Annotated in this window: 57 protein-coding genes (2 of these 57 cut by a window edge); 26 read left to right on the top strand and 31 right to left on the bottom strand. The window is 60.3% G+C overall.

Features of this window, described 5'->3' with window-relative positions:
• The 4 genes from ACKVY0_RS14075 to ACKVY0_RS14060 all read right to left on the bottom strand — a co-directional run.
• Positions 1-1,123: the 5' portion of a hypothetical protein gene (locus ACKVY0_RS14075; protein WP_409215464.1), read on the bottom strand. It extends 674 nt beyond the left edge of the window; the window shows 1,123 of its 1,797 coding nt (coding positions 1-1,123); it begins with the start codon at positions 1,121-1,123; its stop codon lies off the left edge, out of view.
• 170 nt (positions 1,124-1,293) lie between these two features.
• Positions 1,294-2,220, bottom strand: coding sequence for a hypothetical protein (locus tag ACKVY0_RS14070; protein WP_409215463.1), 927 nt, complete (start codon positions 2,218-2,220; stop codon positions 1,294-1,296).
• Between the two features lie 3 nt (positions 2,221-2,223).
• A complete protein-coding gene (locus tag ACKVY0_RS14065; protein WP_409215462.1) occupies positions 2,224-2,952 on the bottom strand; it encodes an N-acetylmuramoyl-L-alanine amidase family protein in 729 nt (242 codons plus the stop codon).
• 44 nt (positions 2,953-2,996) lie between these two features.
• Positions 2,997-3,890 carry a carbohydrate kinase family protein gene (locus ACKVY0_RS14060; RefSeq protein ID WP_409215461.1) on the bottom strand — a complete coding sequence of 298 codons (894 nt, stop codon included), beginning with the start codon at positions 3,888-3,890 and terminating at the stop codon, positions 2,997-2,999.
• A gap of 68 nt (positions 3,891-3,958) precedes the next feature.
• Between ACKVY0_RS14060 and ACKVY0_RS14055 the strand changes: the two genes are divergently transcribed.
• From ACKVY0_RS14055 to argA, 4 genes are all read left to right on the top strand, one after another.
• Entirely contained in the window at positions 3,959-5,356 is a 1,398-nt protein-coding gene (locus ACKVY0_RS14055; protein WP_409215460.1) for an MFS transporter, read from the top strand.
• A gap of 136 nt (positions 5,357-5,492) precedes the next feature.
• Complete coding sequence (locus tag ACKVY0_RS14050) at positions 5,493-5,690, top strand: hypothetical protein (protein ID WP_409215459.1); 198 nt, start codon at positions 5,493-5,495, stop codon at positions 5,688-5,690.
• Positions 5,691-5,881: 191 nt separating this feature from the next.
• Entirely contained in the window at positions 5,882-6,160 is a 279-nt protein-coding gene (locus ACKVY0_RS14045) for a hypothetical protein (protein ID WP_409215458.1), read from the top strand.
• 11 nt (positions 6,161-6,171) lie between these two features.
• Positions 6,172-7,485 (top strand): amino-acid N-acetyltransferase, encoded by a 1,314-nt coding sequence (gene argA / locus ACKVY0_RS14040; RefSeq protein WP_409215457.1) that lies wholly within the window; start codon positions 6,172-6,174, stop codon positions 7,483-7,485.
• 5 nt (positions 7,486-7,490) lie between these two features.
• On the opposite strand, the gene ACKVY0_RS14035 is transcribed toward argA, so the two are convergent.
• Complete coding sequence (locus ACKVY0_RS14035; protein WP_409215456.1) at positions 7,491-8,066, bottom strand: hypothetical protein; 576 nt, start codon at positions 8,064-8,066, stop codon at positions 7,491-7,493.
• Between the two features lie 38 nt (positions 8,067-8,104).
• Positions 8,105-9,502, bottom strand: a complete 1,398-nt coding sequence (gene thrC, locus ACKVY0_RS14030) for a threonine synthase (RefSeq protein ID WP_409215455.1) — start codon at positions 9,500-9,502, stop codon at positions 8,105-8,107.
• A 261-nt stretch (positions 9,503-9,763) separates the two neighbouring features.
• On the opposite strand from thrC, the gene ACKVY0_RS14025 reads away from it, so the two are divergent.
• Positions 9,764-10,525, top strand: coding sequence for a DUF3883 domain-containing protein (locus ACKVY0_RS14025; protein WP_409215454.1), 762 nt, complete (start codon positions 9,764-9,766; stop codon positions 10,523-10,525).
• Between the two features lie 20 nt (positions 10,526-10,545).
• On the top strand, positions 10,546-11,274 hold the full coding sequence (locus tag ACKVY0_RS14020; protein WP_409215453.1) for a DUF4928 family protein: 729 nt from the start codon (positions 10,546-10,548) through the stop codon (positions 11,272-11,274).
• A gap of 6 nt (positions 11,275-11,280) precedes the next feature.
• Here the strand turns inward: ACKVY0_RS14020 and ACKVY0_RS14015 are convergent, their stop codons facing one another.
• Complete coding sequence (locus ACKVY0_RS14015; protein WP_409215452.1) at positions 11,281-12,231, bottom strand: efflux RND transporter periplasmic adaptor subunit; 951 nt, start codon at positions 12,229-12,231, stop codon at positions 11,281-11,283.
• A gap of 419 nt (positions 12,232-12,650) precedes the next feature.
• Between ACKVY0_RS14015 and ACKVY0_RS14010 the strand changes: the two genes are divergently transcribed.
• The 3 genes from ACKVY0_RS14010 to ACKVY0_RS14000 are packed head-to-tail and all read left to right on the top strand — an operon-like array spanning position 12,651 to position 15,573.
• Entirely contained in the window at positions 12,651-12,863 is a 213-nt protein-coding gene (locus ACKVY0_RS14010) for a hypothetical protein (protein WP_409215451.1), read from the top strand.
• A 46-nt stretch (positions 12,864-12,909) separates the two neighbouring features.
• Positions 12,910-14,538, top strand: coding sequence for a sialate O-acetylesterase (locus ACKVY0_RS14005; RefSeq protein WP_409215450.1), 1,629 nt, complete (start codon positions 12,910-12,912; stop codon positions 14,536-14,538).
• Positions 14,539-14,553: 15 nt separating this feature from the next.
• Positions 14,554-15,573 carry an SAM-dependent methyltransferase gene (locus ACKVY0_RS14000; protein WP_409215449.1) on the top strand — a complete coding sequence of 340 codons (1,020 nt, stop codon included), beginning with the start codon at positions 14,554-14,556 and terminating at the stop codon, positions 15,571-15,573.
• Positions 15,574-15,673: 100 nt separating this feature from the next.
• Here the strand turns inward: ACKVY0_RS14000 and ACKVY0_RS13995 are convergent, their stop codons facing one another.
• Positions 15,674-16,570 carry a sugar phosphate isomerase/epimerase family protein gene (locus ACKVY0_RS13995; RefSeq protein ID WP_409215448.1) on the bottom strand — a complete coding sequence of 299 codons (897 nt, stop codon included), beginning with the start codon at positions 16,568-16,570 and terminating at the stop codon, positions 15,674-15,676.
• Positions 16,571-16,689: 119 nt separating this feature from the next.
• Between ACKVY0_RS13995 and ACKVY0_RS13990 the strand changes: the two genes are divergently transcribed.
• The 5 genes from ACKVY0_RS13990 to ACKVY0_RS13970 all read left to right on the top strand — a co-directional run bounded on the left by ACKVY0_RS13990 (position 16,690) and on the right by ACKVY0_RS13970 (position 20,783).
• Positions 16,690-17,478: an SDR family NAD(P)-dependent oxidoreductase gene (locus ACKVY0_RS13990; RefSeq protein ID WP_409215447.1), complete on the top strand. Its 789-nt coding sequence runs from the start codon at positions 16,690-16,692 to the stop codon at positions 17,476-17,478.
• Positions 17,479-17,527: 49 nt separating this feature from the next.
• A complete protein-coding gene (locus ACKVY0_RS13985) occupies positions 17,528-18,658 on the top strand; it encodes an ROK family protein (protein WP_409215446.1) in 1,131 nt (376 codons plus the stop codon).
• Positions 18,570-19,349 (top strand): sugar isomerase domain-containing protein, encoded by a 780-nt coding sequence (locus ACKVY0_RS13980; protein ID WP_409215445.1) that lies wholly within the window; start codon positions 18,570-18,572, stop codon positions 19,347-19,349. The genes ACKVY0_RS13985 and ACKVY0_RS13980 overlap by 89 nt, the downstream gene beginning before the upstream one ends.
• An 8-nt stretch (positions 19,350-19,357) precedes the next feature.
• The gene (locus ACKVY0_RS13975) at positions 19,358-19,657 is read left to right on the top strand and encodes a hypothetical protein (protein ID WP_409215444.1); all 300 of its coding nucleotides are present in this window, start codon (positions 19,358-19,360) and stop codon (positions 19,655-19,657) included.
• Positions 19,658-19,745: 88 nt separating this feature from the next.
• Positions 19,746-20,783, top strand: coding sequence for a methionine synthase (locus tag ACKVY0_RS13970; protein ID WP_409215443.1), 1,038 nt, complete (start codon positions 19,746-19,748; stop codon positions 20,781-20,783).
• A 179-nt stretch (positions 20,784-20,962) separates the two neighbouring features.
• Here the strand turns inward: ACKVY0_RS13970 and ACKVY0_RS13965 are convergent, their stop codons facing one another.
• Entirely contained in the window at positions 20,963-21,793 is an 831-nt protein-coding gene (locus tag ACKVY0_RS13965) for a PP2C family protein-serine/threonine phosphatase (protein WP_409215442.1), read from the bottom strand.
• On the bottom strand, positions 21,790-22,899 hold the full coding sequence (locus ACKVY0_RS13960) for an aldose epimerase family protein (protein ID WP_409215441.1): 1,110 nt from the start codon (positions 22,897-22,899) through the stop codon (positions 21,790-21,792). The genes ACKVY0_RS13965 and ACKVY0_RS13960 overlap by 4 nt, the downstream gene beginning before the upstream one ends.
• Before the next feature lie 179 nt (positions 22,900-23,078).
• On the opposite strand from ACKVY0_RS13960, the gene ACKVY0_RS13955 reads away from it, so the two are divergent.
• Positions 23,079-25,700 carry a protein kinase domain-containing protein gene (locus ACKVY0_RS13955; RefSeq protein ID WP_409215440.1) on the top strand — a complete coding sequence of 874 codons (2,622 nt, stop codon included), beginning with the start codon at positions 23,079-23,081 and terminating at the stop codon, positions 25,698-25,700.
• Between the two features lie 2 nt (positions 25,701-25,702).
• Here the strand turns inward: ACKVY0_RS13955 and ACKVY0_RS13950 are convergent, their stop codons facing one another.
• Together ACKVY0_RS13950 and ACKVY0_RS13945 are read right to left on the bottom strand one after the other, a co-directional pair.
• On the bottom strand, positions 25,703-26,131 hold the full coding sequence (locus ACKVY0_RS13950; protein ID WP_409215439.1) for a type II toxin-antitoxin system VapC family toxin: 429 nt from the start codon (positions 26,129-26,131) through the stop codon (positions 25,703-25,705).
• Between the two features lie 12 nt (positions 26,132-26,143).
• Positions 26,144-26,446, bottom strand: a complete 303-nt coding sequence (locus ACKVY0_RS13945; protein WP_409215438.1) for a hypothetical protein — start codon at positions 26,444-26,446, stop codon at positions 26,144-26,146.
• 38 nt (positions 26,447-26,484) lie between these two features.
• Between ACKVY0_RS13945 and ACKVY0_RS13940 the strand changes: the two genes are divergently transcribed.
• Positions 26,485-27,204, top strand: a complete 720-nt coding sequence (locus ACKVY0_RS13940) for an RNA polymerase sigma factor (RefSeq protein WP_409215437.1) — start codon at positions 26,485-26,487, stop codon at positions 27,202-27,204.
• Positions 27,205-27,287: 83 nt separating this feature from the next.
• Here the strand turns inward: ACKVY0_RS13940 and aspS are convergent, their stop codons facing one another.
• Positions 27,288-29,120, bottom strand: coding sequence for an aspartate--tRNA ligase (gene aspS / locus ACKVY0_RS13935; protein ID WP_409215436.1), 1,833 nt, complete (start codon positions 29,118-29,120; stop codon positions 27,288-27,290).
• 119 nt (positions 29,121-29,239) lie between these two features.
• Here aspS and ACKVY0_RS13930 point away from each other — a divergent pair, with 119 nt between their 5' ends.
• From ACKVY0_RS13930 to ACKVY0_RS13895, 8 genes are all read left to right on the top strand, one after another.
• Positions 29,240-29,548, top strand: a complete 309-nt coding sequence (locus ACKVY0_RS13930; protein ID WP_409215435.1) for a hypothetical protein — start codon at positions 29,240-29,242, stop codon at positions 29,546-29,548.
• The gene (locus ACKVY0_RS13925; protein WP_409215434.1) at positions 29,545-29,904 is read left to right on the top strand and encodes a helix-turn-helix domain-containing protein; all 360 of its coding nucleotides are present in this window, start codon (positions 29,545-29,547) and stop codon (positions 29,902-29,904) included. The genes ACKVY0_RS13930 and ACKVY0_RS13925 overlap by 4 nt, the downstream gene beginning before the upstream one ends.
• 106 nt (positions 29,905-30,010) lie before the next feature.
• Positions 30,011-30,670 (top strand): carboxypeptidase regulatory-like domain-containing protein, encoded by a 660-nt coding sequence (locus ACKVY0_RS13920; protein WP_409215433.1) that lies wholly within the window; start codon positions 30,011-30,013, stop codon positions 30,668-30,670.
• 13 nt (positions 30,671-30,683) lie between these two features.
• Positions 30,684-32,444, top strand: coding sequence for an adenylate/guanylate cyclase domain-containing protein (locus ACKVY0_RS13915; protein WP_409215431.1), 1,761 nt, complete (start codon positions 30,684-30,686; stop codon positions 32,442-32,444).
• A 291-nt stretch (positions 32,445-32,735) separates the two neighbouring features.
• The gene (locus ACKVY0_RS13910; protein ID WP_409215430.1) at positions 32,736-33,884 is read left to right on the top strand and encodes a hypothetical protein; all 1,149 of its coding nucleotides are present in this window, start codon (positions 32,736-32,738) and stop codon (positions 33,882-33,884) included.
• Between the two features lie 45 nt (positions 33,885-33,929).
• The gene (locus tag ACKVY0_RS13905) at positions 33,930-35,420 is read left to right on the top strand and encodes a sulfatase (RefSeq protein WP_409215429.1); all 1,491 of its coding nucleotides are present in this window, start codon (positions 33,930-33,932) and stop codon (positions 35,418-35,420) included.
• A gap of 25 nt (positions 35,421-35,445) precedes the next feature.
• Positions 35,446-36,333: a sulfatase-like hydrolase/transferase gene (locus tag ACKVY0_RS13900; protein ID WP_409215428.1), complete on the top strand. Its 888-nt coding sequence runs from the start codon at positions 35,446-35,448 to the stop codon at positions 36,331-36,333.
• Positions 36,334-36,523: 190 nt separating this feature from the next.
• Positions 36,524-37,120, top strand: coding sequence for an RNA polymerase sigma factor (locus tag ACKVY0_RS13895; RefSeq protein ID WP_409215427.1), 597 nt, complete (start codon positions 36,524-36,526; stop codon positions 37,118-37,120).
• 140 nt (positions 37,121-37,260) lie between these two features.
• On the opposite strand, the gene dtd is transcribed toward ACKVY0_RS13895, so the two are convergent.
• From dtd to ACKVY0_RS13865, 6 genes are read right to left on the bottom strand one after another with little or no spacing between them, the layout of a single operon-like run.
• Positions 37,261-37,713, bottom strand: a complete 453-nt coding sequence (gene dtd, locus ACKVY0_RS13890; protein ID WP_409215426.1) for a D-aminoacyl-tRNA deacylase — start codon at positions 37,711-37,713, stop codon at positions 37,261-37,263.
• A 4-nt stretch (positions 37,714-37,717) separates the two neighbouring features.
• The gene (locus tag ACKVY0_RS13885) at positions 37,718-38,098 is read right to left on the bottom strand and encodes an HNH endonuclease (RefSeq protein WP_409215425.1); all 381 of its coding nucleotides are present in this window, start codon (positions 38,096-38,098) and stop codon (positions 37,718-37,720) included.
• Entirely contained in the window at positions 38,095-38,352 is a 258-nt protein-coding gene (locus tag ACKVY0_RS13880) for a hypothetical protein (RefSeq protein WP_409215424.1), read from the bottom strand. Before ACKVY0_RS13880 ends, ACKVY0_RS13885 begins: the two co-directional genes overlap by 4 nt.
• A gap of 48 nt (positions 38,353-38,400) precedes the next feature.
• Positions 38,401-39,324, bottom strand: coding sequence for an amidohydrolase family protein (locus ACKVY0_RS13875; RefSeq protein ID WP_409215423.1), 924 nt, complete (start codon positions 39,322-39,324; stop codon positions 38,401-38,403).
• A 55-nt stretch (positions 39,325-39,379) separates the two neighbouring features.
• Entirely contained in the window at positions 39,380-40,891 is a 1,512-nt protein-coding gene (locus ACKVY0_RS13870; protein WP_409215422.1) for an ArnT family glycosyltransferase, read from the bottom strand.
• Positions 40,892-40,903: 12 nt separating this feature from the next.
• Positions 40,904-42,136 (bottom strand): thymidine phosphorylase, encoded by a 1,233-nt coding sequence (locus ACKVY0_RS13865; protein WP_409215421.1) that lies wholly within the window; start codon positions 42,134-42,136, stop codon positions 40,904-40,906.
• Between the two features lie 69 nt (positions 42,137-42,205).
• Between ACKVY0_RS13865 and ACKVY0_RS13860 the strand changes: the two genes are divergently transcribed.
• The gene (locus ACKVY0_RS13860) at positions 42,206-44,668 is read left to right on the top strand and encodes a PSD1 and planctomycete cytochrome C domain-containing protein (protein WP_409215420.1); all 2,463 of its coding nucleotides are present in this window, start codon (positions 42,206-42,208) and stop codon (positions 44,666-44,668) included.
• A gap of 1 nt (position 44,669) precedes the next feature.
• Here the strand turns inward: ACKVY0_RS13860 and ACKVY0_RS13855 are convergent, their stop codons facing one another.
• The 10 genes from ACKVY0_RS13855 to ACKVY0_RS13810 form a co-directional block, all read right to left on the bottom strand.
• Complete coding sequence (locus ACKVY0_RS13855) at positions 44,670-45,449, bottom strand: hypothetical protein (RefSeq protein ID WP_409215419.1); 780 nt, start codon at positions 45,447-45,449, stop codon at positions 44,670-44,672.
• A 59-nt stretch (positions 45,450-45,508) separates the two neighbouring features.
• On the bottom strand, positions 45,509-46,918 hold the full coding sequence (gene pyk, locus ACKVY0_RS13850) for a pyruvate kinase (RefSeq protein ID WP_409215418.1): 1,410 nt from the start codon (positions 46,916-46,918) through the stop codon (positions 45,509-45,511).
• Positions 46,919-47,006: 88 nt separating this feature from the next.
• The gene (locus ACKVY0_RS13845; protein ID WP_409215417.1) at positions 47,007-47,801 is read right to left on the bottom strand and encodes a TatD family hydrolase; all 795 of its coding nucleotides are present in this window, start codon (positions 47,799-47,801) and stop codon (positions 47,007-47,009) included.
• Between the two features lie 210 nt (positions 47,802-48,011).
• The gene (locus tag ACKVY0_RS13840) at positions 48,012-49,685 is read right to left on the bottom strand and encodes a Do family serine endopeptidase (RefSeq protein ID WP_409215416.1); all 1,674 of its coding nucleotides are present in this window, start codon (positions 49,683-49,685) and stop codon (positions 48,012-48,014) included.
• A 183-nt stretch (positions 49,686-49,868) separates the two neighbouring features.
• The gene (locus tag ACKVY0_RS13835) at positions 49,869-50,846 is read right to left on the bottom strand and encodes a Gfo/Idh/MocA family protein (protein ID WP_409215415.1); all 978 of its coding nucleotides are present in this window, start codon (positions 50,844-50,846) and stop codon (positions 49,869-49,871) included.
• Between the two features lie 50 nt (positions 50,847-50,896).
• Complete coding sequence (locus ACKVY0_RS13830; protein ID WP_409215414.1) at positions 50,897-52,177, bottom strand: PQQ-binding-like beta-propeller repeat protein; 1,281 nt, start codon at positions 52,175-52,177, stop codon at positions 50,897-50,899.
• A gap of 59 nt (positions 52,178-52,236) precedes the next feature.
• Positions 52,237-53,121, bottom strand: a complete 885-nt coding sequence (locus ACKVY0_RS13825) for a hypothetical protein (protein WP_409215413.1) — start codon at positions 53,119-53,121, stop codon at positions 52,237-52,239.
• A 122-nt stretch (positions 53,122-53,243) separates the two neighbouring features.
• Positions 53,244-53,405, bottom strand: a complete 162-nt coding sequence (locus ACKVY0_RS13820; RefSeq protein ID WP_409215412.1) for a PepSY domain-containing protein — start codon at positions 53,403-53,405, stop codon at positions 53,244-53,246.
• On the bottom strand, positions 53,392-53,598 hold the full coding sequence (locus ACKVY0_RS13815) for a phosphoglycerate mutase family protein (protein ID WP_409215411.1): 207 nt from the start codon (positions 53,596-53,598) through the stop codon (positions 53,392-53,394). The genes ACKVY0_RS13820 and ACKVY0_RS13815 overlap by 14 nt, the downstream gene beginning before the upstream one ends.
• Positions 53,595-54,530, bottom strand: a complete 936-nt coding sequence (locus ACKVY0_RS13810) for a metallophosphoesterase (protein WP_409215410.1) — start codon at positions 54,528-54,530, stop codon at positions 53,595-53,597. The genes ACKVY0_RS13815 and ACKVY0_RS13810 overlap by 4 nt, the downstream gene beginning before the upstream one ends.
• 71 nt (positions 54,531-54,601) lie before the next feature.
• Here ACKVY0_RS13810 and ACKVY0_RS13805 point away from each other — a divergent pair, with 71 nt between their 5' ends.
• The gene (locus tag ACKVY0_RS13805) at positions 54,602-55,528 is read left to right on the top strand and encodes a LysR family transcriptional regulator (protein ID WP_409215409.1); all 927 of its coding nucleotides are present in this window, start codon (positions 54,602-54,604) and stop codon (positions 55,526-55,528) included.
• Positions 55,529-55,541: 13 nt separating this feature from the next.
• Here the strand turns inward: ACKVY0_RS13805 and ACKVY0_RS13800 are convergent, their stop codons facing one another.
• Entirely contained in the window at positions 55,542-55,946 is a 405-nt protein-coding gene (locus ACKVY0_RS13800) for a Uma2 family endonuclease (protein ID WP_409215407.1), read from the bottom strand.
• Between the two features lie 2 nt (positions 55,947-55,948).
• Positions 55,949-55,975, bottom strand: partial view of a cellulose synthase family protein gene (locus tag ACKVY0_RS13795; RefSeq protein ID WP_409215406.1) — the 3' portion only. It continues 1,476 nt past the right edge of the window; 27 of the gene's 1,503 nt are visible here — the last part of the coding sequence; the start codon falls outside the window, past its right edge; it ends in the stop codon at positions 55,949-55,951.

The raw sequence follows: 55,975 nt of genomic DNA, 5'->3' as shown, positions 1-55,975 counted from the left end.
TGAAAATGAAGGGCTTTGGCAGCCGCACCTTTCTGCCCTGGCGAGGAAGAGTTTCATACAGCGCTCCTTCAAGGTCTGTCTTGGCCAGAAATGCCTCTTGAGGTGAGGCGGCGGAGAACAGTTGAGCCTTCATCTGGGTCAGAATCACATTCTCCGAAGGATCAGCGTCGCGGAAAGTGATGCCAAACTTCTGGAAGAGGGAGTTCTGCAAAATCTTCACCAGCACGCTTAAATAATAAGATTTCCCGGACGAAGGAGCCCCGACGATCGAGAAAATATGATGCGGAAGGTCCAGGAATCCGGAAGGCAGCTTGCGTCGGCAATGGGGGCAGGCCAGTTCGCCTGCGGCAAGCCCCATTGCGTCCAGTGCCTGACCACGATCATTGAATCGTGTGGCATGGAAGCGCTGCATCTGGTCTTCACCCAGCATGGCGTCGCCACGCAGGCTGCCATGCACCGCGATGTTCATGACATCGCCCCGGTCAAACTTAAACCAGCAAATCGGGCAGGTGAATTCGCCATATTCACTGTTGATGGCCTCCGACTCGTTGTTCGGAGGTGTGATCGTGGTTGGCTCGGCGGAGTTTTTTGACTGCGGGATCAAGGCCAGCAGATCCCGAACATCTCGCATGAAGAAGCCCATTTCCTCCATTACTGACGGCAGCAGAACCAACTGCGACCAATACTCCTCAGTGTAATTGCTCAGATGTGTTCGCAGCCGCAAGGTGTCGAAAGGGCCGGACCACGCGAGGGTGTTACGGTCATAAACATTCCAATTCGTCTGGCTACCTGCGTGCTGCCAAGCGGACGTTTCATCGGTATGTTTAAAGGCCAGTATCTGACCCCGGATGACCAGGGAATGCTCCTCACCTGGTGCGCATTTAAAAGAATCAGCCGCCACGCCATCAATAATGGCGGTCGAGTTGGCACCGAGCTGCACCTCATACCCGCCGCTGCGGGCGGAAATGGTGCATAAAATGGGCGGACATGAATGCGGATCCAGCCGAAAATCCGCCGCAGAATTGGAGCCGATGACAAAAGGCGTTTTAATCACCGCTGATCGCGCCCCGCTGATGCAATCAAGAAGGCACAGCCGAAATTCAGGTTTAGGCTTGGGTGTCATCTTGAGGAGTGATCCGTTGAAGCGCTTTCTAGGTGGGGCCGAATAGTGAATCAAGCAGTATGTTCAGCGTCCTTCCAGCCCTTCGTTGCAGCAGCAAAGTGGATCGTGGCTGGATTGCTTCACAAGCATTTTAACGTCGAATTCCCATTCACAACTGCAGGCCAGGGGGCTCAGCGTTTCACTCTCAACAGCGGTGCTGGCAGATGCTCGCTGGTGAGCCAGAGCGTGAGGCTGTCGGCATCATAGCAGACGCCTTCGTTCTGGCGCAGCAGCTCGGGTTCGATGCGAATGGGGGCTTGTTTCAGCGCTTCGGCGAGCGGTTGGTCCTTCTCCAGCTTCCATTCATACAGGCTGCTGTAGGTGGCCACGACCATACGCGAGCCATCGGACGAGAAACTTGCGCCGGTGGTCATGCAGTTGTCATGCGGGCGTTTGCCGGCGCGAATCAGCGTGGGGAAAGTGAGATCGGTGACTTTTTCCAGCAGCATGCTCACCTTTTCCTGCAGCGGCTGCGGAAAGGCATACAGGGCGCTTTTGCCGTCGTCGCTTTTGGTGAGGATGTAGAGACGGCGGGTCTGCGGATGAACGAGCAGGCTTTCGGCGTTGGGATGGCCTTCTGGGTAGTTCGCGCGCCAGATTTTTGGCGCGGTGCTGACGGTTTCTGCCACGGGCTGGTCAGGCGCGTTGATTTCCGGCTCGGGGATTTGATAGATCTGGATGCTGGGGCGGATAAAAAAATTGTCGCCGATGTCACCGATGAACAGGGCTGGGGAGCCCTGGTCGTCCGTACCGATGGCGAGATCTTCCCAGTCGAAGTTCGCGGCGTCGCGCACGCGCACCTTGGCGCGTGTTTTACCGCTGCGGTCGATGGCGAAGACGCAGGGTTCACCGCCGGAGTCGTTCACGGTCCAGAAGATCGAAGGATCGCGGCTGCCGAGGCAGAGGCCGGAGCTTTCCTTGAGGCGTTTGTCTTCGAGGACGGCCACGCGCTCGCTGGTGCTTGGCACTGCTTTCTCCGGCCATGCGGGCACGTCCTGCGCGTGAACGAATACCGTGAAGGCTAGGCCAAGACCGAGTGAGTGGACGACGGCGTTCATGGTTCAACCCAGCGGGGCCGCGAGGCCTGGCAGCATGCGGTTGTAATGAAACTGCACGCGGTCCTGAAACCAGCGCCAAGTCTGGCCGGGGCGACCGCGTTCGAGGAGGAAATGCGGGCAGTCCTTGTGCGGCGGGCTGGCGCCGGCACGCGGCCAGTGGTAGTGCGGCACCACATTGCTCAGCGGAATGTCATACGCACGCATCAGATAGGCGGCGAGGCGTGCGGTGCGGTCGATGGTCTGGCCGATGTCGTTGCCGCTGTGCTCGCACATCTCGATGCCGATGCTGTAGTTGTTGCCGGGGCCGTCGAAGTCGGCGTGCTCCCCCTGCTCGCGGCAGGGCAGGTGCTGGATGGCGACGTTGTCCTGCACGGTGAAGTGCCAGGTGAGGAAGCCGATGCGGTTGCCGCCTTTGCGCTTGGTGGCGCGCAATGCGCCGCGTTTCAAGGCCAGCGCGTGCTGGAAGGCATTGCCCGTGTAGTTTTGCGTGCTGTGAATGGTGATGTAGCGCGGGCGCATGGGCCGGTAGTAGCGGCGGCCCACGGTGCCGGGCGGGATGAGGTCAAGTTTCACCCGTGCTTCGGCGAGGAGCTGGTCTGGCGTCATCACGCCGGGAGGAACCGGCAGGAACCGCGACTCCCAGCGCGCAATGCGTGAGCCATCATACGTCGCGCAAGCCACGACGATGACGGCGAAGGTGAGCGAGATCAGGAGTGCAGCGTGGCGGCGCATGTGACTGTACTAAGGTTCGGAGTTCAAAGTTCAAGGTTCAATGTTCAGCGTTCTGTATTCAGCGCGTGTCTGCCGCCAAGTCCTGCGGCATTTTTTGCCGCCAAACGGCTAGCATGTTCCGCGCAGCGCTCCACCGGCCAGTTTGAGAGCCAGCCGTGCAAAAACGCGCCATGAAATACGTCGCCGCAGCCAGTGGTGTCGATCAGCGGCGCTGCGGTGAAGGCTGGCTGGTGAAAATAGGAACCATCGGTGGTCCAGACATGGCTGCCGCGCATTCCTTCGGTGATGACCACGATTTGCGCTGGAGATTGAAGCAGCGCCGCCGCTATCTCCTGCAAATCGCGCAACCCCGTGCAACGCTCTGCGAATTCACGCGCCACGATGCGGATGTGGCTTGCCGCGATGAGATCGCGCAACGATTCGCGCCATCTGTCCGCTCCGCCATCGAAGGAAATCGTCACGCCATGCTGCTGCGCCAGTTTCACCGCATGACGTGCCGCAGTCTCGTGGCGGCCGTTGAGATGCAGCAGCCGTGCGTCCGTGAAAAGAGCAGCATCCACCTCATCAGGCGTCGGTTCACCCGCCGTGGCAGACGCATAAACGATCTGCCGAGCGCCATCACGCTGCCGCACCAGAATACTGGCACTGGCGGAGCGCGTTCCGGGCACCACGCGCAGATGATTCGTGCTCACGCCGAATTTTACCAGCCCGGCGCGGATTTTTTGCCCGGTCACATCATCCCCGCAGCGGTCAATCAAGGCGCAGGCATGCCTGGCACTGCTTAGAACACACAGCGCTGTCGCCACCGGCCCACCGCCGTCCTCGGCGTGTGCGAGCGCCTGCGTGACGTGTTCCTCAGCGCGAAACTCCGGCACGATGGAGAGCGCATCGAGCGTTGCCGCGCCGATGCCGATGACGGTGAAAGAACCGGCGGCCATGACACGGGCATGATTCCTGTGATTTCGGGATTGTCATCTTCCTCCGCGTCATTCAACATCCGCGCCTCATGAGCACCACCGCCTCTCCCGATCCGACCGCCCCTTGGTACAAGCAACTCAACGGCTACCATTGGTTTGTCTTTTTTGTCGCCTCCGCAGCGTGGTGCTTTGACTGCCTGGATCAGCAGCTTTTCATCCTGGCACGCGACAATGCGGTCAAAGCGCTCTCCCCTGGCATGGACTCGCTGGCGCAGGGCAAGCTCAGCGGCTGGGCCATGAGCATCTTCATCGCAGGCTGGGCCACGGGCGGACTCATCTTCGGTGCCGTCGGTGATCGCATCGGGCGTGCGAAGACATTGGCAATCACGGTGCTCATCTACTCGCTCTTTACCGGGCTTTCATCGTTCGCGGCCAATATTGAGCAGTTCATGATCTACCGTGCGCTCACCGGCCTCGGCGTCGGCGGTGTGTTTGGACTCGCGGTCGCGCTGGTGGCTGATGCGTTGCCAGATGCCGCACGGCCGAAGGCGCTCGGCATGTTGCAGGCGCTCTCCGCCGTCGGCAATGTCACCGCTGGCCTGTGCGCCATGTCGCTCGCAGGTGTTGATCCCATGGTCTCGTGGAAATACTTGTTCTGGATCGGCTCCATCCCCGCCTTCCTTTGCATCTTTATCATGCTGCGCTTGAAGGAGCCGGAAAAATGGCTCGCGGCAAAGGCCACGAGCAAAATCGACAGCACCAAGGCGATGGGTTCGTATTTGAGCCTCTTCGGCGACGCCCGTTGGCGCAAGTCCGCGCTGTTTGGCATGTTGCTCTGTGTGTCCGCCGTCGTCGGACTGTGGGGCATCGGTTTCTTCAGCAACAAGCTGGTCTCCGCCGCCATCGCCGACTCACTGGCGGGCCAGAATCTGAGTGCCGCAGCGGTCAGCGAAGCCAAGCAATGGTGGTCTGCGGCCAATCTCATCGTTCTAAACATTGGTGCCTTCGTGGGTATGATCGCGTTCAGCAAGGCCGCGCATCGCTTTGGCCGGAAGCCGGTGTTTATCGTTGCTTTCCTCGCGGCGATGGCGGCGACGATCTTCTTCTACCAGAAGTTCGAAACGCGTTCGGACATCTGGATGAGCTTCGTGCTGGGTGTCTGCCAGCTCTCGTTGTTCGCGGGCTTCGCGATCTATCTGCCTGAGCTGTTCCCCACCCGGCTGCGCAGCACCGGTGTCAGTTTCTGCTACAACGTCGGGCGCTTCATCGCCGCCAGCGGACCGGTCACGCTCGGTGTGCTGCAAGCCAACCTTGGAGCCAAAGCCATCGCCGTGCTGCCAGCGACGGCCACCGCCGCCATGAAAGCCACCGCCGAACTCAACGCCTTCCGCACTGCTGGTTGTTACATGAGTTCGGTGTTCTTGCTTGGGCTAGTTGCCTTGATGTTCCTGCCGGAGACCAAGGGCCGTCCGATGCCGGAAGATTGAGCGTAGCTTGACTCTCCAGAGTCGAGCCGAACGTCTCTCGGCTGACGAATGCTCCCACACCCGGCTCTGGAGAACCGGGCTACGACGGCCTGGAAATGCTGATTGCCGGGCTTGGCAAAACCGTTAACTTCCGCCCATGCAAACCAAAGCTGAATCATGCCTGGAGACAAAGCCCCAAGAGGCGGCGAAGCCCCGCAAGGTCTTCCAGCCGATCAAACCGTGGACCACCCGCGAAGAAATGACTGCCCTGGTTTCCAGGCAGCCCTTGATGTCCTGGGAGGAGAAGGTGGCGCAGATCAACCGCAGCCTTGGACGCCCGCAGGGTTCGCTGTAGAGCGCGACCGCCAGATCGCGCTGGTATCACCCGGAGCAGAATCTGGCGCTGTTCGATGTCGGCGAGAGCAACATCATTCACAGCGACGGCGAACTCGTCCCCATCGACATCATTCCCATGCAGCCGGATGGGGCGCTGCTGGACTTTTTGAGCGACTTCGCTGAAAAGAATGCTCCGCACCGCACCACACCATGACCTCTGTCGAACTCCTCGCCCTCAAAGATCCCGCCAGCCTCACGCCCGAGGCACAGACGCTCTGGCAGATCAAACACGGCTCATGGGACGCCGCACACAACATCGCGCAGGACATTCACACCAAGATGGGGTCGTGGCTGCATGCACTTCTGCATGTGATTGAGGGCGATCAATGGAACGCGGATTACTGGTTCGCGAAGGCGGGCAGGCCTTCGCACGGGCCGCAGGAGATCGACAAACTTTGGGAAGAAATCGCCCGCGTTGTGCTATCGTGAGGCCTCATTCAGTGAACAACGAACCTCAAAAACCCCAGCAACGCTTCGAAGACCTGCGTGGCATCCTGCATTACGTGCCGCAATTTCGGCAGAAGGTGTTCGTGATCGCGTTTGATGGTGCGCTCATGACGCAGCCGGGCTTTGCCAGCATTCTGCAAGACGTGGCGGTGCTGCAATCACTCAACATTGAGGTCGTGCTCGTTTTCGGTGCGCGGGCGCAGGTGCGGGCGCTGGCCGAGAAACGCGGCATCACGCTCTACAATGACGATGGCATGGGCCGCACGGATGCTGCGGGCATTGAAATCGCCGTGGATGCGATTATGCGGCAGTGCAACGACCTCGTGGCCGATCTGACCGCGCTGGAGATGCCTGTGGCGGTTTCCAATGCGCTGGCGGTGCATCCGGCGGGTGTGATCGACGGCGTGGATCAGGAATTCACCGGCCGTATCGAGCGTGTGGATGAAGAAACACTGCGTGCGCTGCTCAAGGCCGACATCATCCCCATTTTGCCGCCGCTCGGCTACGACGGCAAAGGCGCGACGCTGCGCTTGAACTCCGATGCCGTTGCCGTGGAAGTCGCCATCGCCTTGCAGGCGGCGAAAGTCATCTTTGTGGCCGAAGCCGGCATCACCGCCGCCGATGGCACGCGGTTGGCGCAGATCTCCGTGGCGGATGCGAAGGACATGTACAAGGCCAAAGACCCGAAGCATGACGTGAGCATGCTCTCAAAGCTGCGCTACGCCGCGCTGGCCTGCCAGGAAGGCGTGCCGCGTGTGCATATCGTCGATGGCACGCAGGATGAGGCGCTGCTGGCCGAGCTGTTCTCGAATGAAGGCGTCGGCACCATGATTCATGGCGACGAATACCAGCAGATCCGCAAAGCGCGTGCTTCCGACGTGCCCGCACTGCTGTCCATGATGCAGCAGGGTGTGGACGATGCTGCGCTGGTGCCGCGCACGCGTGATCAGATTCAAGCCAAGATCAAAGACTTCTTCGTGCTCGAACTCGACGGCCATCCGATCGGTTCCGTGGCCATTCACACGTATGAGGAAGAGGGACGGAAAATTGCCGAGCTTGCCTGTCTCTTTGTGCGCCGCTCGCACAAGAACAAAAATCATGGCCGGAAACTCGTCGCCTTTGCCGAGGAAACGGCGAAACAGCGTGGCTGCGAGGTCATTGTGGCGCTCAGCACGCAGGCGTTCCGCTTTTTCGAGGAGAAGATGGGCTACACCGTCACCGAACCTGATGCACTGCCCGCAAGCCGCCGTGAAAAATACGACAAGAGCGGCCGCAACTCGAAGGTGCTGGTCAAGGCGCTGAAGTAGCGCGGCTAATGTCGCGGCACCTTGGAACTCAGCGAGGTTTCCGTGATCGCGATGGCCTTGTCCTGGAGCTTTTCGCCGATGTAGCGCTGCTGAAAGTCCACGCGGCATTTGCGGTCATCCTTGGCGAAGGCAATCCAGAACTCGGTCGATTTGACGCGTTCCGCGGCTGCGCTGGCATCGGTCCAGGCATAGTGCGTTGTTTGGCCACGTGTCACCTCGGTCAGTCCGGCGGCGTTGAGCGTCACGGAGTAGCCGAGGCTCAGCCAGCCGAGAAAGGCGGCTGCGACGCCGAGCAGCAGCAGCAGCGAACCGAGCGTGATGAATGGCGTGATGATCTTCGCGCGGTCCCAGAACCCGCCGTTGCCGTATTCGATCGCGAAGAACTTCACGCGGGCAAACATGATCTTCACCAGCGCCAGACCCGCGAGGATCAGCAGTGGGCCGCCGCCGAGCAGCGCCCAAGTGTAAAGCTCGCCGATCATCAACGTGACGCCGTCGCCAGCATCACTCCCTTTGGTGAGGAATGGGGAGATGTCCGGCAGCGTGATGGCTGCGGCGAGGAGGGGCGAAATTGGATTCATGACAGCGGTGTGATTTAACCAAGCGGTCGTCAGGAACGTCAAGCACTCGTTGCGTGGCTGGTGTGTTTCCGAATGAAGGCCTGCACCGCCGCCACGTCCGCGTTGAGCGGCCAGGTTTGCAGCGGTTTCGACTTCAGCGCTTCGAGCGTCGGATGCGTCGGCTCGCTGCCGGTGGCCTGCTGCACCACTTCGGGGAACTTCGCCGGGCTGGCGGTGGCCAGCACCACACTCACGCGATCCTGCGCGATGTCGGTGAAGGCGCAGGCCGTGTGCGGATCGACGACATACTGCCAGTCCTGCCACATCTGGGCGATGACGCGCTCGATTTGAGCGTCGTCCATGCGCGTCGAGCGCAGGCTGGTCTTCGGCAGGTCGATCTTGAACGGCGCACCCGCTTTGATCTGCGTCATCACCTCGCGCACACGCTCGGCGTTTTGGCCGAGGATGTAATAGAGGAAGCGCTCGAAGTTCGACGCGGCCTGGATGTCCATGCTCGGCGCATGGCTCGGATGCACGTCGCTCTGGTGGTAATCACCGCTGGTGAAAAAGCGGTGCAGGATGTCGTTCTGGTTCGTCGCCACACGGAAGCCACCCGCAGGCATGCCCATCTGCTGCGCCATCCATCCCGCCAGCACGTTGCCGAAATTCCCGGTGGGCACGACGTACTCGGCGGTCGCGCGAGCATTCTCCGGCAGCTTCAGACAGGCCCAGATGTAGTAAACACATTGCGCCAGCACGCGGGCGATGTTGATCGAGTTCACGGCGGAGAGATTCACCGCATTGGCGAAAGCGGTGTCGCCAAACGTGTCCTTCACCACGCGCTGCGCATCATCAAAAGTGCCGGGAACCGGGATGGCGAAGACGTTGTCCGCGCCCGTACAGGCCATCTGGCGTTCCTGCAGTGGAGCCACGCGGCCGTTTGGATAGAGAATAAAGATCGTGATGCCATCACGCCCCAGGCAGCCATGAATCGCCGCCGAACCGGTGTCGCCCGAGGTCGCACCGAGCACGGCGAGCCGTTTACCGGTCTTCTCGACCTGACGCTTGTAGAGCAGTCCCAGCAGTTGCAGCGCGAAGTCCTTGAACGCGAGCGTCGGCCCGTGAAACAGCTCCAGCACATAGGTTTTGTCCGTGATCTTCTTCAACGGTGCCACGTCCGGCGCATCAAACCGCCGATACGCCTCCGCCGTGAGCTGATGCCACTCCGCGTTGCTGATCTCCGGCGCAAACAGCGTGAAAAACTCCGCCGCAAGCTGCGGATACGTCAGCTTCGACCACGCAGGCAGCTTGTCTGCGATGGACGGCAGCTTGTCCGGCAAAAACAGGCCGCCATCCGGTGCCAGCCCGGCTTCAACGGCTTCAGAAAACGTGTGCGGCTTCGTTTGTCCGCGGGTGGAGATGTAATGCATGGGCGAATCAGTCAGGGACGCATTCATGCGTGGGATTTGGAGAGACTCAATGGTTCTCTTTGAGGCGGGCGAGGCTTCAATCAACAAATGCTCAAAGATCGAGTCTTGTCAGACGCTAAGCCCTGCCTCACTATCACTTCAAGACCCTATGCAAAGACGTGCCGCAGAGTTTTTCGCCGGAATCGGCCTCATGAGAATGGGGCTAGATCACGGTCTGGGTGGAAACCATGATGACGCGCAGGGAAACTGTGGCGAACCAGCTTGGATCAATTCACATGCCGATTGACCATGATCCTCAATCCCGATCAACTGAGCGCGAGAGAGAAACAGATTCTCGTGGGCATGTTTCTCTCCAAGTTTGACGAAAAGGGGGTGGCAGCACTTGGATTCGACAGCTTCATCGAAGCATTCAACGCTTTGGGCTACGGCCTGGGAGGGCGGCCCGCCTCCATCAAGAATTATCGAGATGAGTTTGATCCCTTGTTCCCAAACAAGAGGAAAGGGTGGCATAAACGCCCACGTCGCGATTACTGCGTGAAATTAGCCGCGAACTACCAAAGCCTATCATTGAAGAATTTCGCCAGACTTGTGGCGAGTTTTATCGGTGCTCCTGACCAAATCATCCCATCACAGCCAGCGGAGGATGACAATTTGTCGCCTTCAAGCTTTGCCAAGCGGTTGATTACGGGGCGGGCGGCAGAACAGTACTTCCAGGCTGTGTATTCCAGGCTCCCGGAGTTTGGTCAGTGCGACGTAGAAGATACGACCATGCAAGGATGTGGATACGATTTTCGATTGTGGCCCAAATCAGGCGACAAATTTCGTGCGGTCGAGGTGAAGGGAATTGCAGATCGTAGCGGCTGGCTCTCACTCACAGAAAAAGAGCACGATAGCGCTGCAGCGCTCGGAGACCGATTCTATTTATTCGTTGTGAAAAACTTTCGCGAGAAACCCTTCCATGAGATGCACGCGAACCCTCTGGCTGGCCCTCTGAGCTTTGCACGAAAAGAGCGGCAGATTGTTCAAGTTTCTTGGCTGGCCGCCGCCTAATTTTTGACGTTTTTTGTGCCATGACGAACAGAGCGATCACGGAACAATTTCACGTCGAAGACGTGCTTGCGTTGGGCGGCATTGACCGCGTCTCTCGAGTCACCGCTGCGGTGTTACAAAGCTATGGCGTAACGAGACCTTTGTTCACGGAAGCAGAGGTTGAGCAGATGCGATGGGAGGAACAGGTTCGCATTAACGGCATGGTTTTTCATTTCGACACTGGAAAGTCTGTCGCAGCCAACCTCGCGGACATCTTTGCGCAGTCGGCGGAGATTCAAAAGAACTCGGGTGGCGCAAATTTTGTGGGAGCCATGCTCCAGCATCTGGTCGGTGCGAAGCTCGACATTGTTCTCGGTCCTGGCGTTGCCGCGCATCACGGTTTCTCGGTGGCAGACCATTCAACAGAGCGGCAAGGCGACTTTGAGGTGAACGGTGTCACGATCCACGTCACCACTCACCCAACCGAGGCGCTGATTCGCAAGGCCGCTAAAAATCTCCAGGGCGGTTTGAAACCAGTGATCATCACGCTCGCGGACGGAGTCGAGGGCGCGGCCTATCTGTTGAAAAACACCGAGTGGAAAGACCGCATCGACGTGATTGACGCGACCCAGTTCCTGACGGCGAATGTCTATGAACGCAGCCTCTTCAAAGCGGGCGACTGCAAGGCAACGCTGATTTCCATCCTGACGCGCTACAACGAGATCGTTGCAGAATGCGAGACTGATCCTGTTTTACAGATTCGTCTTTGATGAGTTTCACTTCTTCCGCGCAATAAACACATCCACCTGCTGCCCGACGTAGAGGTTGGTGTCCTTGGGTTTAACGAGCTTGTAGATGACCTGGAGGACGCGGGTGTCCACGCGTTCGGTGCTGGCACCGGTGAGGGAGACTTTGGGGATGACGTAGGGTTCGATGCGGACGAATTCGACGGTAAACTTCTTCGACGAATCACCTTTGAGGGAGATCTGCGCCTTGGCACCGGTGGCGACTTGCATGGCGTTTTGTTCATCGACATCGGCACGCACGTGCAACGTGGAGATGTCGCCGAGGACGAGGGCGGGCTGGCGGTTCTGCGGGGAGGCGTATTCGCCGGCGCGGATGTTCACCTGGAGGATGGTGCCGTTGCGCGGGGCTTTGACGGTGAAACGGTCGATGAGGAGCTGCGTCTGCTGTACATCGGCCTCGGCGGCGGCAAGTTGGGCCTCGGCAGCCTGCTGTTGGGCTTTGGCGACGAGGACGTCGTTGCTGCGGTTGCGCAGGTCGTCCTGGCTGATGGCCCGCTGATCGGTGACGGACTTGAGGCGGTCGAGCATGTCCTGCACCTTCGCGAGCTGAGCCTGGGTGACGGTGAGATTGGCCTGGGCGACGGCGATGGCGGCTTCCTGCTTGAGCAGGGCGGCACGCAGCTCGCGGTCGTCGAGGATGAGCAGTGGCGCGCCTGCCTTGACGACTTGATTGACCTCGATTTTGACCTCCTGGACCAACCCGGCCACAGGCACGCCGATGGCGACGTTTTCGCCCTGCGCTTCGAGAATGCCGGTGGCGGCGATGTCATCGGGCGCGTTTTTCTGCGGCGGTGCGACGGGCGGCGGCGGGATGGCGGTCTCTTGGCTGCGGATGGTCTGTAGCACAAACCCCATCGCGATCACACCGGCGGCGGCGAGGATGAAGGTGAAGTAGCGGATGGAGGTGGAGACGAGATTCATGGCGGAGAGTAAATGACGAATGACGAATGAGCCACTTGCGAAACTCCTTCAGAACTCTGCCCCCCTGCCCCTCCGCTCCGAATAACTTCCGGGCACACCCGAAACCTCACACACTGATCAATGCAGAAGTTATTTTCCCGCAGATTCAGAAAACCCACAGATGGGATGCTTCTGGTCCGAATCTGCGGGTTTTCTGAATCTGTGGGAATAACTCAGTTTCCAGGTGTTCCCTTCCGCAGATCACCCGCAGATTCATGGAGGTCAGCAGATTGGCTTCTGAAGAATCTGCGGGCCTCCCTGAATCTGTGGGAGATCCTCAGTCAGGCGCATGAGCAGGTTTTGGTGCGTATGCCCTGGGGAGGCGGCGCGTGGAGTGATCCGCATCTTGCGCGCTGGGCGGTGCGCTCTACGCTGCGCGCATGGAACGCCCCGCCGCCATCGCTCAAATCCGCGAAGCCTGTAAAAACATCGCCCTGCAATTCATGAAGATTCATCCCGCCGTGCCCGGCCTGGCCGATGCGGAGGTGCAGAAGGAATGCTTCCGCTGCGTGCATGAGATGACCGTGCTGCTGGAGACGATCAAAAAGCGCATCGGCCGCCTGGAGCGCACGGATGACAGCAGCCTGCTCTGACATTTGGCTTACTTGCCCAGAACCATACCTCCCACGACAATCCGCCATGAAACGCATCGTTTTTTCCTGTCTCCTGCTTGCCGCCAGCCTGCGCGCCGAGGTCAAACTGCCCGCGATCTTCGCCGACGGCATGGTGCTCCAGCAGCAGCAACTCGTGCGCGTCTGGGGCACCGCCGAAGTCGGCGAGGATGTGAAGATCACCTTTGGCGATCAAACGCACAGCTCGGTGGCGGACCCGACCGGCAAATGGTCGATCATTCTGAATCCGATGAATGCGAACGCCAAGCCGGCTGATCTCGTCGTCGCTGGCAAAAATACGATCACGCTCAAGAACGTGCTCGTTGGCGAGGTCTGGATCTGCTCCGGGCAGTCAAACATGCAATGGACGGTGAAGCAGGCGGGCAAGGCTGACGAAGAAATCGCTGCCGCAAACCATGCGCAGATCCGCATGTTCAATGTCGAGCGAAGTCCGAGCATGACGCCGCAGAGCGATTGCAAAGGTGGCTGGAAGGAGGCCAGCACCGCGAACGTGGGCGATTTTTCCGCCGTGGGTTACTTCTTTGGCCGGCATCTGCATCAGGTGCTGAAAGTGCCAGTCGGTCTGATCAACACCTCCTGGGGCGGCACCCGCATTGAGGCCTGGACCAGTCATGAATCGCTGGCGGAGCGCCCCTGCGCGACGGAAATGATCGCCGACTGGAAAGATCACGTCAGCAAGTGGGATGGTGCGAAGGAGCAGGCCGCCTTTGAGAAGCGCAAGACCGACTGGCAGGCCCAGGTGAAGAAGATCGACGAGGAAAACGCGAAGCTGCCCGCCGATAAAAAACAGCCGAAGCCCCAGGCACCGCGTCCACCCGATGATCCGACCAAAACGCCGCATCATCCCAGCGTGCTGTTCAACGGCATGGTGGCACCGCTTGTCCCCTACGCCATCAAGGGAGCAATCTGGTATCAGGGTGAATCGAACCAGCGCCGTGCCTTCCAGTATCAGGAACTGCTGCCCACGATGGTCAACGACTGGCGCAAACAGTGGGTGGACGCGTTCTCGTTCTACATCGTGCAGCTCGCCAATTTCGGCAACGGCCACCCCGTGACCACGGAGGCAGGCGTTCCTGACGCCTGGGCTGAATTGCAGGAGGCGCAGACACTCACGGCGCAGACGTTGGACAAATGCGGCATCGCCATCATCAACGACATCGGCGAGCAGAACGACATCCATCCGAAGAACAAGCAGGAGGTCGGTCGTCGGCTTGCCCTGTGGGCGCTGGCGAAGGACTACGGCAAGACCGGCACCGAGTACAGCGGCCCGCTCTATGTTTCATCCGTGGTGCAAGGCGACAAGGTGCGCATCCAGTTCGATCACGCCGGCACCGGTTTGAAAACACGTGACGGCGGCGAACTGAAGCAATTCCAGATCACGGGAGCCGATCAGAAGTGGGTCTGGGCCAAGGCCAAGATCGAAGGCAACGAAGTCGTCGTGTGGAGCGAGACGGTGCCGCAGCCGGTGGGCGTGCGCTACGCTTGGGCAAGCTGGCCTGAAGGCGCGAATCTCATCAACGCCGAGGGCTTGCCCGCTTCGTGTTTCCGCACGGATGATTTTCTGCCGTCCACGCTCGGTGTCGTGTCGCCCTTCAAGGAGATCACACCTGCAAAGCCGGCACCTGCAAAACCGTGATCGTCTGAGTTGAGCGTGCATCTCTTTCTCACTGACCCAGACACACTACCGTTCCTCACGGACGAACTGCGTCGTGCCGCTCCCGAAGCAAACGTGCGCGAGATCGCCGGACTCGGCATCGTTGCGGAAGTGAATCTCGACGGCCTGTTGCTTGCCTTTGCTCGTCAAACGCTGCCCGATGCGGTTGAAGTTCAGGCCGCGTCGATCAATGCGTGGGCAGATCGCATCATCGAGGCCATCGCTGGTGTGCTGCCTGATGATCAGCCTTGGCGTTTGCATCTTTGGCCACAGTATGGCGAAGGCAGGGCAGGGCTGCACCGTTGCGAACTGATTCATGCCAGCCTGTTGGAACGCTTGAAGAAGCGGCGCCGTCATCTGCTGCGTGCTCTGATCGACTCCGACGCCGTGTTTGATGCGCAAACCTCGCTCGTGCAGTGCATCCTCACCTCTCCCGAGTCTGGCTGGCTCTCAACGACCGCCGCGCCGCGTGCACATGCTCTGCGCAGTTTGGTTTCGAGGTTCCCACGCGGTGAAGTGCCGCTGGCGGACGACAAAAGCGCGCCTTCACGCGCTTTCACCAAGCTCGTCGAGGCCGAGCAGCGTCTTGGCAAACGCATCGAGCGTGGCGAGACCTGCGTCGATCTCGGTGCATCGCCAGGAAGCTGGAGTTATGTGGCGCTTCAGCGTGGAGCGCACGTCATCGCCGTCGATCGTTCCGAACTGCGCGAGGACTTGATGCGCAACTCACGCCTGCGCTTTGAAACCGCCGACGCCTTCAAATATCAGCCGCCGCAGACGCTGGACTGGCTCGTTTGCGATGTCATCGCCGCGCCGCAGCGCAGCATCGACCTGCTGCTCGAATGGCTGCGTGAGAAGCGCATGCGGAACTTCATCGTGACGATCAAATTCAAAGGGCACGACGAGTACGCGCTGCTGGAGGTGCTCAAACGTGATGCCGCACCATTGTGCGCCGAGTTTCATCTCACACGGTTGTGCGCGAACAAGAACGAAGTGTGCGCGTTTGGCGTGGTGTAGTGGTCGTCGGAGTTCTTGCCGGATTTGTCGGCGATCTGCCCGCGTGCGCCCAGCACCCAGTTGAGCGCAGCTTTCAAATGGGAAGGGGTGAGGCCCAGCATCACGCCCATCCCAGCCACCCCTTGAGCGTCTTCACATCACGCGCATGCGCCTCGCGGAACTCCATCAGCACGGCGGGATCGGTGGGCTTGCCTTCGAGGTATTCGAGATGCAGTGAGATCGGGCCGCTGTAGCCGGTTTTCATGAGCATCTTGCCATACGCCGGGTCCACCTGGCCTTCGCCGAGCGGGACGGTGACGAGCTTGCGACCGTCCCATTTGAAGTCCTTGAAGTAAGCCGCGCCGATGTGGTCTTTGACGAGGTTGAACTCCAGCGGCCAGGATTTTCCGCCTTCACAGGTGGCGTGCAGGATGTCGAAGGCAAAGCTGAACTGCGCCGCCGGATATTCGCGCATGATCGAGAAGATGTCCCATACCGCCGCGCCGAAGTAATCCTGCCCGCTGTGGTTCTGAAACATCGGCTGGATGCCGATCTCCGCGCACAAGGCCACTAGGTCCTTGATCTTCGGCCGCACGGCCTGGAGCTGCTCCCAGATCGGCTGCTTGAGATCATACTTGAAGTAGTTCATGCGGAAGCGCTTCACGCCCAGCTTCGCCGCCGTGCGCAGGATTTCCTCCGTCCGCTGCTCCGCGCTCACTTCATTGATGCCGGAAGTCATGATCATGAGTTCGAGGTTCTGCTTCTTCAGCGCCTCCACATACTTCGGCAGCTCATCCACCACTTTTTCCGGCTCGATGTGCCCTTTCGGCCGAATCGGCGACTCCACGCCATCAAACCCCGCCTCCGCGCCCAAACTGGCGATGTCATCAAAGCTCAGGCCCTGGAGATGCTTCGTGAAAAAACACAGCTTGTTCTTTTTCTCCGCCGCCACGACGGGCAGGGCGCTGGCGAGTGCGGTGGCGGAGAGGCTCTGGAGGAAATTGCGGCGGTTGGTCATGGGCCGATTTTGCCGAAGCTGCCGCCAACAAGCAAGCCGCATGTCGGATGCACGCTGCGGAATTGTCATCGCCAGCTTGAGATTGCCACTCCGCCGCCTCGCGCCATGCTCCCGCCTTCATGAGCAGCCAATTCGATGTCAAAGGCTTGTCCGTGGTTGTCATGGGCGGCACCACGGGTCTTGGGTTGTCTGCGGCTCGGCGTCTGATCGAAAACGGTGCTCGCGTCATCGTCACCAGTCGCTCTGAATCGAACGTGCAGGCTGCGCTTGAGGTTCTCGGCCCCAACGCACGCGGTTTCGCCGCTGATGCCACTTCACCAGAAGCCGCCGAACGCGCCGTGGCGATGGCCGTCGAGTCTTTCGGCAAACTGGACGCCCTCTACCATGTCGCTGGCGGCAGCGGACGCAGCCAAGGTGATGGCCCGCTGCACGAGATCACCGATCATGGCCTGCGCTACACGCTCGATCTCAATTTGAACTCCATCATCTTCTCGAATCGCGCCGCTGTGCGTCAGTTCATGAAACAAAACAGCGGTGGTGTGATCCTGAACATGGCCAGCGTGCTCGGTTATTCGCCCTCGCCCAAGTTCTTCGCCTCCCACGCCTACGCCGCCGCGAAGGCGGGCATCATCGGCTTCAGCAAATCCATCGCCAGCTACTATGCCCCGCACAACATCCGCGTGAACGTCATCGCGCCTGCGTTGGTCGAGACCCCGATGTCGCAGCGTGCCGTGGGCAACGATGAAGTCATGCAGTTCATCAAAACCAAGCAACCCCTCGACGGCGGCCGCATCGGCCATCCCGCAGACTGCGATGCCGCCGCCCTGTTACTGCTCTCGCCTGATTCCAAGTTCATCACCGGCCAAGTCCTCGCCGTCGATGGCGGCTGGACGGTTTCTGGATGCTAGTTGCTTGATCCTGGATGCTCGATCAAACCTCTGCGAGCACAACCACCCCATGAGTTCCTCCATCCAGAATCCAGCATCGAGCAACCAGCATCTAGCCATCGGCATCGACCTCGGCGGCACGAACATCAAAGCCGCGCTCGTGGACACGCAGTCGGAGAAAACCATCGCCGCACTTTCCAAGCCGACCCGCGATGGCGAATTCGATGGCAACACGCCGCGCTTCGCGCTCACCGTGCGCGAGATCGTTCATGAATTTGAAGCGCAAGCGGGACACAAACTCGCTATCGGCCTCTCCGCGCCCGGTTTGGCGAACCCGAATGGTCACTGCATCGACTGGATGCCCGGACGCATGCACGGCCTCGAAAAGTTCGATTGGTCCGCCTTCCTCGAACGCGAGTGCCGCGTGCTCAACGACGCCCACGCCGCTCTCCTCGGTGAAGTCTGGGCCGGAGCCGCGAAAAACTGCCACAATGTCTTCATGCTCACGCTTGGCACCGGTGTCGGTGGCGCGATTTACAGCGGTGGTCGTTTGCTCAAAGGCCACATCGGCCGTGCCGGTCATCTCGGTCACATTACCATCGATTCAAATGCCCCACGCGATGATTTCAACACGCCCGGCAGCCTCGAAGACATGTTGGGCAATCAAACCATCCAGCAACGCGGCGCAGGCCGCTACGCCACCACGCATGCGCTGCTCGATGCCTATGCCGCAGGCGACGAACACGCGAAACACGTCTGGCTCACTTCCGTCCGCCACCTCGCCGCCGCCATCGCCTCTTTGATCAACGTCCTCGACCCCGAACTCATCATCCTCGGTGGCGGCATTGCCACCGGTGCCAAGGACAGCCTCTTTATTCCGCTCCAGCGGATGCTCGACGATTTCGAGTGGCGTCCCGGCGGCAGCCAAGTCCGCATTGTGCCTGCGGAGCTTGGGGACAGCGCGGGATGCCTCGGTTCCGTGTTCAATCTGATTCCAAGCCCTGAAAACCACAGAGGCAACGAGGACACAGAGGATGGGATTTCTGAACTCTGTGTCCTCGGTGTCTCTGTGGTGAAAACGATTCCACTTCACCATCACTCCATTTCCCATCATGACTCCAGCACTCCAATATCTCCAAGCCTCCGAACGTCTCCTCAACCGGGTACGCGAGCAGCTTCCGCTCATCCAGCAGACCGCTGACATGTTCGCCAAGACGATCCTCGCCGGGCAAATGGTCCACGTCTTCGGTTCCGGTCATAGCCGCATTCTTGTTGAAGAAATGTGGCCGCGATACGGCTCCTTCCCGGGCTTCAATCCCATCGTCGAACTCTCGCTCACATTTCATAACCTCGTCGTTGGCGCGAATGGCCAGCGGCAGGCCATGTTCCTCGAAAACGTCAGCGGCTTTGCCAGTCGCATCCTGCGGAACTTCGATCTCATGCCCGGCGACAGTGCTCTCGTCATTTCCAGCGGCGGCTGCAACGTCGTCCCCGTCGAGATGGCCGAGGAATTTCAGAAGCGCGGCGTCAAAGTCGCCGCCATCATCAGCACCACGCACAGCGAGGCCAGCACCAGCCGCCACCGCGACGGCAAGAAGCTCCAGGACTTCTCCGACATCGTTCTCGACACCGGTGCGCCCGTTGGCGACGCGATGGTGAAGATCGAAGGCCTCGAAACACCCGTTGCTCCTGGCAGCACCGTCGGTGGTTGTTTGCTCGTGAATGCCATCAAAGCTGAAGTGGCGGACCGCCTCACCAAAGCCGGCCAGCCGCCCAAAGTTCTCACTGCCGGTGCCGTCATCGGGGCAGCGAAGGCCACGGAGTTGTTTGAAGCCGCGTATGACGAGCACGCGCGACGCATTGCGAAGTACTATGCGAAGCTGGGAGCTTAAAACGAAATATGAAACTAGCTTTGCAGATCTTGGTCTGGCTTATCCAGCTTGTTGTGTTGCTGGTGCTGATCGTGATCCTGCTGTTTTTGGGCTGGTTCGTCATTGAATTGGTTGAAGACGGCATCTCAAGCAGCGCCATGACCTACGAGCATTCCACACCTATTGGCGGATGGGATGAGTGGAGGAGGGATCGGTGGGTGAATGCTGCACCGGAATTGTTGCTGGTCGAAGGCGTAATTGGCATTTTTATTTTTCCATTGCTGATCATCTTGCGGCGTCTCTTTCGACGTTTCCCGAAGTCTGGTTAAGCGTTCGATTGCACCTTCCCGCCCCATCGGTTGTCCTTTGCGGCTCGTGCGTGGCGGTGCGGCCCGTTGTGGCGTTTCATGTGCCATCATGCAATTCCAACCGCTTCGCACCTCTGTCATCGGCAGTTATCCGTTTCCGGGCTGGCTCGAATTCTCCGCACAGCACCTGAGCAGCTTCGGAACGGCCGACATCGCCGAAATGCAGGACGACGCGGCGCAGGTAGCCGTTCACGATCAAATCACTGCCGGACTCGATGTCATCACGGATGGCGAGCAGACGCGCTTTGATTTTAATTTGAGCTTCTACGGCTTCATCGAAGGCATCGCGCTCGAACCGGCTAGTCCGCGGCGCTTTGGGCCGCCGGCGCATGACCAGCGTGGCAAGCACGAGATTGTCGGCGAGCTGCGTGCGCCGCGTGGCTTGGGCGTGGTGGAGGAGTTTCAGCGGCTCAAACGACTCGCAGGCGGCTGTGGGAAGCGGTTGAAGGTTTCCGTGCCCGGTCCTTACACGCTTAGTGGACGCTTGGCGCCGAATGCGCAGTACAAGGATCGTTATGCCATCGCGGAAGCGCTGCTGCCCATCGTGAACAAGGAGATCGCGGACCTCGTCGCGGCGGGTGCGGAGGAAATCTGCGTGGATGAGCCGAGCATGAGCTGCTACGGCTATCGTGAGGACACGAAACGCTTCGTGGACATCTTCAATCGCACTGTCGCGAGTGGTTACGGCAAGACGCGCATCTGCACGCATCTCTGCTTCGGCAATTTCAAAGGCCACCCCGTCGGCTGGCGCAAATACGCGCCATTGTTTCCGGCGTTTCTCGATCTGCACTGCGACGAAGTGCATGTGGAGATGGCGAATCGCGAATACGCCGAACTGGAGGTCATCAAGCCGATGGCGGAGCGCTACGACGTCGCTGTGGGCATCATCGACGTGAAGAGCTACCACATCGAAACGCCGGAGCAGATCGCGGATGCCGTGCGTGCGTGTTTGAAGCATGCGCCTGCGGACAAACTCGTGTTCGCGCCAGATTGCGGGCTCAGTCAGACCGCACGTTGGGCGGCGAAGAAAAAGTTGGCGAACATGGTGGCCGGTGTCGGCATCGTGAAACGTGAACTTGGTCTGTAACTTGATGCGTAGGTCGGATGTGTTCGGCGCTCAGACCTTTGATGATATGTTGGCTGTCATCGCCGAACTATCCGGCTGACTTGGGGGCATCGCACGCGTCCAGAGCCGGATAGTTTGGCGAAAGACTCGGTGCTTTTTGTCGATGCTGTTTCCGCCAAACACATCCGGCCTACGCCTGCTCACGCGATTTTCACCACACCGACCGTCGTGTTGTCCTGGCGGTCGTTGTTGATGCGGCGGATGGCAAAGATGATGGCGTCGGCGATTTTGTCCGCCGTGGTGTGCTTGCCGAAGCTGAGCAGTTCTTCGAGCGCCTTGTCGGTCAGCGTGAAGATGCCGTCGCTGGCGGCGATGACGATGTCGCCTTTCTTCAAGGGCATCGGCGCGGCGGGGGCGTCGATCATCATGATGGGAAGACCGAGCAGGGCCGATTGCAGCGTGTGGCGGTCGGGATGATTTTCAGCTTCTTCGGGGGTGATTTCGCCACGCTCGGCACGGGCATCGATGAGCGGCGAGAGGCTGTGGTCGGCGTTGATGCGCAGCAGTTCGCCATCGCGGAAGATGAACAGCGGTGAATCACCCACGCTGATCCATTCCATGGTCTGCTGCGTGATGAGCACGCCCACCATCGTGGTGCCCATCGGCGGGGCCACATTGGGCATGCGGCTGGTGATGTAGCCGAGGGTTTCGTTCGCGGTTTCGACCGCATGCTTGAGCTTCCACGAGTGCGGGCCTTCCTGCTCGTGAAAAGCACGTACAAAGGCGTTCACGCCGATGTAGCTGGCCACGCTGCCGCCGGCATGCGCTCCGAGGCCGTCGCCGATGACGAGCAGCAGGCGCTGCAGGCTCGGCTCCTCGGGTTCGGCGGCATCGGCAAAGGCATAGTAGTCTTCTTGATTGTCGCGGCGGCCGCGATACTGCCTCGCGGCAAAATCCTGCTCCTGGATGAAGGCAGGCGGTTCGGTGTCAAACAGGGGGACTCGGTCGGTCAGGACGTGGGTGGCGCTCACTCGTTGGAAAACTGGTAGATCGTGGTGCTTTGAAAAGTCTCGCCCGGACGCAGGGTTACGCTGGGGAAATTTGGCTTGTTGGGGCTGTCGGGATAGTGCTGCGTTTCGAGGCAGAAGCCATGACGTTTGGCATAAACATGGCCGCCTTTGCCGTTCACGCCGTTGAGGTGATTGCCGGTGTAGAGCTGCACACCGGGCTCGGTGGTGCGCACGGTCATCACGCGACCGCTTTTGGGTTCCTTCACGATTGCGGCCAGTTTGAGACCGTTGCCGGAGAGGACGTAGTTGTGGTCGTAGCCGATGCCTTGAATCAGCGGCTTGTAGTCAGCACCGATGCGTTCGCCGATCGTATGCGGCGTGGTGAAATCGAGCGGCGTGCCTTTGATGCTGACGATTTCGCCGGTGGTGATGAGATCATCGTCCGTGGCGGTGAGTTGATCCGTCGGGATTGACAGTTCGTGGCCAAGGATGTCGCCGCTGCCTTCACCGGCGAGATTGAAGTAGGCGTGGTTGGTCAGGTTCAGGACGGTCGGTTTGTCCGTGGTGGCCTTGTAGTCGATCTGCAGGCCGTTGTCCTTCGTGAGCGTGTAGGTGACCGTGCTCTTTAGCATGCCGGGAAAGCCTTCCTCGCCATCGGCGCTCGTGTAACTGAGTTCCACGCCGTCAGCGATCTCCTTGGCGCTCCAGAGCTTCTTGTCGAAGCCTTCCTTGCCGCCGTGGAGCTGATGTTTGCCGGAGTTCGGCGTCACTTTGTATTCGATATCGTCGATCTTGAACGAGGCACCGCCGATGCGGTTCGCGTAGCGGCCAGTGATGCAGCCGAAGAAGGGATTCTTGGCGAGATAGCCGTCCAGCGAGTCAAACCCGAGCACCACATCGGCGAACAGGCCGTTTTTGTCCGCCACCTTGAGCGAGACGATGTAGCCGCCCCAGTTGGTGATCTTGGCCTCCATGCCGTTCGCGTTGCGCAGCGTGAACAGCTTCACTTCTTCACCAGCCGCCGTTTTTCCCCAAGTCACAGACTCGATGGAGGAACTGGCGGCATGCGACGTGCTGGCGATCGACATGAGAAGCAAAAGAAGGGTGGAAAGCGCGGGAAAGCGCATGGCAGGGGTGGGGGAAGGTGGGCCGCGAGTGTGGCGGCAGTGCCGGGCGTTCGCAAGAAGGGATTCTGGGCGAAAGTAGTCCAGTTCCTTCGGAACTGGTTCATCTGACTCCTGTTCCGAAGGAACAGGGCTACTTTTCCTGTAACCTCCGCCGCTGCTTTCCCCATGGAGCTAGTACCATGGACACTTCCTCACCATCACCCGACCCGTTTCACGGCCTGAACCCGACTTCCCTCATGGCCGCCGCCGCCATGCCGACAGACGGCGGTGCAGACACGATTCCGCTCACGGCGCGTGATCTTCCTTCGCTGGAGGAAATCGCCACCGCGTTCCCTGATCTCGAAGTGCTCGATCTCATCGGCCATGGCGGTATGAGCGCGGTTTTTTGTGCTCGGCAGCCGAAGCTCGACCGCGTCGTCGCGCTCAAGGTGCTGCCGAAGGCGCTGGCGGCCACGCCGGGCTTTGCCGAGCGCTTCACGCGCGAGGGCCGTGTGCTGGCGCGGCTCAGCCATCCGAACATCGTCGCCGTGCATGATTTTGGTGAGAGCGGCGGCTTCTGCTACCTCATCATGGAATACGTGGACGGTGTGAACCTGCGCCAGGCCATGCGTGCCGGTCGGTTCACCCCGGAACAGGCGCTCAACATCATCCCCGCCATCTGTGAGGCGCTGCAATTCGCCCACAGCCAGGGCGTGCTGCATCGCGACATCAAACCAGAGAACATTCTGCTCGATTCCAAGGGCCGCGTGAAGATCGCCGACTTCGGCATCGCCAAGATCATCAGTGAAGATGCCGGTGATGCCATGCTGCTCACGCAAAGCGGTGCACGGCTCGGCACCGCGCCCTACATGGCCCCAGAGCAGATCGAACAGCCCGCCACGGTCGATCATCGTGCGGACATCTACAGTCTCGGCGTCGTGTTTTATGAGATGCTCACCGGCGAGCTGCCGCTGGGCCGCTTCGCCGCGCCTTCGGAACGATCCACCTGCAATGGCAACATCGATGAAGTGGTCTTCCGTGCGCTGGAAAAAGAACGCGGGCGGCGGCAGCAGAGCGCGGGTGAGTTTAAGACGCAGATTGAGGCATTGGCCTCCATGCCGCCTGCCGTGCAGCGGGCGCTTATCGCCAACCTCCATGGGTTTGAATACAAATCGAAGCGCATGCTCTTCGGCCGGCCGCTGCTGCATGTCGCCTCCGGCATTGATCCGACGACCGGTCGCAAACGTGTGGCGCGTGGCTTCTTTGCTTTCGGCGACAAAGCCGTCGGCGTGTTCGCTTTTGGAGGTTATGCACGCGGCTGGGTCGCCTGTGGGGGCGTGGCGGTTGGCTTTGTTGCCTTGGGTGGTGCCAGCATTGGCCTGGTCAGTTTGGGCGGGTTTGCCTTGGCTCTGCTGCTGGCGGTGGGTGGTTTCAGTGTGGGTTTGTTGTCCTCCGGCGGTTTCGCCTTCGGTTGGGAGGCGGTGGGAGGCTTCGTTGTTGGCGTGCATGCGTATGGCGGCCAGGTGTACGCCTTGGTGGCTGGTATGGGAGGGCAGGTTGATGCGCCTCAGGTGATCGAGAGCCTGACGCAAATGCCGCGTCCACTGCAGTGGTTGGTGTCGATCATGAATCAAACGGCCTTGTTGTCCGGCATGATCTGGATCCCGATCTTGCTCCCTTCATTGCTGGTCCCATGGTGGGCGCGCAAGCAGCTCGAGTTTGAGGCTCAGGACGGCGCGGCCCGCCTGACCGCCTGGCATCAACGGCCTGCCAGGGTGTTTTGGACCATCCCTGCCATCTTGTTGATCTGCGCAGTGTTTGGGTGGCTGCTGTGGCGTTGGACGCAGGCATCCGGAGCTGAGCGGGGCAGCTTCCTCTTCGCCACGGTGACAGGATGCATGGGCATGGTGCTGCTGGTGGTGAGCCTGCCGCTCTGGCTGCGCCTGGTGCCGATGAACTCCTTCTATGGCGTGCGCCTGCCCTCCACCTTTGCCTCCGACCAGCGCTGGTATGAAGTGAACGCTCATTTCGGCAAGCACCTGTTCTGGTGGTCACTCACGGTCATCGCTGCCGGCCTTGCGGGCTTCTACCAACTGCCACGCCACCAGGACGCGTATCCATGGGCGGCCATCACGCTCACGCTCGTCGCCGTCGCTGCGTCGGTGGTGTCCACGCTCTGGTGGATGCGCCAGCATCCCGTGGATGTCCCGGCTCGAAAACGAAACCGGCTCGTTTCCTGGAGCGCTCAAATCGTGGTGGCCATGGTCATCGCCATGTTCATCCGCTGTTTCATCGCCGGAGCCTACCGCATTCCGCAGGGCAATGAACCCGGTGTCGTCAAAGACAGCCACTGGATCGCCTCCCACCTGGACACCGGTTTCTCCACCGGCGACCTGATCATCTTCGAGCATGAAAGCGGCAGGTACTGGATCGCCCGCGTCGTCGCCCGGGAAAACAAGGGCCTCCTGCTCAAACGCGGTGGCAGTCCCGCTGATTTTTTCATGCCGTGGGACAAGATTGTGGGGAAGATGCTGTTCTCGCACTTTTCGCCGGATGCGGCCACCGGGAAGCCGGATATCACGGCGAGTAAGGCCGCGCGATTTGTCCACGTCATCAGCGGTGTCCAACAGCCTCGCTCCATGCTTTGGAGAGACGGTATGACCGTGTTGCAGGCGGTCCGGGACGCCGGAGATTTCACTCCCTCTGCACGCCCCAGCAAGATCAAAGTCATTCGCAGCAGCGAGACTTATATGGTGAATCTCAAAGACATTAACGAACCATTCGTGCTTCGTCCTGGCGACCAAATCATCATCCCCGAATGACCTCACGGCCCCACAGACATGCCTTCCGCCGCCGCGAGCTGGCGCTGCTTCCCGTCAAAGCTCCAGAAATCCGTGGCACCGAGCAGCAGCGCGGCGGCGACTTGCAGGATGTCGTAGGCGCGGTGTCCGCCCGTTTCGGCGTGCTTGGTGGAGATCTCTTCCGCCTCTTCAAAGACGGACTCCAGCGCAACTGGCTCGGAAATCAAGGCACCACGTTGTATGTCAGCATGGTAGGTCTCCAGCCAGCTTGCTCGATGGGTGGCCGTGATTTTGCCGCGAAACACCAACAGCCTCAGTGCGTTGGCGAATTCGAAATCATTCACAGCATGGACATTCAGGACGGCGGCCTTCGCCATGTGCGCACGTGCAACTTCGCTGTTCACATCATCGCCGTAGTAGGAAATCAAGAAGCTGGTGTCAGCGCAAATCATGAGCGGCTCCGGTCAATAAGTGCCGTGCAAGTCATCATACAGTTCATCCAGGTCGCCCTGGGACAGGATCGGTTGAGGAGCGAGCGGACGTTGGAACACCGCACTTTTGCTCTGCCACTCGGAAGTCGCAGGAACCGATTTTCCCGAGCGATCCAGGTAAACCATGGTTTGCTTCGTCTCCGCCTTCTCCATCACAACGGCGGTTTTTTCCTTCTGCTGTATCTTCGGCTTCACCATGACCTCCTCGCCCGCCTCCAGCCAGGCGAGTATCGTGGGCAGTCGTGTTTGCAGATCGAGTGCGGTCGCGGTTCTCATGGCGAAAGTGTTCTACATCGCCTCCCCTCTGTCAAAGCATGACTTCCTCCTTCCATGACACGCGCTGGACGCTGGTGGCACGCTCGCGTGGGGATGATACAACGGCCCGTGCCGCCTTGAGCGAGCTGTGCGCAGCCTACTATGCGCCGGTGGTGGCGTTTCTGCGGCGCGATGGTCGCGCGGAGGATGCCGCGCGGGACTTAGCGCATGATTTCTTTGCCAGACTGCTCGTTGGTGATGCCATCAACGGGGCCGATCCGTTGCGCGGCCGATTTCGCAGCTACCTGCTGTCTGCGTTGAAGCGCTTCGCTGCGGACCAGCGAGATCGCGATCACGCGGCGAAGCGCGGTGGCGGGCAGATTCATGCGGTGATCGAAAATGATGACTCCAGCACTGGTGCGGGCCTGCAAATCGCTGATGACAGCGTCACAGCGCCGGATGCGGCGTTTGATCGCCAATGGGCGCTCACGGTGCTGGCGCGTGCTTTGGCCACGTTGGAGGCAGAATTGCGCGACAGCGGCAAAGGGTACCAGTTTGACACGCTGAAGCCGTGGTTGACCGCCGATGGCGATGCAACACCGCAAGCTGAAGCGGCAGCCAAACTTGGCTTGAGCGAAGACACCGTCAAAGTCGCGATCCACCGCTTGCGGAAACGCTTCCGCGATGCCGTGAAGGCCGAAATCGCCCAAACGGTGAGCGATTCCGGCAACGTGCGTGAGGAACTCGATGCGCTGATGGCGGCGCTGCGCGGAGGATAGGCCTCCGGCCTGTCAGCGGCTTGAGGCTTCCAGCCTTTTCCGGACAAAGGCTGGAAGCCCCGGTCCGTTGACAGCCTGGAAGGCTATCCTCCGATGGGAGCAGGCGTCTCTGGCTTCTTCTCCTTGAAGGTGCTCTGGATGTAAATCTCACGCAGCGTTTTGAAGTCGATGGTCGTCGGGCTGTCGGTCATCAAATCGGCTCCCTTGTTGTTCTTCGGGAAGGCAATGACTTCGCGGATGCTGTCTTCTCCGCAAGCCAACATGGCGACGCGGTCGAGACCGAGCGCGAGACCGCCGTGTGGTGGTGCGCCGAAGCGGAAGGCGTCGAGGAGATGGCCGAATTTGTGGGCCTGTTCTTCATCGTTCACGCCGAGGACGCTGAACATCTTGGCCTGCAAATCCTTCTCGTGGATTCGGATGGAGCCGCCGCCGAGTTCGTAGCCGTTGAGGACCACGTCGTAGGCTTCGGCGCGCACTTTGCCGTATTCACCGGCTTCCATGAGCGGGATGTCCTCGGTTTTCGGGCGGGTGAAAGGGTGGTGGACGGCCACCCAGCTCTGCGATTCCGCATCGTGAGCGAGCAGCGGGAAATCGACGACCCACAGGAAGTTGAAAGCGGTGCTGTCCTTCGTCAGCGCAGTCATGTTGGCAATCTCGACGCGCACGCGGCCGAGGATGTCGCAGGCTTCCTGCCAGGTGCCGGCATAGAAGAAGATGAGGTCGTTTTCTTCGACCTTGAGCTTGGCGATGAGTGCCTGCTGTTCTTCTGGCGAGAAGAACTTCCACAGCGGCGATTTGTATTCGAGCACGCCATTCGCATCGCGCTCCACTTTGATGAAGGCGAGCTGCTTCACCTTCATGCCTGCCTGCGTGGCGATCTCGTTGAGACGGATCATCTGACCCGTGGTGATGCCGGCGAAGCCCTTCACGTTGATGGAGCGCACGACGCCGCCACCTTCGATGGTGCTGCGGAAGATTTTGAAGCCGCTGCTGGCGAAGACATCGGCCATATCGACGATTTCGTTACCGTAGCGTGTGTCCGGCTTGTCGGAGCCGTAGCGGTCCATCGCTTCCTGATACGTCATGATCGGGAAGGGCAGCGGAATGTCGCGTCCGGTGCCAGATTTGAACATGCTGGCCAGCAGGCCCTCAACGAGCGTGATGATGTCGTTGCGCTCGATGAAACTGGCCTCGATGTCGATCTGCGTGAACTCCGGCTGGCGGTCGGCGCGCAGGTCTTCATCGCGGAAGCAACGGGCGATCTGGAAGTAGCGCTCCAGGCCGGCGACCATGAGCAACTGTTTGTACTGCTGCGGGGCCTGCGGCAGCGCGTAGAACTTGCCGGGGTTCAAGCGGGCGGGCACGAGGAAGTCGCGTGCGCCTTCGGGCGTCGGGTTGCTCAGGATCGGCGTTTCGACTTCCACGAAGCCAGCGGCGTCGAGGTAGTTGCGCGCGGCGTTGGTGATCTTGTGACGCGTGCGGATGTTCTTGTTCATGCGCTCACGGCGCAGGTCGAGGTAGCGGTATTTCATCCGCAGATCCTCGTTGGACAGCTCACGGTCGAGGTGGAACGGCAGCACGTCGGCCTTGTTCAGGGTCTTGAACTCGGTGGCGACGATTTCGACATCGCCCGTCGGCAGCTTGGCGTTCTCCGTGCCGGTGACGCGCGCGGCGACCTTGCCGGTGATCTGCAACACATCCTCATCACGCAGATGATGGCTCAGCGCGGCGACTTCGGCATTCTCCTCGGGGCGGAACACGACCTGCGTGAGTCCTTCGCGGTCGCGCAGGTCGATGAAGATGACACCGCCATGGTCGCGGGCCGAATTCACCCAGCCACACAGCGTGACGGTCTGGCCGATGTGCTCTGGGCGGACGGCGTTGCAGTGAAGGGTGCGGAAGATGTTCGGGATCATGGCTGAAAAAGGGCGCGTAGAGTCGGCGGATTCGGCACCGGTGCAAGGGGGAAGGCTGTCTGCTTGACCGGATGTTATCCGCCGGTCATAGTGCGCCCCTGACGCACCAGCCTTCGCTCATGCTTTTTCAGGAACTTCACACCTTCACGCAGCAGGCTGCGGAGCATTTGCCCGACGATGAACTTCTCTCCCTCCAGCTTCACCTCATGGACCGGCCCGCCGCCGGTGACATCATTCCTGCGGGCCGTGGACTGCGGAAGATCCGGTGGGGCGGACGAGGCCGTGGCAAGCGTGGCGGGCTGCGCATCATCTATTACTGGGTCACGGCGGACGACGTGATCATTCTGGCCCGCTGCTACGCCAAGAACGAACAAGAAAATCTCTCCGCTGCCGAACTCAAAAACATCCTCCGCCAGATCAAGCCATGAAACCCGCTGAAATCCGCGCCATTCACACTGAAATCGCCGCTCTCCGCAGCGGCAAGGTCGCGCCGTCGCGCGCTTGGAAGTTGGAGCGTCTGCCCGATGGATCCGTGCGCCGCACCGCGCTGAAACCGGAGGTCGTGTGCAGAGCCAATGCGGAGTCGGAAGCCAAACGCCTCGCTCAAGATGCGCGTGCCGCGCTGAAGGTGACGCAGAAGGATTTTGCCGCCCTGCTCGGCGTCAGTGTGCGCACCCTGCATCAATGGGAACAAGGCCGCCGCAAGCCTACCGGAGCAGCCCTGACGCTGTTGCGCGTGGCGCTGGCGAATCCTCGCGCGGTCATGCATGCCGCGCATGCTTGAGTACAGGTCGATGAAGATGGCGTTAGGAAAGCGGTCTTGCTGCCAGCGCTCAAAAAAGGCTCTGGTAGCAGGAAATGCCACCTGATAGAGTGCGTTCATGCTGAAGATGAAATTTGTTCTTGCCGCCGCCATGGCCGTCTTGCTGACCGGCGGGCTGCTGCATGCGCAGGGTGGCATCGACGGCACGGTGACGCTGACCGGCAGGCCGCTGGGGCCGCCGCCAGCCTCACAATATGGATTGAACGCAGGTCAGGTGGCTGCTTCGCCGAAACAACTGGCCGTGGTTTATCTGGAAGTGCCGGGGGCTAAAAAATCGCCGCCTGCCAAGCCACTGCTGATGGTGCAGAGCGGCTACCAGTTTGAGCCCGGCGTGCTGGCGGTGCAGACGGGCACGCAGGTCGTCTTTCCGAACAACGACAGCGACTATCACAATGTCTTTTCATTCTCGAAGACGAAGCGCTTCGACCTGGGACGCTTCCGCAAGGACGAGACGCCGCCTGCGCTGATCTTCGACAAGGCGGGCGTGGTGCGACTCTACTGCGAGATCCACCAGCACATGCGCGGCGTCATTCTCGTGCTCGACACGCCGCACTTTGCCATCACGGACGCGGAGGGGCGCTACCGGCTCAGCGGCCTGCCCGCAGGCACCTGGCAGCTCAAGGCCTGGCTGGATGAAAAAGCCACCATCATGCAGGACGTGACGGTGACGCCGGGGAAAACGCTGCGCGTGGATTTTTCCGGCGTGCGCACCGCCAGCACCCGCTGAACCGCCACCCGCGATGCCCGCGCTCACTTTCCGCACGAAGCTGATCCTGGCGATGTCGCTCACCGTCGCCGCCGTGACGGGTTCGACGCTCTATGTGACGCAGCAGCGCGTGCAGGCGGCCTATCAGCGCCAGTTCGAGGTGCAGTTCCGCCTGCAGCTCACGTTTTTCAGCGAGCGCCGCGCGCAGCAGCTCGGCGAGATCGCGAAACGCTGCCAGCGAGTGACGAAGTCCGTACGTATCACCTCCGCGCTCGAAGAAGCGCTCATGGAGGACGACCCCGATCTCTTTTACGACAATCTGGACACGGAGATCGCAATGCTGACCGCTGCTGCCGACAATCCATCCATCACCGTGATCGATCCGATGGGCCGCGCACTCGTGCCGAAGAAAACACGCCCGTATTTTCTGCCGCAAGGCACCAGCGATGGCCGCAACAGCCCGCTGGGCCGGCTGGTGGTGCGCATGTCGGCAGGCGAACGCAGGCAGCAGGAGATCGGCTACCTCACGGTGGCGGATGACAAGCTGAGCGAGTTCATCGTCACGCCGCTGATCAACCAGGCCACGGACGATGTGCTCGGCGCTTTGGTGATGGCCTTTCCGCTGAGCGATCACGGCGAACGCGCGATGCACGAATCCAGCCGCCAAGCGCTGCTCAGCGGCATCTGGCTGGACGGCCACATCCATTCGCAGACCATTCCCGCCGCGCTGCATGTGCTGCTGGCCAAACGTGTGGCGCAGGAGCTGAAACTCACGCCCAGCGGCACCAGCCGTGAGATGATCCACGTCGCGGCCATGCCGCACCTGCTGTTTCACCGTGTGCTCAATCCGGGATCGCTGTTTCCACTGGCGGCGCAGGTAGGCCTCTATTCGATGGCGGAGGCGGTGCGTGAGCAGCAGCAGCTTCGCACGCGCATCCTCGGTTTCGGTGCTGCGGCGCTCCTCGGTGGGCTGGCATTGATCTTGTATCTTTCGCATGGCTTTAGCCGTCCCATCGAGGCGCTGGCCGCTGGCACGCGGCGCATTGCAGCGGGTGATTTCGAGGTGCGCGTGCCGGTGCGCGGGCGCGATGAACTCGGCGCGCTGGCGGCTTCGTTCAATGAGATGGCCGTCGAACTCGCGCAAAAGGAGCGCTACAAGCTGCTGCTCGCGCAGGTGAGTGATCCGCAGGTGGCGGACGCGCTGATGCATGGCCGCGTGGCGCTCGGTGGCGAGGTGCGGCATGCCAGCGTGCTGTTTTGCGACATCCGCGGCTTTACCGCGCTCACCGAGGGCATGCCGCCGCAGGAGGTCATCGCCATGCTGAACGAGCACATGACGGCGCTGACGCGCGTCGTTCACGCGCATCACGGCGTGGTGGACAAATTTGTCGGTGATCTGATCATGGCGATCTTCGGTGCGCCGAAAAGCTACGGCGATGACACGCGGCTGGCGGTGGATTGCGCGCTGGAGATGCTCGCTGTGCGCCGCAGGATGAATGAAACGACGAAACACCGCATCGAGATGGGCATCGGTGTCGCCACGGGCGAGATGGTGGCCGGTTGCATGGGTTCTGACGACCGCCTGAACTACACCGTGCTCGGCGAACGCGTGAACCTGGCCTCGCGGCTCTGTTCCAAGGCCGGACGCGCTGAATTGTTCATCGACGCGACCACGCACGCGGCCTTGCACGGTGCCTTCAAGGCGGAGCCGGTGGAACCGCTGCCGCTGAAGGGCTTCAGCCAGCCGGTGGCGGCGTTTCGATTGAGTCTTGCCGAAACGACCGGCCCGATGTGAAATGTGAATGAGAAAAACCCAATGCCGAAGGATCTACCCATGACTCAATCTGGCCCCTCACCCCATCCCTCTCCCCGAAGATCATCGGGAAGCGAAGCGGTCATGCCGGGCGGGGAGAGGGAGAGGACGAGCAGGCAGCGAGTCTCTTATGCAGAAGCGCAAAGCTACTCTCCCTCTCCCCGCCTGGACCGTGATTGCAGACAGGCGAACTCCGGGGAGAGGGCCGGGGTGAGGGGTGGCGACGTGGTGCCTTGGGTAAGGTGGTACGCATGCCTTTGTTGGATTTTTTGTGTGTTTCCAGCATGGGCCGTCGAGCTGCTGCCGCGTGACTGGCCGGTGCAGGCCAGCTTGAGCGGACGCATCGACCTGGAGTCGTATTTATCAGACGGAGCGCCGCCTGGGCTGCTGTTTGCCGATGACGAGCTGTTGTTCAATCCGCGCGTCTCGTTGTTCGCGGACGTGCATCTCGGCAGCCATTGGTATGCGTTTGCACAGGCGCGGTTTGACCGTGGTTTCGATCCTGGCTTGAATGCGGGCGGCAAAGGACGGATCGATGAGTATCTCCTGCGCTGGACGCCATTCGACACGCCAGTGGTCAATGTGCAGGCCGGCAAATTTGCCACCGTGTTCGGCAACTGGGTGCAGCGCCATCTCGCGTGGGACAATCCGTTCATCACCGCCCCGCTGGCGTATGAAAACGTGCTCATCATGACGGATCGCACCGCACCGGGTGGTGCGGGAGGTTTTCTCGGTCGTCGCAGTCGCACGGACACGAAGGGAAGCTGGCTGCCGGTGATCTGGGGGCCGTCGTATGCCACTGGCGCGTCGGTGTTTGGCCGCATCGAGCGGTTTGATTATGCCTTTGAAATCAAGAACGCGAGCCTGTCCTCGCGCCCTACCGCCTGGCGTGCCGATGAAGTGGGCTTCAATGCGCCGACTTACAGTGGTCGTCTCGGCTTCCGGCCCGATGCCGCGTGGAATCTCGGCATCAGCGGCAGCACCGGCGCTTACATGATCGCGGATTCGCCTGCGTTGCCCGGAGGATCGGAGCGCGATGACTTTCAGCAGAGCACGCTCGGCCTCGACGCCAGCTACGCGCACGGCCACCTGCAACTGTGGAGCGAGGTGATCCTCTCGCGTTTCGAGGTGCCGAACGTCGGCAACGCCGATTCGCTCTCCTACTTCATCGAGGCGAAGTACAAGCTCACCGAAAGCCTGTTCGCCGCGCTGCGCTGGAACCAGCAGTTCTTCGACACCGTGCCGAATGGCGCCGGTGGCAGCGCCACCTGGGAGTCGCGCATCCTGCGCATCGACACGGCAGTTGGCTATCGCTTCAACCGCAGCCTCCAGCTCAAGCTGCAATACAGCTACGGCCACGAAAACAGCCCCGCCGAAAACGCCGAGCATCTGCTGGCGACGCAGTTGACGTGGCGGTTTTGAGACAGCGTGGGCAAGGTGGCTGGCATGTGTGCCGTTACATGCGGCATGTTCCGCCTGATCCTGCTGCTTTCGTCATTCGCCATGTTGCATGCCTCATTTTCGGCGCAGCCGAACGTGGTCTTCTTCCTCGTCGATGATCTTGGTCAACGTGATCTGGGCTGCTACGGCAGCACATTTTATGAAACACCGAATGTGGACCGGTTGGCGAAGGAGGGCGCGTTGTTCACGAACGGTTACGCCGCCTGTCCGGTGTGCTCGCCATCCCGTGCGGCGGTGCAGACGGGGCGCTGGCCGCAGCGCACGGGGATCACGGATTACATCGGTTCACCGCTGAAACCGGAAGGTTGGAAGCGGAACACGATACTGCTCCCAGCACCGTATTCGGACCGTCTCGCGCATGAGGAGGTGACGATCGCGGAAATGCTCAAGGGCGCGGGTTATGCGACGTTCTTCGCCGGAAAGTGGCATCTCGGCATGGAGGGCTGGTATCCCGAGGACCAGGGCTACGAGATCAACAAGGGCGGCATCGAACGCGGCGGGCCGTATGGTCCTGGAAAGTATTTCACGCCGTATGGGAACCCGCGCCTGACTGACGGTCCGCCTGGCGAGCATCTACCGGATCGTCTCGCGACCGAGGCGTGCAAGTTCATCGACGAGAACAAGGCGAAGCCGTTTTTCGCCTTCTTCTCGTTCTACGATGTCCACACGCCGCTGCAGGCGCGTCCTGATTTGCTGGCGAAGTATGAGGCGAAACGGCAAAAGCTCGGCCTGGAGCCGAAGTTTGGCCGCGAGGAACCGCGTGACGTGCGCCTGGTGCAGGAGCATGCCGTTTATGCCGCGATGGTCGAGGCGATGGATCTCGCCGTGGGCAAGGTGCTGGCAAAACTCGACGAGCTTGGCCTCGCGAAGAACACGCTGGTCATCTTCACTTCCGACAACGGCGGCCTGAGCACGAGCGAGGGCTGGCCCACGTCGAATCTGCCACTGCGCGGCGGCAAGGGCTGGCTTTATGAAGGCGGCATCCGTGACGCGGCGATCATCCGCTGGCCTGCGATGGTGAAAGCCGGGGCGGTCATCGACACGCCGGTGTGCCATGTGGATTATCTGCCGACGATCCTCGCCGCGACGGGGACAAAGAGCTCCACGAAACTCGATGGGGTGAGCCTGCTGCCGTTGCTCAAGGGCGAAGGTGATCTGCCACAGCGTGCATTGTACTGGCATTATCCGCACTACGGCAATCAAGGTGGTGCGCCCGGTGCTGCGATTCGTCGTGGCGACTGGAAACTGATTTGGTGGTTCGAGAAGCTGCGTGAGCCGGAACTCTACAACCTGCGTGATGATTTGAGCGAGACCAAAAATCTCGCCAAACAGGAGCAGCAGCGCGTGAAAGAAATGCTCGCCGAATTGCGGGAGTGGCAGAAGGACGTGGGAGCGTTGATTCCGCAGGTGAATCCCGCCTACGACCCGGAGAAACCCAACGGTCGTGAGGCGAGGCGGCCGGACGATACCTCGAAAGCCGCCAAGAAGAAAAAGTAACTCACTCCAGCCATGCTTCGCTCTCTTGAACGCTTTGGCCGATCAAAAAGCGGAGTATTGGAACGCGCCGTTGTATCGCGGCATGGAACTCGTCGAAAAACCGGCGGATCAGACGACGCTGACGCGGCGCTACACCGACGAGGCGGTGAATTTCATCACGCAGAGCAAAGGGAAGCCGTTCTTCCTTTATTTCCCGCACACCTTTCCGCATACGCCGCTGTTTGCGTCGCCTGCATTCAAAGACAAAAGCCTGCGCGGCCTGTATGGCGATGTGGTGGAGGAACTCGGCTGGAGCGTGGGCCGTGTACTCGATGCGCTGCGTGAAAATGGTCTCGCGGACAACACGCTGGTCGTCTTCAGCAGCGACAACGGCCCCTGGCTGCTCATGGGCGAGACGGGCGGCAGTGCTGGCTTGCTGCGCGAGGGCAAAGGCAGCACCTGGGAAGGCAGCATGCGCGTGCCGGGCATCGCGTGGTGGCCGGGGAAGATCAAGCCTTCCGTCTGCCGCGACGTCGCCTGCACGATGGATCTCTTCACCACGGCCGCGAAACTCGGTGGTGCGACGGTGCCGCAGGATCGCGCGATTGATGGCAAAGACATCACGCCGCTGCTGTTTGGTACCGGCAAGATCGAGCGTGAGGTGTTTTGCAACTACCGCGGCCAGCAGCTCTACGCCGCCCGTGTCGGCCCGTGGAAGGCGCATTTCATCACCAGATCATCCTACGGCCCCGACAAACCCACGCACCATGACATGCCGGAGCTTTACAACGTCGAGCAAGACCCGTCCGAGATCCACAACGTGGCCGGCAAGCACCCCGAGATCATTGCGCAGATCAAGGCCGCAGTGGAGCAGCACCGAGCGACCGTGCAGGACGTGCCGAGCCAGCTTGTGGGGACGGTGGAAGGAAAATAAAAGCGAGCCATTGGAAGTATTTCAGGCCTTCTCGCCGCCGACTTACGATGGGATGTTGTCCATATGTGGAGAAGGGCGGTTCTAACATCTAGACAAAAAGACTCATAAATTAGACAAATCGAAACAAAACTTTGACGATAGTATTTTTTTGTCGCAATTGTCCTTCAAGAATCCTCCACCACTCTACCCCATGACTGCATTCGTCCCCCCCGTCGAAGTAGATCCCAATATCGAAGAAGACATTCGCCTTCTCAAACGCATTGCCGAGCGTGACGCGGCTAGCTTTCAGGCCTTCTACAAGAAATACAGCGGCCTCATTTTTGCCTCGATCTCGAACGTGCTGAACGATCACCACGACACCGAGGATGTGCTGCAGGAGGTGCTGGTGCAGGTCTGGAACAAGGCCCACCTCTACGAACCGCGCAAAGGCAAGCCGCTAACCTGGCTGACCACGATGTCGCGCAATCGTGCCATCGACCGCATCCGCTCCAAGCAACGCCGCTCCAGGCTCAACGACGACTTTGAAGCCGAGAACAAGAAGGACCAGTTCGAGTTCGAGCCCTCCGGCCACGAGAATCTCGAGTTCAAAGAGCGCGACGGTATCCTGCATCAGGCTGTTTCCCGTCTCACGCCCGACCAGCGCGAAGCGATCGAACTCACCTACTTCAGCGGCCTGACCCAGGCCGAAGTGGCCGAGCGCCTGCATGAGCCGTTGGGCACCGTCAAAGCACGCATCCGCCGTGGGGTGAACCGCCTGGAGACACTGGTAAAGCCGCGCCTCGCCTGAATTTTAAACCCCAGAACCTGAGGAAGGGCGGACTTCGGTCCGCCCTTCTTTTATGGCCTACGGAACACCCGGAACAACCGGAAAGGGAAAGACAGAGCTTGGAGTTCCGTGTGTTCCGTAGGCCGCCATTAGGCCTGGCTTCACTCGCGCGCCCGTGAGTCGATGCAGATCGTCACCGGGCCGTCGTTGACCAGCTCCACCTTCATGTCCGCGCCGAAGATGCCGCGAGCTACGGGTTTGCCCATCTCGGCCTCCAGCATCGCCAGGAACTGCTCGTAAAGCGGAATCGCGATCTCAGGCCGTGCCGCACGGATGAAACTGGGCCGGTTCCCCTTCTTCGTGCTCGCGTGCAGGGTGAACTGGCTCACCACCAGCAACTCGCCCCCGATGTCCTTCACGCAGAGGTTCATCTTCCCCTCCGCATCGCTGAAAATGCGCATCTGCGTGACCTTCTGCGTCAGCCATGCCGCATCCTCGAGCGTGTCCTCGCTTTCGATGCCGGCGAGAATGAGCAAGCCCGCGCCGATCTGGCCGGTGATGATGCCATTGACGGTGACACTGGCTTCGGAGACGCGTTGGAGGACGAGGCGCATGCGGTTATTCTGCGGCACGCAGATCGAGTTGATCTTCAGAGTTCATGTTCAGCACCTGGACGGTGGTGTGTCCAACAGAGGTCTTGCCTGCGAGGCGGACTCCTGTCCACGCGAAGTGATCATCCCACTGTTGCAGGCGTGGATGGAACAACTCGGTGACAGCACCACTTACCGGATCAATGCCCGTCAGGTTGGCACCTTTGTGGAGATTGCAGTCGATGCACGCGAGACAGAGGTTGGACTCGTGATCCGACCCACCATGCTTGCGCGGGCGAATGTGCTCGATGTGCAGGGCGGCCAGCGGCGAATCGTCCTGGTGCAGGTGGCAATACTCGCACCTGTGTTCGGCACGCCGTCGCACGAAGGCTCTCGTCGCTTCAGTCACGACGCCGTGCTGGATTGCATCCTGCGTGCCTGGCGCCGCAGGGTGGCGACAAATTTATTGGCCTGCACATAGCCCGCATACTCATCGCGTTCGTCGGCGGTGAGATCACCCTCGGTGGATTTGGCGGCGAGTTCTTCAATGCGCTCATGCAGCGCCCGGTCGGGCTGCACGGTCAGCACCGCCTGCTCCTTGCCGGGAAGCAGGAGTTCGAGCAGCGGATGTACACCGCGATGAAAGGCCGACTGGGTGCTCATGGGTGGATTCTAAAAGATAGCGTTGTTGTCGGCAAGTGCTCGTCACGTCTATTTCCGTTCGATCCAGCGATACGCCGTCAGCGAGTTCTTCCAGAAGTACTTCTCGCAGGCTTCGCTGCCTTTGGCGCGGAAGTACTCGTCCACAATTTTGAAGACAACGGCATATGGCGCGCCTTTGTCGGAGACGGGCCAATTGCTGCCGTAAATGAGGCGGTCGGGGCCGAAAGTTTCCCAGAGATGGTCGAGGATGGGCAGGTAGTAGGCGGTGTCGCGCGGAGCCTGGCCGGGCTCGCATTTCACCTGTTCAACAAGGGCAGAGACCTTCATGAAGACGTTTGGCTGCTTGGCGACGGCACGGATGTTATCCTTCCACTCAGGCTTCAACGCCTGCGGATCGCCCGAAGCGCCGAGATGATTGATGAGCACACGCAGATCGGGAATATCAGCCGCGAGTTTGGCGGCGTGAGGCAGGTAAGCTGGGGCGCCGTTTAAATCGAGTTCGAGGCCGTGCTCGGCGAGGAGTTTGGCTCCGGCGAGCACGGAGTCGCGTTTTGCCTCGTCGAGCAGGAACGCGCCGCTCCAACGAATGCCACGGAAGATGGGATTGGCGGTGAAGCGCTTCAAGTTGGCGGCGAATTCGGCCCCAGGATCGAGATGACCGACGAAGCCGACGATGGATTTCTCCTTGGCGGCGAGATCGAGAATCCACTGGTTGTCTTCCACGAGTGGGCTGGCCTCGACGATGACGGTTTCCTTGACGCCGTGCGGTGCGGCGACAGCAAGCCAGTCGGCAGGCAGCACGGTGCGGTAGAGTTTGGAGCCTTTGCCGGGCCAGGGCACGCCGCCGGGACGCGTGGGATCGTAAAAATGCGTGTGCGTGTCGATGATGCGCGTCGCAGGCGGTGCGGCTGGCGCGATTTCGGGAAGCAAAGCAGCGGCGGCGGTGGTCTGGAGGAAGCGGCGGCGGTTCATCTCATGGTTTGTGTTTGTGAATGAAATCTCAATGAGCCAATTTCTGCAATCAAAGTCATGAAACGATGACCGTCCAATAAAGGCATGCTGTGTAAACAAACGTGCCCGAAATCAACACCCTCCGGACTAGGTCAGCATGGACAAAAGCCCGCTGATGAAGGTGACGTGCGAAAAGCGCCACGAAGATGAACAGCAGTGGCATTCTGAGATAGTAGTACATGATGTCCGTGTATGTGATGGTGTGGGCGATGATCAGTGTTGCGAACGAGACAAGCGGGGCGAGTACGGCATGATCTCTGGCCACGCATGAGGCCACCATCCCCCAATAGCCTGTAAGTGACAATAGCATGACAAGCAGTGTGAATGCGTTGGAGGCCGTGGACGGATAGAAGTCCTGGCTGGCCCCTGGAGCGAGGCACTGTACGTTCAGTGCTCCGTCGGTATGCTGGAGGTGTTGGAACATTTTGATGACAACCGAATTAATCCCGAATGTCATCAGGGCGAAGTTCTTGCACACATTGGACAGGTAAACACCCGGCTTTGTCGCCAGGTTGTCTTTGAATCTTGTCCAGAATTCGTCCTCCAACGAAAGAACATGATCTGAATACACAGACGTTTGAAAGCCGGCTTCCCCGGTAACGGCCTCATAAATTTCTTGCCCTTCAGGATGCCAAACACGACTCCAACGGTAGTGATTGGCGTCCAGATCAAGTGCCTGGCTTGAACTGCCCCAGAGGGCGGCATTTGCCTGCGCGTTCACAGGGATGAATCTTTTGACGGCCTGGTAATTCCGCCATGTCCATGGTGCTAGCACCACAATGAATGACACAACGAAGAACAACCAATGAAGCGCTTCCCGCCTCAAGTTGCTCCTGAACTGCCAGATGACGACAACCGCAAGCACGGCGGGAAGAATCAACGACACTGGCCTGATCAAGGTTGTGACGCCAAAGCAAGCCCCCGTCGCCACCCAGAGGATTTGTTTCCGAAGACCGCCCTCGCTGGAAAAGGCAAGATGTAATAGCCATGTTGACACAAGAATGGCAAATATGTGTAGCAACTCATAATGGGCCACCCCGACATGGATGATGACGTAGGGGTTGATGCCAAAAGCCAGGGCCAGAAAAAACGCACTAACAGGGGGGATCAACTGGCCCGCATGTAAAAAAAGAACCAGCGAGGAGGCCGCCAACAGGAAGCATTGAAACACATACACCACCTGGAAGATTTTTCGTTGCTCGTTCTCAGCTTCTTGCTGCGAGGTGAACACATGGTTCCTGGGTTTCAATTGCCCGTAACACGAAAAAGCAAGGTCCAAAAATTTAACGTATCCAGGGGGACGAAACAGAAATGGCTTGGAAGATGTCTCGGACAACTGGAACAAGCCTGTCTGGTTCAGGTGGATTCCTAGAGCCAGATATTCTTCAGCCATGCCCCCCATGAGGCCGAATTGTTTGTTCGAGCTGATCGAATAGATAGAAGCCCACAACACACACACAACCAGCATAACAGCCAGTCCAAGCTTTTTCATGATCAAGGCAAAGCGCGGTTTGTTTGAGTGTGTCATAAGCATGGGGCGTTACGAAATACTAATGTGCTGCGGCAAAACTTCGAGCGCATGCTCAAGCGCCTTCTTGGTTCGTGCATGAACGCGCAGTAGCAGATCACCAGCACGCACCTGTGTGCCCGTCTTGGCGATTTGATCGCAGCCGACGGCGAAATCGACGGGATCGGCGGCTTTGGAGCGGCCGGCACCGAGTTCGAGGACGATGTGGCCGATGCCGCCCGCGTCCATGCGTGTGAGCACACCGCTGCCGGGTGATTTGAAGTCGCCGATGAATGGGGCGCGATGCACGGAGGTGATTTTTCCGAGCGCTTCGACGCTGCCGCCCTGCAAGGCGACCATCTGCTGGAATTTGCGCCACGCATCGCCGCGATGGAGCATCTTGTGAAGATCAACGCGTGGTGAAACGGCGACGGCGGAGGCAAGATCGAGCACGATGTCCTCTAAGTCCTGCGGGCCTTCGCCTTGAAGGCAGCGCACGCATTCGGCGACTTCGAGCGCGTTGCCGGCAGATTCGCCGGTGGGTTCGTTCATCGCGCTCAAACGCACGCTGGAGCGCACACCGAGCGCATTGCCGACGCGGACCATGCTTTGCGCGAGCTGGTGCGCCTGCTCCTCGGTCTTCATGAAAGCGCCGGAACCGAACTTCACGTCGAGCACGAGGCGGTTGAGGCCTTCGGCGAGTTTTTTGCTCATGATGCTCGCGGTGATGAGCGGGATGCTCGGCACGGTGCCGGTGACATCGCGCAGCGCGTAGAGTTTTTTGTCGGCGGGGCAGATGCCGGCGGTCTGGCCGATCATGGCGCAGCCGACCTGATCGATGACCTGGTGAATTTCGACCTCGTTGAGCTGCGTGCGGAAGCCGGGGATGCTTTCGAGTTTATCGAGCGTGCCGCCGGTGATGCCGAGGCCACGACCGGAGATCATCGGCACCCACACACCATCGCAAGCGAGCAGTGGCGCGAGCACGAGCGAGGTCTTGTCGCCAATGCCGCCGGTGCTGTGTTTATCGACGCGGATGGGATCGTCGTCGTTCCAGGCGAGCATGGTGCCGCTGTGCAGCATCGCGTCGGTGAGCGCAGCGGTTTCTTCCGGCGTCATGCCTTGGAAAAAGATCGCCATCGCCAAGGAACTCATCTGATACTCCGGCATGTCCCCGCGCGTGAAGGCAGCGATGACGGCGTGGATTTCCTCATCGCTGAGGACGCCGCCGTCACGCTTGCGCTCGATGAGGGTCGGGATGTGCATGCAGCATGCTAGGTTCGGCCATGCATGTTTGGCAACAGTGAACCTTGGCCCATCGTATGATGCTGGCTCATGATGCGTCCCGTCTTTGTTCTACTCATTTCCATCTCCGCTTTATCAGCGGCGACGATTGACTTTTCGCGGGACATCCAGCCGATCCTTTCGGACAAGTGCTACCTCTGCCACGGCCCGGATGCGAAGGAGCGCAAAGGCGATCTGCGACTTGATGTCGAAAAGGATGCAAAAGCAGTGAAGGACGGCGTGGCGGCGATTGTTCCGGGCAAAAGCCACGACAGCACCCTGGTCGAACGCATTCTCAGTGACGACCCCGATGAAGTGATGCCGACGCCGAAGAGCAATCGCAAGCTGACGGACGCGCAGAAGCAATTGCTGAAGCAGTGGATCGACCAAGGCGCGAAATGGGGCCAGCACTGGGCGTTTGAGCGAATTGAGCGGCCCAAGGTGCCGCAGAATGGCGTGAAGAATCCGATTGATGCGTTGGTGCGGGCGAAGCTGGCGGAGAAGGGGATGAAGCCGTCGCCAGCGGCGGCAGCGGAGACGTTGCTGAGACGGGTGTCGTTGGATCTTACCGGACTTCCGCCTTCACCGTCCGACTCGTCTGACGTGTCAGACTGGTCCGATAAAAAATATGGCGCTCTTGTTGAGCGGCTGCTGAACTCGCCCCAGTTCGGCGAACGCTGGGCCTGGGACTGGCTGGATGCGGCGCGGTATGCGGACACGAACGGCTATCAGGGCGATCCCGAGCGCACGATGTGGCCGTGGCGTGACTGGGTGGTGAAGGCGATCAATGACAACATGCGCTACGATCAGTTCACGGTCTGGCAGCTTGCGGGGGATCTGCTGCCGAATGCGACGCCGGAACAGAAACTGGCGACGGGATTCAATCGCAATCACATGATCAACGGCGAGGGCGGACGCATCGCCGAGGAGACACGGGTGGAGAACGTGATGGATCGCGTCGAGACGACCAGCACGGTGTGGCTGGGACTGACGATGGGCTGCTCGAAGTGTCACGATCACAAATTCGACCCGCTGACGATGCGCGACTACTACGCGCTCTACGATGTCTTCAACCAAACGAGCGAGGACGGCAAGGGCCGCAGCGGTCAGGCAGCGCCGGCGATGGATATTTCGACACCAGCAGAGCTGGAGCGCGTGAAGAAGACCACGGCGAAGGTCGATCTCATCGCGCAGGAGGTGGAGACGTTTGAACTGACGAAGTTTCCGCGTCCGGCGGGCAAGCCGCTCACTGAATCGGAGGCGATCAAGCTGCCGGGCAATCTGCCGAGCTACATCGCGAAGACGGAACCGAAGAATCGTGGCGTTGATCCGCTGCTCGAGGCAGTGAGTTATTTCAAGGACAAGGACGCGGCGTATTCGAAGCTGCTGCAAAAGCTGCTCACAGCAGTGCGGGAGCGCGTTTCTGCGAGCAATGGTGTGACGAAGGTGATGGTGATGGACACGCTGCCGCAGCCGCGTGAGACGTTTACTTTGGAGAAGGGCGCGTATGACAAACTGACGACGACGAAGGTGAGTTTTTCTGTTCCAGCGAGTCTGCCGCCGATGGCGCAGGAAGCGCCGCGCAACCGCCTCGGCCTCGCGCAATGGATCGTGAGCCGAGATAACCCGCTCACGGCTCGTGTCACGGTGAACCGCTTCTGGCAGGCTTTTTTTGGCGTGGGATTGGTCAAAACGGCGGAGGATTTCGGCGTGCAGGGCGAGACGCCGCTGCATCGCGAGCTGCTCGACTGGCTGGCGGCCGAATTCATCGAGAGCGGCTGGGATGTGAAGGCGCTGATGCGTTTGATTGTGACCAGCGAGACCTACCAGCAGTCCTCGAAGATCAAAGACGCCCAGCTTGACCCTGAGAACCGCTTTCTCGCGCGCGGTCCTCGTTTTCGCATGCCGTCGTGGATGATTCGTGATCAGGCGCTGTTTGTGTCCGGCTTGATGAAGGAGCAGCTCGGCGGACCGTCCGTGAAGCCATATCAACCCGAGGGCATCTGGGAAGAAGCGACGTTTGGGAAAAAGAGCTATGTGCAGGATCATGGCGATGCGCTCCACCGCCGTACGCTGTACACCTTCTGGCGGCGGATCGTGGGGCCGACGATGCTGTTCGACAACGCAGCCCGGCAGACCTGCGTCATCAAAGCCACGCGCACCAACACGCCGCTGCATGCGCTGGTGACGCTGAACGACATCACCTACGTCGAGGCCGCGCGTGCGCTCGCGCAGCGCGTGCTGCTGGTGAATCGTGGCAATGAAGAGGCTGCGCTGGAGCAGGCGTTTCGCTTGGTGACGTGCCGGGCACCTTCAGAGCAGGAAAAAGCGCTGTTGAAGTCTCAGCTTGGAAAATTGCGCGTGCAGCAGGCGGCGGCTCGTGATTCAGCTCTCAAACTGCTCGCGGTAGGGGAATCGCAGCGGGATGAATCGATTGACCCCGTCGAGCATGCAGCCTGGTTGAGCTTGTGCCTGCTGCTGCTGAACTTGGACGAGGCGGTGACGAAGGAGTGATTCAGAACTGGATGTAACCCGTCGGCACCTCGGCCTTGGTCTGCAGTTTGAAATCGCGATCGACGACGCAGGGAACTTCGGTGAGGGCCATGATTTCCTTGGCGAACTTGGTGTTGCCGTCGGGGCTGGACTCGGAGAGCAGGATGTTGCCGGCGGCGTCCAGAATGAAGAGCACGAGGCCGTGGCTGCGGACGCCGCTGCGGGGAGTGCCCTGATAGTAGGTCAACTGCACCGGTTCGGTGGTGTAAACCATCTTCGCCTGGGAGCGGATGCTGATGTCAAACTCCTGTTTCTGCAGCACGATGAGGTCGCCGCTGGCCTCGGCGGCGTGTTTGGCGAGGGTGATCACGATGCCCTTGGCCCCCTGCAAGTCGCGCTTCACCTCACGGTTAGAAATGTGGCAGGCGTAGGAGGTCTCGAAGGTGCGGGTGAAGCCGTCGGACGGGCCGCGGTTGCTTTTCACCGGCAGAACCTGGCAGGCGAGGCTGTATTTCTGCGCCGGGGCGGGCGTGGCGGCAGCCGTGGGCGCGGGGGCGGCTGACGGGTTCAGGTTTTCCGCCGCCCAGGCGGCGATGAAGGCGTGATCTTCCTTGCACAGCGTGCTGCGTTTGACGGCGAGCACCTGACCGTCGCTGGCGCGTTTCAAGGTGACGCTGTCGCCGCTGATGGCGGTGATTTCCGCCTCCAGCAGCGAACCGGCGAGGCTGACGAAGACGCGGTTCTCCGCCTGCGCCAAAGGGGCGTGGATGACAGACAGAAACAGCAGGGAGAGGATGCGCATGATCGAGCTGGGGAGGATACGTCGTGGCACCGGCTAAATTGCAGGCCGGGCGCGGGTGTTCAAGCCTCGCGCAGCAGGATGGCATCGACGTTGACGCCATCATAGAGGGCGTCACTGAGGATGACGAGCGGATCGCCGGTCTTGATCAGGTTTTCTTGGCGCAGGAGTTCGAGGGCTTCGTGGATGCTGGTCTCGGGCTGGCCTTCGGTGAACTGTAGGACGATGGGATGCACACCGCGAGCGGTGACCAGCGTGCGGCTGACGTGGAGATTGGGCGTGAAGGCGAAGATGGGGGCGAACTCGGGTCGCTGATGCGCGAGGAGGTGCGCCATGACGCCGCGGATGGTGAAGACGAGCAGTTTGGAGCCGGGAATGCTGTTGGCGAGCAGGATGGCGGCTTTGACGGTCTTGTGCTTGTTGGTTTTGAGCGGCGCATCGCTGGCGAAACGGCCGGAGGGGTATTTTTGCTCGATGCGGCGGATGACGGTGTCGAGCACCTCGACGCATTTGTCAGGATAACGGCCGACGCTGGTCTCGCCGCTGAGCATGACGCAATCGACCTGCTCGATGACGGCGTTGAAGATGTCGGTGACCTCGGCCCGGGTGGGCACGGGGTTTTCGATCATGCTTTCGAGCATCTGCGTGGCCACGATGACCTTGCGGCCATGGTAGGAGCAGCGTTCGACGATGTGGCGCTGGATGAGCGGCAGATCCTCGATGGGGCACTCGCTGCCGAGATCACCACGGGCGATCATGATACCGCCGCTGGCCTCAACGAGGGCGTCGATGTTGGCGAGAGCCTGCTGGTTTTCGATTTTGGCGATGACGCGGGCCTTGCTGCGTTTTTGTTCGAGCATGAGCTGCAAATGCTGCAGGTGGCCCGGCTCGCGGGCGAAGCTGAGGGCGAAGAAATCGACGCCGAGATCAACACCGAGATCGAGATCGGCATAATCTTTTTGCGTGAGCGGCGGCAGGCGCACGGGAACGCCGGGAAGATTGATGTGGCGGCGGGATTTCATCTCGCCCTTGGTCATGACGGTGCCGATGACGCGGGTGGTGGAGACTTCGGTGGCCTTGATCTGGATCATGCCGCCATCGACCATGATGGTGTCGCCGACTTTGAGGTCTTTGCCGAGATCGGGGTAATTCACGCCGACGGAGTACTGTGTGGTGGCGGTGATTTCGGGTTTGCAGCGGAATTCGACGGTGTCGCCGACTTGGAGCTGCCAAGGCTGCTCGACATCGCCGGTGCGGATGCTGGGGCCGGTGAGGTCCATGAGCACGGCGATTTCACGTTTGGAGGCGGCGGCGGCCTCGCGGACACGGGCATAAACGGTGCGCACCCAGTCGTGGGTGGCATGGCTCATGTTCAGGCGGATGACATCGGCGCCTTTGGCGATGAGCGTGGCGATGACTTCAGGACTCTCCGTGGCGGGGCCGAGGGTGCAGAGGATTTTGGTTTTGCGCATGGATGGGATACTGAGAGCAGATGGCGGGCCAGAGGGAGGGTGCAAGACGGGAATGACGAATGACGAAATCAGAATGACGAAGGAAGGCTCAAAGGCCGAACAGGGCGTGGTAATTGGCGGTGATGATGCGTTGCAGTTCCTCCATGGGCATGCCTCGCACTTTAGCGAGGAGTTCATAGCTCACGCGGAGGTTGGCCGGGTGGTTCAAAGCCGAACCATCGGTGGATCGCAGCGGATGCGGGTTCAGATCATCCAGTGGCGACATGTCGGGCGCGTCGGTTTCGGCGAGGAGGCGATTTGAAGGCACGGATTGGAAGACGGCGAGCTGCGCCGACTTGCGCGGATGGCCGAAGTAAGGGCTGAGTGAAAAGTAAGCACCCAGTGCGACGAAGCTTGGAATCATCTCCGCCGGGCCGCCATAGGAGTGCAGTAGGAAGCCGCGACGCGGCAGCGGGTTGGAGCGGAGGGTTGCTTCGAGCAAGCCAAAGGCGCGCAGGCAATGAATCGTCGCAGGGCGGTCGAGTTCGACGGCAAGGGCGAGTTGAGCCCGGAAGCAGTCGGTCTGGGCGTCGATGTCGGGGTTTTCGATCCAGCGGTCGAGGCCGATTTCACCGACGACGGCATGTGGATGAGCGAGGAGATGGTCACGCAGCGCGGTGAGCCAGTTAGGGCCGCGTTCTTTGACATACCAAGGATGCAAACCGAAGGCGGGGCGAATCCAGGTGTGAGTGTGAGCGAGTTTCGCGACAGCGGGCCAGTCTTCCTCGCTTGAGCCGTTCACGATCATCTCGGCGAGGCCGGACTGCGGCATCTGGGTGATGATTTCATCACGCCAAGGATCGAGGCGCTCGTCCTGGAGGTGATTGTGGGCGTCGTAGAGCATGGGAGGAATGGAAGAACTGAGAATGGCGGAACTGAAAAGGGCAAAGGGCCTGAAGCAGATGCCGTGGGGCGGTTTGGAAGTCCATTTTCCATTCCTTCCTTTTCAGTTCTCAGTTTTGCCATGTTTGAGCATCCGCCATTGCTGGTGCGCAGTCACGAAAAAGCCCGCGCACACCACTTGGCATACGCGGGCTGATGAAACATGCGCCCATCAATTGTTGCCGATCATCAGCAGCATGGTGTCGCCTTTGCGATAGACGCGGAGGAGGACGGTTTTGTCACTGCCTTTGGCAAGGGTGCGGGCCTCGGCGGCGGTGGTGACGGCTTTGCGGTTCACATGGGAGATGACATCGCCTTCCTCGACGCCCATGGCGGCGGCGCGGCTGTCGGGATCGACCTTGGTGACGATGACACCTTCGATGTTTTTGGGAATGTCATGACGCTCACGCAAGGCCTGGGAGAGATTCTGCACGGTGACGCCAGTGACGAGTTCGGAGGTGTTGGCCTGCGGCTGAGCGCCCGGGCGTGGTATGGCACCTGAGCCGCCGCCGACTTCGGACAGTGCCTCTTCGGGCAGCGCTTCGAGCGTGGCGGTCACCGTGATGCGTTTGCCGTTGCGCAAGAGCTCGACGGGGATCTGGGTGCCCGGCTTGGTGCCACTGACGATGAGACGCAGGCGGCTGCTGCTCTCAACTCTTTGGCCGTTGATGCTGACGATGACATCTTCAAGCTGGAGGCCGGCCTTTTCAGCGGGAGAACCCGCGCCAACCATCATGACGACCGCACCCCCGTGTTCTTTGATGCCGAGGCTATCCGCCAAGGTGCTATCAAGATCTTTGATCTGCACGCCGAGGAAGCCGCGCTGCACCTTGCCGTCATCAAGGAGGTCATCGACGATGTTGAGCGCCATATTGATGGGAATGGCGAAGCCGATGCCGGCATTCATGCCGGAGCGTGACAGGATGGCGGTGTTGATGCCGACGACGCGGCCCAACGCATCGACGAGCGGGCCGCCGGAGTTGCCGGGATTGATGGAGGCGTCGGTCTGGATGAAGTCTTCATAGCCTTTGACGCGGCTTTGGCCGTTGCCACGACCCACGATGCCTTCATTGCTGCGGCCAAGGGCGCTGACGATGCCCTGGGTGACGGAGCGGCTGAGTTCCATCGGCGCACCAGCGGCCAGAACGATGTCGCCGACACGGAGCTTCGAGCTGTCGCCGATGATGGCGGTTTTGAGACCGGTGGCGTTGATCTTGATGAGGGCGACATCGGTCAGCGGGTCGGCCCCGATGACCTCCGCCGTGTAGGTATGGCTGCTGCCGTCGGTATCGACATCGACCTCGATTTTTTTGGCGTCGGCGATGACGTGGTTGTTCGTCAGGACGTAGCCGTCCGAAGTAATGATCATGCCGGAGCCGACGCCACGTTGCTGGTGGGATTCATCTTCGGGCGCCTGCTGCGGGCGCTGTGGTAGAGGCTGGCCGCGTTTTCCACGTGGAGTCGGCGCGGGTTCGTCATCCTCGTTCATGCCGCCAAAGTCATCGGGCGCGCCGAAGAAGCGGTAGAAGAAGGGGCGCAGTTGTGGTGGAATTTGATCGATCTCGGGCGTCTTGATCGGCGCGGAGGAGTGGATGGTGACCACGCTGGGCAGGATTTTTTCCACCACGGTGGCATAGCTCATCTGCAACTGGCCGCTATTCGGCAGCGGTGCGGCATCCTTGATGATTTTCGCTTGGAATGCGGTGGGACCGGTCTTCGGAGTGGCTGACGGCAGTAACGGGGGCGGTTCGACCTGTGGCGCTGCGGCAGGCTGCTGCGCGCAGAGGCCTGTGGGCAGGAGGCTGAGGCACGCGAACGTGGTGAGGAGGCGATGCGGGGTTTTCATGGTCTTGGTTGGGTTTTGGGACGCGGCACCAGGCGGCGCGCATGCCGTCTGACGGTGTGACACAGGGAATGTTGAAACAATTTTTAGTGAAAGAAAGTGTCTCGTTCGCTGCGCAGAACACTACGACACAAAAGCTCAAAATGGCACCGTTTTCACGCGTCATGCGGCAGTCCGCGAGCAACGCTACTTTCGTGCCTCGGCGAGGGCTTTGTCCATCACTTCCTTGAGGGTGACCTCGGCACCGCTGCGGCGCTTGCTCTCATCCGCCGCCTCCATGAAGGCGTAGATTTCGATGGTTTCTTCCGGCGAAACCGGGGCGATACCGGTGCGGAAGAAATGCACGGCGGAGAACAGCAGCGGATCGTAGCCGTCATAGGTGCCGATGGCGGCCTCGCCTGTTTCACCGACGGCCTTGCCGCCGTAGGCTTTCGCCTCGGTGAAGGTGCCAGTGCGGCCACCGGACCAGGTGCCGGTGACGGTGATCTTGCCGTCGGCGGTGGTGCCTCGCTTCACACTCTGGCAGCCGGTGCCCATGACGGTGAAGAGTGATTCGACGCCATGGATGCCATACCAGAACAGATCCGGGTGATGCTCCTCCAAACTGGCCGGGCTGGTGGTTTCCGCCTGTTTCACCGTGCCGATGCTGCCGCCACGCACTGCCTGCGTGCCTTTGCCAAAACGCAGCGAGGACGAGGAGAACACGGGAATGCTCGCTTTCTTGGACGCGTCGAAAATTTTGATCGCATCGACGAGCGTGCCGGCAATCGGCTTGTCGATGAAGACGGGCTTATGGGCCTCGATGCACGGCAGGATCTGCTCAAGGTGAACGCGACCATCGTTCGACTCGAGGAAGACGACATCCACCTTGTCGAGCAGGTCGTTGATGCTCGGGACGATCTCGACGCCCAGTGCCTTCACCTTCTCAGTGTACTCGGGCACGCGCTTGGTGCTGGATTCGATGTCCTTCGATCCCTGCGGATAAGCGGCGACGAGGTGCACGCCCATGACCTCCGGCTTCTGCGGCGTGGTGTTCAGTGTTTTCGTGAAAGCGAGAACGTGCGAGGTGTCGAGACCGATGATGCCGGCGCGGATGTGCTGGGCGCTGGCGTTGACGGAAAACAGCGCGAACGCGCCGACGGTGAAGATCAGGTTGCGAATCATGGGCGAAGACTACGCGGCATGCGGCGTGGCCTTTCGGGCATGCGGCGATCTTACTTCGTGCCGACGCAGTACACCGCCTTGTCGCTGCGCAGGATCAGTTGATCACCGCTGATGGCGGGCGTGCCGTGGAACTGCGACTTATCGAGATCAAACACATTGTTGCCGAGGAGTTCGAACTTCGGCTGCGCGGCGATGATGTAGGCACCGTCCCGGCGAGAGACGCAGACGAGTTTGTCGCCGATGAGCACGGGGGAGGCGTAGAACGGCTTGCCGCCGCCACGGGCACCGATGATGACGCGTTCACGATAGACATCCTGGCCGGTCTTGGCGTCGATGCAGATGGCGAAGCCCTGATCGTTGATGACGTAGAGATGGCCGTCTTTGAGGATGGGGGTGGGGACGTAGCTACTGGAGTTGCTGTCCCACAGGATGGCGCTGGCGGTGGTGTCGCCCTTGCCGCCGAGTTTGACGGCCACACTGCGGGTGGCAGGAAAGCCGCCGAAGATGTAAGCGACGCCATCGCCTGGGATCACACTGGGGGAAACGTTGCCGGTCAGGCCATGCGCCGCGTACCAGCGCAGTTTTCCATTTTCGGGGTTCATGCCCCAGATTTCCTGTGGCACGGCAATCACGAGATCGTCCACGCCATCGCGCTTGATGATGTTGGGGGTGCCATAGGCCATGCCGAAGTCACCCTCAGCCTTCCATGCCACTTTGCCGCTCTGCTTGTCGAGGCCGAAGATCGTCTGGCTTTCATCATTGGCGTTCACGATCAGAAGATCGCCGTGGATGATGGGACTCGCAGCGGAACCCCAGCGCCTTTGCCCGGAGTTGGTGCCGCAGGAGGTTTGCCAGAGCTGTTTGCCCGCCATGTCGAAGGCCAACGCACCGCTTTTGCCAAAGAACACATAAACGCGTTCGCCATCGGTCACGGGTGTGTGCGTGGCGTAGCCATGCTCGGTGATGAAGCCCCGCCACGGATCCTCCTCGACTGCGGAGGGCACCTTGGCATCCCACAGCACTTGGCCATCGGCGCGATTGAGGCAGAGCAGATGCCGCGTGAGTTTTGACATGTCATTCGCGCCTTCCTTGTCGCCATAACCGGTCCAGCAGGTGATGAAAACCTTGTCGCCGAAGACAATCGGACTCGATGAACCCGGTCCGGGCATCTCCGCCTTCCACACGATGTTCTCTGAGTCGCTCCACTTCAGCGGCACCTTCGATTCGGCGACGATGGCCGCACCCGTGGGGCCGAGGAAGCGCGGCCAGTCGGTCGAAGTGGCGGCGTGAAGCGTGGTGATGGCAAAGACGAGAGCGAGAACGGATTTCATGGCGGCGGGCAAACCCCGTGTGCTGGGAAAAGTTACGCGACTTGTTATCTGGGGCAGGGTCAGTCGAAGACTTCTTCCTTCACGATGACACTTTCTGTGCCGTTTTTATCCTGGCGCTCGCCGTAATGCAGACGTTTCCGCAGCTTCCCGCCTTCGTAGATCTCGCAGTAATCTTGTTCTCGTGTCGTTTGCACACCCGGCATTTTTGGGGCGTTGGCTACTCGCGGCTTTCCGCTCACGCGGCGTTCTTTAATGACGAGATCCGGAGTGAATGAAATGTCTTCTGACTGGTTGTCGGACTTTGTGATGGATGCATAAAAGTAATTCACGCCGTCGCTGCCGGAGTTGTTGGCACCCAATGGCACGCGATCTTTGCTTTTATTCAGGCGCGTCTGGCAACTCCATCCGACCAGTCGGTCATCGATATTAAAATCGAGTCTTTCAAGGTCGAAGCCGCTGACACTGGCTTTGACAAGCATGAGGGTCGGTGCAGACACCAAAGTCTTGGTTCCATGAGCGATTCCGAAATGCAACAGCGCCGTCGGTTTTTCAAGCGTGCCAAAGACAAAACTCTTGGAGCGCGTGCTGCCGGCACTCAAGCTGGCTCCCCATTCGGTGAGCTTGAGGGCCTGTAGATCTGCCTCGGGCATGCCTGCCACGAGGTGCTTGCGCAGAAAGGCTGCACGGAGCTCGATCTGCTCCGGCTTGGTCCCGAAACGTTTGTCGGCTTCCGCAACGGCCTCTTTCCAGCCGAGACCATCATGTTTTGCGAGCGCAAACTGCGGCGCGACATCTTTGAGCATGATTTGATGCAGCGGTACCGTCTGATGGATTCTTCGCAGCAGCCCGAGCACCTCGGCGTCATTGTCGCCGGGCGCGGGCCATGCCGGCAACGATACTGCAAAAAAGCCGATGAGACTGAGGATGGCAGTGAAGGATTTCATGGCTTGGGAACAAAGCTGCGCGAATTTGTGGTTCAGTGCAACCACCGCTCAATGCGGCGAGTTGGTCATTCAACGAGCACTAGCATCGACGGCAAACGTTTCTTTTTCGGTACATTTCCCCGTCAAATCTTTGCTTGAGCCGGTGCCCGCTTCCACCACAGCACGTAGCCACCGAAAATCTGCAACACCAAGGCCACACACACGAACAACGCGATCCAGCGCGTGGCGGTGCCGCCGATGGCACCGATATGCAGCGAGAGCTGGAGATTGTCATAGCGCAGCATGAAGACGCCTTCGCGTGCGCAGGTAGGGCGAGACGATGATCAAATCGGGTGGCGTCTCGATGCTGTCAGCAAGTGTCTGCGCCTGCGCATGACCTTGGTCGGTGAGTGGAATGCTTGCCGGGCTGTCGCTGGGAAGACCGGCATTGCCGGTGCTTTGTGCATGGCGGATGAGGTAATGGGAAGGAGCTTTCATGAGGAAGTGGTGAAATGAGCGGGAGTGAGCACTTGCTCGCCGTCCCAGCGGTAGGCGGTGAGCGGGTTGTCGCCAAAGGCAGCGCAGAAGTCGAGGCAGGCGATGTTGGGGGCGAGCGGAGTGCGTTCGCGTTCAGGTGGCAGCCAGTAATGGCCGAAGAAGACGGGCGGTTCGTCGAGTGTGTAGTTGGGCAGGCGGCGCAGGTCGTGAAGATCGGCATCGCCGGGGACATCGAAAGGCTCGGGCATGCTGAGGTGGCTCACGCGGGCGGTTACAGGCAGGTTCCACCAGCGGACGCGGACGGTCTTGCGGGCAATGCCTTCCTTGTCGTGGAAGACTTGGCCCTCCGGCATCGCGAGTTCAGGGCCTTTGAGCAGGGTTTCCACGGCGTGGAACTCTGGAGCGCCTTTCGTGGCGCTGCGTGCAAGGAAGTCGTGATCGACGATGCTGCCGCTTTTGATATGCGTGATCGCGTGATCATCCCAGCAGGCGTGGACGGCGCGCAGGTCGCCGAGATCGAGAAACATAGGCAGGCGCTTCATCCACTCCTTCCAGGCTTCCCATTCGGCCTCGTGGCCGATGAACTGACGCTTCGTGATGAGCTGGCCACCACGGTTCTTTTCCTCGGGGCGCAGGAAGCCACCGTGACCATCGGGTGTTTCGGCACAGATGGCGTTGTATTCGTGGTTGCCCATGATGGCGAGGGCATCACCGGCTTCCACCATGCCACGCACGGTGTGCAGCACCTCGCGAACGGCGGGGCCGCGGTCGATGTAGTCGCCGAGGAAGATGATTTTCCGTCCGGCGGGGTGACGCCAGGTGGCGTTGTTGTTATGGATGGAAGGTGTGTAGCCAAGGCGATCCAGGAGAGTGACCAGCTTCTCGTGGTGGCCGTGGATGTCGCCGATGAGGTCGTAGGGTTGTGTTTTCATGACGGCGTGAGGTTACGTCAGCGCTGTGATTGCAAAACCACGCGAAACACCGTATGCCTTACTCACAAGTCATGTTTGAAAATCTCTTTCTTAAAGGCGGGCTGTCGCTGGAACGACTGCGCAGCTTCATGCAGATGGCGCATGCGGGCAGCATCGCGAAGGCGGCACCGCAGGACACGACGCGGCAGAGCCTGATCAGCCGCCAGATTCGCGAGCTGGAGGAGTTTTTCGGCGTGGAACTGACACAACGGCGTGGGAAAACGCTGTCGCTCTCGACCGCAGGTGAGCGGCTGGCAGGCTTGATCCGCGAGCAACTGCAGGACCTCGAAGATTTCCGCAACGAGCAGGATGGGGCGGCCAAGGCTTTCACCATCAGTGCGGGCGGCAGCACACTGGAATGGCTGGTGACACGCCATCTGGCGGAACTCGCGGCAGTGCTGGGAAACGCGATTCTGCGCACGGAAATGCACCGCAGCCGTCCGCTGGCAGAAGCCGTGAGCGATGGGCGGGTGGATTTTGCGATCCTACGCGAGGACGCGATCCCGCAGACGAGCGCAAAGAACTCGCGCAGGCTGGTGAACCTGACGTTTCATCTCTGCGTGCCGCGAGGTTTGCTAAAACGAGGCACCTCGGCTGCCATGCTGCGGGAGGTGCAGCGGTGGCGCACGCTGCCCTTCGCGGCAGGACGTGATGGCGGGCAGATGGACGCGGCGGTGCGTGAAGGGATGGCAAAAGCAGGCGTGGATTTCAAACCGCGATTTGAATGCGGTTCGATGCTGCAAGTGCGGCAACTGGTAGAGCAGGGCATCTGTGCGGGTGTGCTGCCGAACATCGGCATGACGGGACTGGACGAAAAAAGCGTCTTGAGCATCCCCTTCGCTCCGCTGGCCGATTACGGACGGGCTTTGGCGCTGCATTGGAACCCGCGCCAGATGCGCCGACGCGGGGTGGATGACCGCGTGATTGAAAAGATGGCGCGGCTGCTGCGGCAGATTTAAGCCGTCGCTGGTGCTACCGCAGCGCCGCAAGCACCTTCTTTTTGTCGCCCGCCAAGGCGGCGGCGACATCGAGAACGAGGCCGGGGAAGATGCGGCTGCGCTGCCTGCCGTGGCGGTCGGCTTTCAGTTTTACATATTGGCCTTCCTCCAGGATGAACCAGTCCATCTCGGCATCTTCGGTGCGCCAGACGAGGTATTCGGCGACTTCGAGGCGACGATAGACGCGGAGCTTGTCACGCAGATCGATGGAAGCGGTGCTCGAGGCGATTTCGACGACGAATTCGGGGGAGCCGCAGAGATATCCGGCCTTGTTTAGCCAGACGCGTCCGCCTTTGCGTGGCGGCGTGCAGAGAGTGACGTCAGGCTGGAAGGAGTTCTCCGTGTCCAGCAGCAGCGTGGCATTGTACGAGGCTTGCACTATCAAGCCGCCGCGACCACCACCGGTGC

The organism is Prosthecobacter sp. (assembly GCF_046154365.1).
Classification (GTDB): Bacteria; Verrucomicrobiota; Verrucomicrobiia; order Verrucomicrobiales; family Verrucomicrobiaceae; genus Prosthecobacter.
This window is presented reverse-complemented; position numbering and strand designations above follow the sequence as displayed.

Coding starts and splice junctions, on each gene's coding strand:
- ACKVY0_RS14070 (WP_409215463.1), bottom strand. CDS start 2,220: ATGAACGCCGTCGTCCACTCACTCGGTCTTGGCCTAGCCTTCACGGTA.
- ACKVY0_RS14065 (WP_409215462.1), bottom strand. CDS start 2,952: ATGCGCCGCCACGCTGCACTCCTGATCTCGCTCACCTTCGCCGTCATC.
- ACKVY0_RS14060 (WP_409215461.1), bottom strand. CDS start 3,890: ATGGCCGCCGGTTCTTTCACCGTCATCGGCATCGGCGCGGCAACGCTC.
- ACKVY0_RS14055 (WP_409215460.1), top strand. CDS start 3,959: ATGAGCACCACCGCCTCTCCCGATCCGACCGCCCCTTGGTACAAGCAA.
- ACKVY0_RS14050 (WP_409215459.1), top strand. CDS start 5,493: ATGCAAACCAAAGCTGAATCATGCCTGGAGACAAAGCCCCAAGAGGCG.
- ACKVY0_RS14045 (WP_409215458.1), top strand. CDS start 5,882: ATGACCTCTGTCGAACTCCTCGCCCTCAAAGATCCCGCCAGCCTCACG.
- ACKVY0_RS14035 (WP_409215456.1), bottom strand. CDS start 8,066: ATGAATCCAATTTCGCCCCTCCTCGCCGCAGCCATCACGCTGCCGGAC.
- thrC (WP_409215455.1), bottom strand. CDS start 9,502: ATGAATGCGTCCCTGACTGATTCGCCCATGCATTACATCTCCACCCGC.
- ACKVY0_RS14025 (WP_409215454.1), top strand. CDS start 9,764: ATGATCCTCAATCCCGATCAACTGAGCGCGAGAGAGAAACAGATTCTC.
- ACKVY0_RS14020 (WP_409215453.1), top strand. CDS start 10,546: ATGACGAACAGAGCGATCACGGAACAATTTCACGTCGAAGACGTGCTT.
- ACKVY0_RS14015 (WP_409215452.1), bottom strand. CDS start 12,231: ATGAATCTCGTCTCCACCTCCATCCGCTACTTCACCTTCATCCTCGCC.
- ACKVY0_RS14010 (WP_409215451.1), top strand. CDS start 12,651: ATGGAACGCCCCGCCGCCATCGCTCAAATCCGCGAAGCCTGTAAAAAC.
- ACKVY0_RS14005 (WP_409215450.1), top strand. CDS start 12,910: ATGAAACGCATCGTTTTTTCCTGTCTCCTGCTTGCCGCCAGCCTGCGC.
- ACKVY0_RS13995 (WP_409215448.1), bottom strand. CDS start 16,570: ATGACCAACCGCCGCAATTTCCTCCAGAGCCTCTCCGCCACCGCACTC.
- ACKVY0_RS13990 (WP_409215447.1), top strand. CDS start 16,690: ATGAGCAGCCAATTCGATGTCAAAGGCTTGTCCGTGGTTGTCATGGGC.
- ACKVY0_RS13985 (WP_409215446.1), top strand. CDS start 17,528: ATGAGTTCCTCCATCCAGAATCCAGCATCGAGCAACCAGCATCTAGCC.
- ACKVY0_RS13980 (WP_409215445.1), top strand. CDS start 18,570: ATGACTCCAGCACTCCAATATCTCCAAGCCTCCGAACGTCTCCTCAAC.
- ACKVY0_RS13975 (WP_409215444.1), top strand. CDS start 19,358: ATGAAACTAGCTTTGCAGATCTTGGTCTGGCTTATCCAGCTTGTTGTG.
- ACKVY0_RS13970 (WP_409215443.1), top strand. CDS start 19,746: ATGCAATTCCAACCGCTTCGCACCTCTGTCATCGGCAGTTATCCGTTT.
- ACKVY0_RS13960 (WP_409215441.1), bottom strand. CDS start 22,899: ATGCGCTTTCCCGCGCTTTCCACCCTTCTTTTGCTTCTCATGTCGATC.
- ACKVY0_RS13955 (WP_409215440.1), top strand. CDS start 23,079: ATGGACACTTCCTCACCATCACCCGACCCGTTTCACGGCCTGAACCCG.
- ACKVY0_RS13950 (WP_409215439.1), bottom strand. CDS start 26,131: ATGATTTGCGCTGACACCAGCTTCTTGATTTCCTACTACGGCGATGAT.
- ACKVY0_RS13945 (WP_409215438.1), bottom strand. CDS start 26,446: ATGAGAACCGCGACCGCACTCGATCTGCAAACACGACTGCCCACGATA.
- ACKVY0_RS13940 (WP_409215437.1), top strand. CDS start 26,485: ATGACTTCCTCCTTCCATGACACGCGCTGGACGCTGGTGGCACGCTCG.
- aspS (WP_409215436.1), bottom strand. CDS start 29,120: ATGATCCCGAACATCTTCCGCACCCTTCACTGCAACGCCGTCCGCCCA.
- ACKVY0_RS13930 (WP_409215435.1), top strand. CDS start 29,240: ATGCTTTTTCAGGAACTTCACACCTTCACGCAGCAGGCTGCGGAGCAT.
- ACKVY0_RS13925 (WP_409215434.1), top strand. CDS start 29,545: ATGAAACCCGCTGAAATCCGCGCCATTCACACTGAAATCGCCGCTCTC.
- ACKVY0_RS13920 (WP_409215433.1), top strand. CDS start 30,011: ATGAAATTTGTTCTTGCCGCCGCCATGGCCGTCTTGCTGACCGGCGGG.
- ACKVY0_RS13915 (WP_409215431.1), top strand. CDS start 30,684: ATGCCCGCGCTCACTTTCCGCACGAAGCTGATCCTGGCGATGTCGCTC.
- ACKVY0_RS13905 (WP_409215429.1), top strand. CDS start 33,930: ATGTTCCGCCTGATCCTGCTGCTTTCGTCATTCGCCATGTTGCATGCC.
- ACKVY0_RS13895 (WP_409215427.1), top strand. CDS start 36,524: ATGACTGCATTCGTCCCCCCCGTCGAAGTAGATCCCAATATCGAAGAA.
- dtd (WP_409215426.1), bottom strand. CDS start 37,713: ATGCGCCTCGTCCTCCAACGCGTCTCCGAAGCCAGTGTCACCGTCAAT.
- ACKVY0_RS13880 (WP_409215424.1), bottom strand. CDS start 38,352: ATGAGCACCCAGTCGGCCTTTCATCGCGGTGTACATCCGCTGCTCGAA.
- ACKVY0_RS13875 (WP_409215423.1), bottom strand. CDS start 39,324: ATGAACCGCCGCCGCTTCCTCCAGACCACCGCCGCCGCTGCTTTGCTT.
- ACKVY0_RS13870 (WP_409215422.1), bottom strand. CDS start 40,891: ATGACACACTCAAACAAACCGCGCTTTGCCTTGATCATGAAAAAGCTT.
- ACKVY0_RS13865 (WP_409215421.1), bottom strand. CDS start 42,136: ATGCACATCCCGACCCTCATCGAGCGCAAGCGTGACGGCGGCGTCCTC.
- ACKVY0_RS13860 (WP_409215420.1), top strand. CDS start 42,206: ATGATGCGTCCCGTCTTTGTTCTACTCATTTCCATCTCCGCTTTATCA.
- ACKVY0_RS13855 (WP_409215419.1), bottom strand. CDS start 45,449: ATGCGCATCCTCTCCCTGCTGTTTCTGTCTGTCATCCACGCCCCTTTG.
- pyk (WP_409215418.1), bottom strand. CDS start 46,918: ATGCGCAAAACCAAAATCCTCTGCACCCTCGGCCCCGCCACGGAGAGT.
- ACKVY0_RS13845 (WP_409215417.1), bottom strand. CDS start 47,801: ATGCTCTACGACGCCCACAATCACCTCCAGGACGAGCGCCTCGATCCT.
- ACKVY0_RS13840 (WP_409215416.1), bottom strand. CDS start 49,685: ATGAAAACCCCGCATCGCCTCCTCACCACGTTCGCGTGCCTCAGCCTC.
- ACKVY0_RS13835 (WP_409215415.1), bottom strand. CDS start 50,846: ATGATTCGCAACCTGATCTTCACCGTCGGCGCGTTCGCGCTGTTTTCC.
- ACKVY0_RS13830 (WP_409215414.1), bottom strand. CDS start 52,177: ATGAAATCCGTTCTCGCTCTCGTCTTTGCCATCACCACGCTTCACGCC.
- ACKVY0_RS13825 (WP_409215413.1), bottom strand. CDS start 53,121: ATGAAATCCTTCACTGCCATCCTCAGTCTCATCGGCTTTTTTGCAGTA.
- ACKVY0_RS13820 (WP_409215412.1), bottom strand. CDS start 53,405: ATGCTGCGCTATGACAATCTCCAGCTCTCGCTGCATATCGGTGCCATC.
- ACKVY0_RS13815 (WP_409215411.1), bottom strand. CDS start 53,598: ATGAAAGCTCCTTCCCATTACCTCATCCGCCATGCACAAAGCACCGGC.
- ACKVY0_RS13810 (WP_409215410.1), bottom strand. CDS start 54,530: ATGAAAACACAACCCTACGACCTCATCGGCGACATCCACGGCCACCAC.
- ACKVY0_RS13805 (WP_409215409.1), top strand. CDS start 54,602: ATGTTTGAAAATCTCTTTCTTAAAGGCGGGCTGTCGCTGGAACGACTG.